We start from the raw sequence: 57,671 nt of genomic DNA on the forward strand, positions 1-57,671 counted from the left end.
CAATCCCTGCAGGCTAACTATGGAATGATCAGGCCAGCGGCGGTCATTCAACGAGATGCAGCAGATATTCGAAAGTTCGATTCTTGGCTGTCTTATGTAGAGCGCCTCGGTAACGAAGCCGTCTGGGACGAGGCTGCGCTGAAGGGAGCCATCGATCAAGGGGCTCCTCTTCTTCAGGACCTGTTTGGACGAAAAGGCCATGAGCCGGTTTTTCTGCCGATTGTCGGCAATGCAAGCCCCTGGTATTGGAGCGCTCTGATCGGCGGCTGGATCATGCTTGCGCTAACCTATACAGCGATGCGTAAATATCAAGCCGAGCAGGGCGTTTCTTCGGTGCACAGGCCGAAAGGGATCGGGGGACTGTTCAACAAGCGGGATGAATAGGCATTGCATTATATGAGAAATGAATCTCCTCCCGGCAGCCCTGCTTCCTTTGCGAAGCGGGGCTATTCTTCTTTAAAGCCTTCTCCGTGCACGTCATGGACGTCGCTGATAATGATGAATGCTCTGGGATCTACCGACTTGACGATGGCCCGCAAACGACGCATTTCCTGCCTGGAAACGACGCAATAGGCTACATGCTTAGCTTGCTTGGAATAAGCGCCAACCGCCGGGATCAGCGTGACGCCACGCTCCATTTCCGTCGTGATGATATCGGCGATTTCGGGAGCATAGTCGCTGATAATCGTGAAGGCCCTGGCGGAATAGGCGCCTTCCTGAATGAAGTCGATGACCTTGGAGGCAATAAACACGGCGACCAGCGTGTACAGAATGTTCTCCTCGCGGATGTAGAACAGCGACAGGCCGATAATGACCACGTCCAGGCTAAGGATGACCTGCCCCATGCTCCAGCCGTATTTGCGGCCGAGAATTCTGGCGATGATGTCGGAGCCGCCGGTCGTGCCGCCGAAGCGGAAGACAAGCCCGAGGCCCGCTCCCAGCGTAACGCCGGCGTAGAGAGAAGCCAGAATGTAATCATGCTCGGTCGTAAACGGGTGAATCCAGCCGTTATGAATCATGCTCTCGAATATCCAGAGGAAAAAAGACAAGGAAGCGATCCCCAGGCCAGTATAAATGATCGAGCGCCCCCCTAATATTTTCCATCCTAATAAAAACAAAGGGATATTCAGTACGAGGTTGGAGACGGAAGGAGATATGCCGAACGCATAATTCAGCAGAATCGTCACGCCGGTAACTCCGCCCTCCATTAATTGATTCGGAATAATGAAATACAGCAGTCCAAAAGCATAAATCGCCGTTCCCAGCATTATGGGAAGCATGGTTCGTAAATAGCTTGTCAGTCTGATTGTTTTCATCAATTATCCCACCTGTAATAAAATAAGTTAGGCCTGTATTTCGATTTTCCCCTCTATAAAATAGAAGTATAGACAGGCGCACATTTTTATCCCAGCTTCTCCTCGGATTGTTGTTCAACTCATATAGTATACCTTTTTGTGCGGCGATTAAAAAATGATTTGTTTTCAAAACGTCTTTACGATAACATAGGGTTAAAACCTGAGTAAAGACGGGGAGGCATAGGCATTGCAGGAGAAGACACTTTCGGAAATGCAGCGGGAAGTGGACGCATACATATCGCAGTTCAAGGAGGGCTACTTCAGTCCCCTTAGCATGCTTGCCCGAATGAGTGAAGAGGTCGGCGAACTGGCGCGGGAAGTGAACCATCAATTTGGCGAGAAGCCCAAGAAGCCGGAGGAGGCCGACAACTCGATCGAATTGGAGCTAGGCGATATATTGTTCATCACGATTTGCTTTGCGAATTCGCTTGGAATCGATTTGACGGAGGCCCACAATAGGGTGATGCATAAATTTAATACCCGCGATGCAGACCGGTGGACCAAAAAGGACACCGATTAGCAGGAAGCATCATATGCTGTATTAATTTCAGCCCATACGTGGGGGGACAGCATATGCAGGTTGAACAATGCTTGAAAAAAGCTTACCGCAGCATTTTCGACAATGATTTTGAAGGGGCGATTCACTGGTTTGAACAGGCGCTTTCGGAGGGGCCCGACCATGCGGACATCCACTATCGCCTGTCCATTACTTGTGCGCGCAGCGACCGGCTGGAAAAGGCGATCCATCATGCCCGCCTGGCTGCGACGCTGGAGCCCGCCCATAAGGAATATAAATCGCATTATGACAGGCTGCAGTCCAAGGAATTGACGGTCATGGCGAAAAAACAGCTTGAGCAATCCCACTCCCAGGCCCGGCGAGGCCGTTTGGCCGAGTCTGCGGTTCATTTGCTGGAGCGAGCGGTTCATTTGGATCCGCTGTCCGTCATCGCACAGCTATGGCTTGCGATTGCATACGGCGAGCTGCAGCAATACGCGCTTGCTTTGCAGGCTGTCCAGGAGGCGTCGCAGCTTCCGCAGGACGAAGCGATTACGAAGCAGCTTCTTACATTGGAGCAACGATTTAAATCCAAGATCAAACAATCATCATCCTAGGGAATGAGAGGTAATCATATTATGACTGAACAAATCAGAGTAGCTGTTGCTGGAGCAGGCGGCAGAATGGGTAAAGAAGTAGTAAAAATGGTGCTGGAGGATCCCGGTTTACGTCTCGTCGCAGCCGTGAATTTATCGGATGAAGGGACCGATGCGGGCACGCTGGTCGGTCTGCCCGCCTGCGGCGTTACGCTCAGCAAGGATCTGGAGCTGGCCTTAGTTGAAGGCAAGCCTCAGGTGCTCGTCGACTTCACTACGCCGCAATCGGCGTATTCCAATACCGTGACCGCGATCAAGCATGGGGTCCGTCCGGTAATCGGGACAACGGGCTTCACCCCGGAGCAAATCGAGGATTTGGACAAGCAGTGCCGGGAGCGGGGGATCGGCGGATTGATTGCCCCCAACTTCTCCATCGGTGCCATTCTGATGATGAAGTTCGCAGCTCAGGCCGCCAAGTATTTTCCTCATTTGGAAATCATTGAATATCATGGGGATCAGAAGCTGGATGCGCCTTCCGGGACTGCCGTCAAGACGGCGGAGCTGATCGCCACGAATCGCGAAGAGCTGCGTCAGGGTAACCCGAACGAAGAGGAGACGATCGATGGAGCAAGAGGCGGCCTTTATAGCGGCTTTCGCATTCACAGCGTCCGTCTTCCGGGGGTATTTGCCCAGCAGGAGGTCATTTTTGGCGGCTTCGGCCAAACCTTGAAAATTCGCCATGATTCCTACGAGCGCGCGGGCTATATGCCGGGCGTCAACCTTGCTGTCAAGAAAGTGCTTGAATATGAGGGCTTGATTTACGGCTTCGAACATTTTGTAGACTGATAAAGTGAATTTATATGAGATGCTGCTTAAAAAGGAGAAATCGCACATGTTGAACATCGCATTTATCGCTCACGATCGCAAGAAAGAAGATATCGTTAACTTGGCCATTGCTTACGAGCATGTGTTTAAGGATAAGAAACTGTATTCAACGGGAACAACGGGCGCCCGGATCATGGAGAGCACCGGGCTGAAAATACACCGCTTCCTGTCAGGGCCGCTTGGCGGAGACCAGCAGATCGGCTCGCTGATTGCTCAGAATGAAATGGATTTCGTCATTTTCCTTCGCGATCCGCTGTTGGCTCAGCCGCATGAACCGGACATTACGGCATTGCTGCGCCTCTGTGACGTACACGGCATCCCTGTGGCTACGAATATGGCTACGGCCGAAATACTAATCCGGGCTCTTGATCGGGGTGATTTCGCCTGGCGCGAGCTCGTCGAGCAGAACAAGCCGGGGCTGGCGAAATGAGCATGAAGCTGGATATTCTCGTAATTGGCGCCCATGCTGACGATGCGGAAATAGGAATGTCCGGCACAATTGCCAAGCAGGCTGCGGCCGGATATAAGGTAGGCATTATCGATCTAACGGAAGCTGAGCTATCCTCGAACGGCAACGTTGAGCTGCGCAAAGAGGAGGCTGCCGCCGCATCGCAAGTGCTCGGGCTGTCTTACCGGAGCAATCTCGGATTGCCTGATCGCGGCCTGGCAGCAACGCCTGATAACGTGGCCGTGGTCACCGCGGCGATCAGGTCCTGTTCGCCGGGCATCGTGTTCGCTCCTTACTGGGAGGATCGCCATCCGGATCATATCGCGGCGAGCAAGCTAGTAGAGGAAGCCGTATTCAACGCCAAGCTGCGCCGGTATATGCCGGAGATCCCTTCGATTCCGGCGCCTGATTTATATTTCTATTTCATCAATGACTGGAGAACGCCAGATCTGCTCGTCGACGTTACTGGATTCTATCCGCTCAAGGAGCAGGCCTTGGCGTGCTACCGCTCGCAATTTGGACAGGCGGCAGCTCCGGGAGAGGATGTCGCTCCGACCCCGCTGAACCAGGGATATGTAGAGCGGGTCAAAGCGAGAGATGCCTTGTTGGGACAGCGGAAGCTTATCCCTTATGCCGAAGGCTTTGCAGTCAAGTCACCCTATTTAATAGAACTATTCGGATCCAGCAGCACATAAATTCAAAGAAGCAAGGCATAAGACAGTGAAGGAGGTCCCTGACAATATGGACCCATTTCTAAAAATAGGCATAACCTGTTATCCGACGCTTGGCGGCTCGGGGGTTGTGGCCACTGAGCTGGGCAAGCTGTTGGCCGAGAAGGGACATGAGGTTCACTTCATTTCGCATAGCGTTCCTTTTCGCTTGGGCAGTTATCACAAGAACATTTTTTATCATGAAGTCGAGGTTAGCGACTACTATGTGTTCCGTTATCCGCCCTACGATTTGTCCCTGGCTACGAAGATGGCGAATGTAGCCAAGCAACAGAATCTGGATATTCTGCATGTTCATTATGCGGTCCCCCATGCGGTTTGCGCTTTTCTTGCCAAGCAGATGGTGGGAGAAAAGCTGAAGATCGTGACGACCCTTCATGGCACGGATATTACCGTCCTTGCGCAGGACGAATCGCTGAAGGATTTAATTCGGCTGGCTATTAACGAGAGTGATGCCGTCACATCGGTGTCCAATGATCTAAGGAGAGAGACGCGCGATGTGCTTGATATTACGCGTGATATCGAGCTGACCTATAATTTTGTGGATGAGCGGGTGTACTATCCGCGCGACGCGAAGGCCTGCCGCAGCGAGTTTGCAGCCCCGGGGGAAAAGGTGCTGATGCATATTTCCAATTTTCGTCCAGTTAAGCGGGTCAGCGATGTTGTGGACGTGTTTAATATGGTGAATGAGGAGATCCCTTCCAAGCTGCTGTTCGTCGGGGAGGGGCCGGATCTTCCCAAAATACAATGGAAGGTCAAGGAGATGGGAATTGCGGATCGCGTTCATTTCCTTGGCAAGCAGGATGACATCGCCCATGTGATTTCGATGGCAGATGTTCTGCTGCTCCCTTCCGAGAAGGAGAGCTTCGGCCTTGTCGCCCTGGAAGCGATGGCTTGCGGGATACCGACCATCGGTTCCGCCGCAGGCGGCATTCCCGAGCTGGTCGCTCACGGAGAGACGGGCTTTCTGTCGCCGATCGGCGACACGCGGCGGATGGCAGACGATACACTTGCACTGCTCAAAGACGAGCAGCTTACGCAAAAAATGCGCGAGGCCTGCCTGGCGCGCGCGAAAAACGAATTCAGCAGCGAGCTGATTACGGCGCAGTACGAGAGCATCTATTACAAAGTGCTTGGACGAAAGATGCCGATGCCGAAGCCGCTCTGCGGATAATAGATAAGGCAACCATACCCATTCTCATGCGTTGCCAATGGTTGAAGAACGCTAAGAGGGATTAGCCTCTGGAGGTTATAGATTATGCACGTATGGAAGCAGGTAGCCCCCCTGATGCTGCATCAGGGGGGAAAGGTGCTTAGAACATTGCTGGATTCCGGCCACAGCGCCTATTTCGTCGGGGGCTGCGTGCGGGACGAGCTGATGGGCCGCCCGGTCCATGACATGGATATTGCGACATCGGCTAAGCCTGAAGCGGTTATGGAGCTGTTTGAGCGGACGGTTCCAACCGGTCTGCAGCATGGGACGGTCACTGTGATAATGGGAGATTATCCGTTTGAGGTCACGACCTTCCGGAAGGAATCCCATTATGAGGATCATCGCCATCCTGCGGCAGTGGAGTTCGTAGATGAGATCATTCAGGATTTGCAGCGCAGGGATTTCACTATGAACGCAATCGCCCGCAGCTTGGATGGAGAGCTGACCGATCCATTCCATGGGGCGTCGGATATTCGCTATGGAATTCTCCGCTGTGTAGGACAGGCCGAGGAGCGGTTCGACGAGGATGCGCTTCGCATGATGCGTGCGGTCCGCTTTGCTTCGGTGTTCGGTTTCCGCCCTGTAAAGAGCCTGTGGCGGGCGCTGCTTACAAGCAGGGATAAATTGTCCTTCGTCGCGATGGAGCGCGTACGGGCCGAGCTGGAACGCCTGCTGCTAGGTCCTGATCCGCTTCGGGGGCTGGAGCTGCTCCGCCGCAGCCGCCTGCTTCATTATGCCAAGATTCCTTATGTTGAGAGCCAGGGTTCGGGAGTCCTGCAGGAGCAGCTCGGGGTACTGGGTCATATGCCGGCCGAGCCGCAGGAGCTCAGATGGTCAGAGCTGCTTCAGGGACTTGGCATTTCCGGCCTTGAGGCAGAGGACAGAATGAAGGAGTGGACCTTCTCCAATCAGGTCGCCCGGACAACGGCTGAAATAATGAGGTTTGACGAGATGTGGGGGGCGATTAGGGCAGGCATAAGCGATGGCAGTGCCGAGCGGCTTCGCCGGAGCTGGACCGAGCTTCAGGTACATTACGGCCAAGAGATCAGCCAATTATGGCTGGAGCGGCAGAGAATCCGGCTGGCAAGCCGAGGGGCCCAGGGGCGGGAAGCGCTGCTTCGGCTTGATGAAGAAGAAATGCGCTGGCATCGGGCTGTGCGCGTTCATGATTTGAAGGAGCTGGCGATTCGCGGCGGCGACGTGCTGACGGCTCTGGACCAGAGGGGCGGCCCCTGGCTGGGAGAGCTTATGAAGCGGCTTCTGCTGCTTGTAGCCATCGGTGACGTGCCTAACGAGAGGGAGCCATTGCTCGAATATGTGAAAGCTGTGGTGAAGCAAAATGGGGGATAGCCGTTTGCTCGATATGCTGCTGTCTCACCCGGGCGAGTATGTCTCCGGGGAGGAAATCAGCCGTAAATTGTCGATCAGCCGGACGGCGGTATGGAAACAAATCAACAAGCTCCGAGAGGAAGGATATGAATTTGAAGCGGTCTCCCGCAAGGGCTACCGCCTGATCAGCAGGCCCGAGCGGCTCGAATACAGCGCTTTGCTGCAGGTGCTGAACACGACGGCCTTCGGACGGAAGTTAAAGCTTCTGGACGTGACAACCTCTACGCAGGAGGAGGTCCGGCTGCTAGCGGAGCAGGGGGCAGAGGAGGGCACGCTGGTCATCGCCGAAGAGCAGACGATCGGCAGAGGCCGGCAGGGCCGGAAATGGCACTCCCCCGCGGGCAAGGGCATTTGGATGAGCCTGCTGCTTCGCCCGCGGCTTCCTTTATCAGCCGCACCGCAGCTAACTCTGTTGAGCGCGGTGGCGGTGTGCCGAGCTATTCGCGCCGTAACCGGAGTAGCTGCAGGCATCAAGTGGCCGAATGATCTGCTTGTAGATGGGCGCAAGGTTTGCGGTATTCTGCTGGAGTCCGCAGGCGAGGACGAAATGATCCGCTATTGTATAGCAGGAATCGGCATTGATGCCAATTTAACGCCGGACGATTTGCCGCCCGAGCTTGCCTCCATCGCGACTTCCCTGCAGATTGAAAGCGGACGGAAGGTGGATCGTGCCGTGCTGATCGGGGCGGTCATGGCCGAGTTGGAGAAGCTGTACGGCTTATACATGGAGGAAGGCTTTGCACCGATCGGCCATTTATGGGAGGCGCTGTCCGTCACGACAGGCCGGCAAATTACCATCAAGACGGCGCAGGGGGAGGTTGCCGGCCGGGCAATGGGTCTGGATGAAAGGGGCGGCCTGATCGTCATGCAGGAGGACAACAGGCTCACCACAATTTTCTCGGGAGAAGTGCAATTTGACGGGTGTAATCCTTAAGAAACTTTGTTATACTGTCCACATGAGGCGGTATCGGCGATCCGGGCTGCACTCATGTGGATTTTGTTGTCTGGGAAGTAAATAACAACCGTCATGACCGTGATTTCTATTCGGTTGCGTCGGATTCTGCTCTGAGCCGTGAAGGACCGAGACAGAAGGGACGAACGAGAAAGTGACTCTTCTTTGGGTTCGGACCTTTTTAGCGCTGCGGCGATGGCGATAAAAGGTTTATTTGTCGTTGGCGCCGGATCTAAGACTTTCGTCCGCAAGGCTTGATGACCAAAGGAGATGAAGAGAATGGCTGCTAAACATGCCCTGAACATTGTAAAAATGAAAAAAATGAAGCAGGAGCAAATCCCGCTTACGATGATTACCGCTTACGACTATCCCTCTGCAAGATTGGCAGAGGAAGCGGGAGTCGACCTGATCCTGGTCGGGGATTCCCTCGGCAATGTCGTGCTTGGCTATGACACGACGATTCCGGTAACGATCGAGGATATGGTCTACCATTCCCGGTCTGTTGCCCGCGGCGCCGCAAATACCTTCATCGTTACGGATCTGCCGTTCATGACCTATCATGGCAGCGTCGATGAGACGATGCGCCACGTCAGAAGGGTCATGCAGGAGGGCCGTGCCCATGCGGTGAAGCTGGAGGGGGGCGCGGAAATTGCCCCTACGGTCCAGGCGGTCGTCCAGGCTGGTGTGCCCGTGCTGGGCCATATCGGCTTGACGCCGCAATCCGTCAATCAGATTGGAGGTTACCGCATCCAGGGGAAGGATGAAGCCGATGCAAGGCGTTTAATGGCCGATGCCAAGGCTCTGGAGCAGGCGGGAGCGTTCGCTGTTGTGCTGGAGCTGGTGACTGAGGAAGTAGCGCAAGCCATCTCCAAGGAACTCGCAATTCCAACGATCGGCATCGGAGCTGGAAGGGGCTGCGATGGCCAGGTGCTGGTGTTTCATGATGTGTTGAAATATGCCCCGGAGTACCGGGAGAAGAAATTCGTAAAAACCTATGCTGATATCGGAGACCAGATTCGTAAAGGCATTTCAGAATATGTGCAGGATGTGAAGACGCGCGCTTTCCCCGGGGAGCAGCATGTGTTCACCGCTGACGAGACAGTGCTGAACGGCTTGTATGGCAAAGGGAAGGTGGACGCTGAGTCATGATTGTATTCACGGAGATTAAGGATGTTAGAGAGCATTTGCGCGCGGAGCGCCTTGCTGCAGCCAAGGAAGGAAGGGAGCTTAAGGTCGGCTTCGTCCCGACGATGGGATATTTGCATGAAGGACATGCCAGCCTGCTGCGGAGCGCCCGGATGGACAATGATCTTGTCGTATTGAGCATTTTCGTCAATCCGATCCAGTTCGGACCCCATGAGGACTTTGAGCGCTATCCGCGCGACAGCGACAAGGATATGGCACTCGCCAAGCGGGAGGGAGTGGATATCGTTTTCCTCCCATCCGTCAATGAGATGTATCCGCAGCCGACGAAGACGAAGGTTCAGGTGGCCGAACTGACGGATCATCTTTGCGGTGCGGCGCGTCCTGGTCATTTCGACGGCGTGACGACGGTAGTCAGCAAGCTGCTGAATATCGTAGCTCCAGACCGGGCTTACTTTGGGCAGAAGGACGCTCAGCAGGTTGCGGTCGTTGCGCAAATGGTAAAGGACCTTAACATGGATGTCGAAATTGTGCCTTGCCCGATTGTGCGCGAAGAGGACGGCTTGGCTCTCAGCTCCCGCAATGTGTATCTGTCGCCGGAGGAGCGGCAGTCTGCGCTTGTTATATCGCGCTCCTTGCGTCAGGCCGAGCAGGTCGCGCGGGAGCAGGAGGAGGCTACGGCCGAGGACATCGTCGCGGAGCTGGTACGGACGATCGAGAGCGAGCCGGCGGCAAAGATTGATTATGCCGAAATTCGCCGGTTTCCTTCCCTGGAATCCATCCCGGGATCGATGCGCGTGAAGGACGTGGAAGGTAAGCTGCTGATTGCCGCAGCCGTCATGATCGGTACGACGCGGCTGATCGATAACGTGATTTTAACGACGGAGGGAGTGAAATAAAATGTACAGAACGATGATGAAATCGAAAATTCACCGGGCTACAGTCACTGAGGCGAATTTGAATTATATCGGGAGCGTGACGATCGACGAGAACCTGATGGAAACGGCAGATCTTCTCGAGAATGAGAAGGTGCAGATCGTCAACAATAACAACGGTGCCCGGTTGGAGACCTATGTCATCCCCGGACCGCGCGGCAGCGGAGTGATTTGCTTGAACGGGGCGGCAGCCCGGCTGGTTCAGCCTGGAGACAACGTGATCATCATTTCTTATGCTCAAATGTCAGCGGAGGAGCTAAGAAGCCATAAGCCGACTGTCGTATTTGTCGATGAGCATAATCGTCCCGTGGAGACCGCGAAGGAGGAAATCCACGCCACGGTGCGTTAAGCGGGAAGGCTGCCTGCTGCCTTCTGTTATGCAATTAATCCCTTCGGGAATGAAAAGCCCCCCCGGAACAAAAAATGAACGTAAGGCCTCGCACTGATTTCATTTTCGTTAAAGGGTGGGTTGCGGATGATGTTTCAACATGTATTTGCGGAAATGAATGAAATGTTGGATGAAATTGCCCGGCATTACCCGATCGCCCAAGGCGCTCAGAAGCATGAGCTTGCCCGGAAGTGGCATCTTCTGCGGCAAATGAGCGACAGCATGATTGAAGAATGGCTTAATTTTGAGGAGAAGATGGGTGCGCTCCGCCAAACCGGCATTAGTCTTGAAGATGATTACGAGCTGGACTATCCGGAAATGACCTCCGACGCCTTCGTTAAGGGCCAGGGATATTATAAGCTCCTGATGTTTCCCCAGTCCCTTAAACAGTTCAAGGCTGTTCTGGAGGACTACCCGGACAGCTTGATCGGCCGCACTTATTTGGCGATGTGCCATCTTCATCTGGATGAAAGCAATGAGGCCGTTGGTTACTTTGAGGAAGTCCTGAAGAGTGCGCCTAATAAGCGGCTGCGCTCCATTATTTACAATGCGCTCGGCTGTATTGAGGCGAAGAGAGGGGACCGGGGCAAAGCAAGGGAGTATTTTACCCTGGCTTACCATAGCGATCCGACCTTGCCCGAGCCGCTGGCCAATTGGAAAGCCTGTCTGCACAGCACAGGAAAGCTTCAATATGGCACCCAGCTTACATCGCTGTTGTAAGCGGGAGCAGGCAATTGCAGGAGCGATGCGGGAATCCGTGATTTTGCGGGGCATCGCTTCTTTTGTATTGTTCTGTATTAATTTTCAAAACGTCCATCTTCTGTTATGCTGTTAAGAGAAAAGAGACTGGAACGAAAGGGACCATAGAACAGAAATGAAATATGCTGTACTTGACTTTGAGACAACGGGTAATCAGTCCTCCGATGAAATCATTCAAGTTGGGCTTGCCATTATAGATGATAATTTGACCGTTTCCCAGGTATATCATTCGTTCATCAAGCCGACGATACCGATTCCTCCGTTTATTACGGGATTGACGGGGATTACCGAGGATGACGTCAAGGATGCGCCGGACTTGGATGAAGTCATGATGGAAATGGTTCCTCTACTGAACGATGTCGTGCTTGTCGGCCATAACGTGGCTTTCGACTTTAATTATCTGCAGAGTGCGCTGGATAAAACAGGATATCTGCCGTTTACCGGGCGTATTTTGGATACGATGGATTTTTTGAAAATTTTATACCCTTCGCTCGGTTCATATCAGCTTGGTCTGGTATCCGCCGAATTCGGCGTGGAGCATGACCGGCCTCATCAGGCCGACAGCGATGCGGTGGCGACCGCCTATATTTTTCTGAAATGCCTTGAAGAGCTGAACGGTCTGCCGCTTCTGACTCTGCAGCGGCTGGCTGATCTCTTTGCCGGGGAAGACAGTGATCTAGGCTGGTTCTTTGATGCTGCGCTGCAGGAAAGGCAGCTGCTGGGCGAGCAGGATACGGACGGATTTGTGTATTACCGCCAATATGCCCTGCAGGTGGAGGATTGGATGGACATCGTCCCGGCAAGGGACGATATGCTGGATAATCCGCTAGCGAATGTCAGCTTCTCTGAGTTTATGGAACAGGTCAGGGAACGGCTGCGCGCCAAGCTGCCGGGCTACGAAGAGCGGGATGCGCAGAACATGATGCTTGAAGAAGTGATGCGCGCTTTCGACGAAGACAAGCATCTGCTTGTTGAAGCGGGCACCGGAACAGGCAAGTCGCTGGGGTATCTGCTGCCGGCTATTTATCATAGCGTCAAGAATGACGAGAAGGTCATGGTCAGCACCCACACGATCAATCTGCAGGAGCAGCTTCGTGAGCGGGACGTTCCCCTGTTGACCGAGGCGGTGCCTTTTCCGTTTCGCGCGGCTGTATTTAAGGGAAGGCAGCATTATTTGTGTCTGCGCAAATTTGAACATAAAATAAACAGAAGAGATTTTGTATCCCCGAAGGAAGATGTGATGACCGCAGCCCAGATGATCGTCTGGCTGACGCAAACCGGAACTGGCGATGATGAGGAACTGAACCTGAGCAGCCGCGGCGGCGATTTTTGGGAGACGGTAGCGAGCGATTCGGATTCCTGTCTGGGCCGTTCCTGCCCATGGTTTCGCAAATGCTTCTACCACCGGGCCAAGCATGAGGCGGGCGTAGCAGACGTCGTCATCACGAACCATTCGAAGCTGTTCACGGATATCCAGGCTGGGCATCAGCTGCTGCCGGGCTACGAACGGCTGGTTATTGACGAGGCGCATCATTTGGAGGACGTGGCAGGCAAGCATTTGGGTCTCCACATGAAGTATTTTACGGTAGTGCATACGCTAACCCGCTTGTTCAAGGATAGCAAGACAGGGCAATTGCCCAATTTGAGAGCGGTGCTGCAGAATGCGCCCGGCGAGAAATCAGCGGAATGGTGCAGCGTCATCGATGGCATGTACCCCTCGCTGCTTGACGTGAAGGAAAGCTGGGATAAGCTGAGTGAAATGCTGTTCTCCTTGATGCCGGAGCGGAGCGATGCGGCACCCGGCGATCCGGGGCAATTCGTTCTGCGCTTGCTTCCGCACAAGAAGCCGAAGGACTGGGATACGCTCAGCGCGCTGGAGAATCATATATACGTTCTGCTGGGCGACATCCTCCGCAAGGGGGACCGGATGATGAATGATATCCGGGATGGGCAGGAGGATTACGGATCGGACAGCCTGCTGACGGATATCAGCGGATTGTTCAAGGATCTGCAGGCCGAGCGGGAAGCGATCCGCACGTTCATGAAGCTTGACGATGAGGAGACTGTCTACTGGATCGAAGGGAATGGCAACTACCGGAGCCGCTCCTTGCAAATTTACGCGGTGCCGATCGATGTCAGCGAGCAGCTGAAGAACTATTTCTTCGACAAGAAGAAAAGCGTCGTGATGACCTCGGCCACGCTATCCGTCGACAAGTCCTTCCAGTACATGATCGAGCAGCTGGGACTGCAGGAGGCTGCCGACAGCGACCGCCTGCTGACGTCCATGCTGCCTTCGCCGTTCAACTACCGGGATCAGGCCCTGCTGGTCATCCCGCGGGATTTCCCCAGCGTCAAGGGAAGCGTTGGAGACGAGCATTTCGTTAACATGCTGGTAGAGTCGCTCGCTGATACCGCGGTGGCGACGCGGGGCCGGATGCTGGTGCTGTTTACGTCCTACCGGATGCTCCGCCAGGTCTACGACCCGCTGAAGGAGCGGTTATCCTCCGAGGGGATCACCGTCATTGGCCAGGGAATGGACAGCGGCAGCCGTACGAAGCTGACCCGCAGATTCCAGGGGCAGGAAGCGTCCGTGCTGCTCGGGACGAGCAGCTTCTGGGAAGGCGTTGACATCCCGGGAGAGGCGCTGACAAGCCTGGCTATCGTCCGCCTGCCCTTCCAGCCGCCGAACCATCCGCTCGTCGAGGCCAAGAGCGAGCGGCTTCAGAAGGAGAAGAAGAACCCGTTCATGAAGCTGTCCGTGCCGCAGGCCGTCATTCGCTTCAAGCAGGGATTCGGCCGCCTGGTGCGTTCTTCACAGGATCGCGGAATAGTTGTGGTGTACGATACACGCATCTTGGAATCCTACTACGGAAAATATTTCTTATATTCGCTGCCTGGGCCGAAAATGGAGCATATGCCAACCGGGCAAATGGTACCGAGAATTTCCGAATGGCTGGATGTTCACGAAGTCCAGGAGGCAAAAAAGCAATAACCGTAATTTATAACGCGCCATTATAAGGGGAGAAGAGCTATGAAAGCAGAAAAAATTTCCGATGCGGTTGTACGCAGATTGCCAGTATACTTGCGTTTCCTCAATGAGCTGAGTCTTCGTGAAGTGCCGACGGTGTCCTCTCAGGAGCTGGGCCAGAAGCTCGATCTGAATCCCGCGCAAATTCGTAAAGACCTTGCTTATTTTGGGGATTTCGGCCGTAAAGGCATCGGGTATGACGTGTCTTATCTTATTGAGAAAATCCGGCAGATCCTGAACCTCGACCAACAGATCAATGTGGCTCTTGTTGGAGCCGGTAATCTTGGCCAGGCGCTGTCTAACTACAATGCTTACTTGAAGGATAATATGAAAATCGTGGCGGTGTTCGATGCGGCACCGTCCAAAATCGGCACCAAAATCAACAATATTACCGTTCAGCCGATCGACGAGCTCGTAGAAACCGTAAAGGCGATGAACATCCGGATCGGGATCATCACTGTTCCCGATTTCGAGGCTCAGCGCGTCGCGGACCAGCTCGTTGCCGCCGGCATCGGGGCGATTCTTAACTTTGCGCCAACCATTCTGAAGGTGCCGCCTGGAATAAGAATCCATGCTGCCGACTTCACGACGGATTTACTCAGCCTTGCCTATTATTTGAATGATGGAAAGGAACTTACTTCGAATGAGTCGTAAACTGTTAATCACGAACGGCACGTTTGCCGTATTGGAGGACAATCAATCCGTTGTTAACGGCTATATGCTTGTTGAGGATGATCAGATCACCTACATTGGCTCAGCGCGGCCGGAGGGCTGCGAGGATGCTGAAAACGTAAACGGCGAGGGGCTGCTGTTTCTGCCCGGTTTGATCAATACGCATGGCCATGCGGCTATGTCGCTATTGCGCGGCTACGGCGACGATATGGTGCTGCAGAAATGGCTGCAGGAGAAAATGTGGCCCATGGAAGCTAAGTTCACGGGGAATGACGTGTATTGGGGCACGGCGCTCTCCGTCCTGGAGATGATCAAGGGAGGGACGACAACCTTCCTTGATATGTATGATCACATGGATCAGGTTGCCCAGGTCACGGAGCAATCTGGAATCCGCGGGGTGCTTATGCGCGGGGCGATTGGCCTTTGCCCGCCTGACGTTCAGAAGCATAAACTGGATGAAGCGGTTGCATTTGCCCGGAATTGGCACGGGAAGGCGGACGGCCGCATTACGACGATGATTTCGCCTCATGCGCCCTATACCTGTCCTCCTGACTACATTGAACAGTTCGTTCAGGCAGCGCATGACCTTGACCTGCCGATGCATACGCATATGTCGGAGACGCAGGCCGAGGTGGAGCAAAATGTCGCCGATTACGGGGTAAGACCGGTGGAGCACTTGCTCAAGCTGGGGATGTTCTCCCGCCCGACGCTGCTGGCGCACGGCGTTCATTTGACGGATGAGGAGATTGAAGTGCTTGCTGCCCATAAGGTGGGTATCTCGCACAATCCGGGAAGCAATCTGAAGCTGGCTAGCGGTGTGGCCCGGGTTCCGGAGCTGCTGAAGGCCGGGGTTACCGTCTCCCTGGGGACGGACGGTGCGGCGAGCAATAACAATTTAGACATGTTCGAGGAGGTCCGCCTGGCCGCTCTGATTCACAAAGGCGTCTCAGGGGACCCAACGGCCGTTCCGGCGCTGGAGGCGCTGCGGATGGGAACGGAGTACGGCGCGAAGTCCTTGTTCCTGAACAATACAGGCAAGCTTGCTGTGGGAATGAAGGCGGATTTTATCGCCCTCAATACAGAGCAGGCGCATTTTGTGCCGAGAACCGATTACGTATCTCATGTCGTATATTCCGCAGGTCCGAAAGACGTGGAGCATGTGTGGGTCGACGGGAAACAGATTGTGAAGCACGGCGCCTGCCTAACGCTGGATGAAGAGCGGATCCGCCGCGAAGCCCAGGCAGCCTTTGAGGGCTTGGTGTCCAGATAATATATTGCTCAAGCAGGATAGTCGGAATTCGCGGGTACGTCGCTCTAAGGGCGAATTGAGCTTGTTTTAGGAAAGGAAGAGAAGGTTGAAGAAGAGAACCAAATGGATCCTGCTATCTATCCTCATTCTGCTGCTCGTGCTCTTCGGCCTTCATCGTTACTATGTATATGTTATGCAGGATACTTGGAATGAGGAGACAGCGGCGATTCAAGCGGCTAAGCAGCAAACGGGCATCGTATCGGTCGAGAAGACGTGGAAATCCGTCTGGGATGAGGTTGTCTGGGTCATCCAGGGAAAGAACGAAAACGGCGAGGCACTGATGGTCTGGCTGCCGGCAAGCGGAGATGCGCACGAAGAGCCGCTGGCCAGCGGTACCAGCGAGGAGCAGATTCGGGACATCATCAAGGAGCAGCTGCCTGAGGCCAGAATCGTCAGGCTCATGCCCGGCATCTATGAAGGAGAATACGTATGGCAGCTGTTCTATAAGGAGAAGGAGCACCACTACTATCAATTCTTCAAATTTAGCGACGGCTCGGCCCTGCCAGATAAATTTACGCTGCCGAATCGTTGATGAGGGCGGGACGAAGGATTGTTTGCTCAGTATCATTCAGCACATACTTAAAATTTAGAGGAATTAGAGAAAAGGATCTGTCTCAAAAGTAAACTTTACGAACGGTTGCCCTTGATGTAAGCAATACGCTATTCACGACTGGTTGGTTGCCCTTGATGTGTTCAACACTCTGTTCATGACCAGTTGGTTGCCTATGATTTGAGCAATTTGCTCACGGCCTCTGGCTGCCCATGATGTGACTAAACACGCTCTTCACCTCCCTTTTACGCCGAGCATAAATCACGATTTTCTCGTTCTAGTGAACATGACCCGCGGATTTCCCAGTCTAAATGGAATTATAGTAGTTAGTTTCTGCGGCAAAGAAAGGAAAGCAGATTTAAATGGATTTTATGTCGTTAGAAGAGGGGAGATTGCCATCATGGGCGGGATTCTTGATTTTAGGTGCATAAAATCCATTTAATCTATTGAACCACTCAACTAGATCATAATTAGATACATCAATTCCATTTAGTATTCGACAGCTTATTCCAACTTCAGAGTTCGACAGCATATGTCCAACTTTAATGTCGGACAGCTTATGTCCAAAAGTTATATAAGTTAAGCTAAAGAATGGGATGCGAGCAAGGGAGAAATTGATTCCGGCAAATATGGATCCCGCAGAAACGGATAGCTTTTTAAAAGAAAGGGGCTATCCCAGAAAGTCACCATGATGACTTCTGGGACAGCCCCTTTGTATTCCCTAAAAATTTTAAATATTTTCATACATTGGCTTCGATATTATATGTCTGATATGTTATACTCTTATTTGTAACTTGTGATAGATCGTAGTATATCAAATTACGCAAGTGTTTATATATATTATAGAATTAGGAGGAAGCTGCGAATGAAAATACGTATCGGACAAACTATCGCTATCGCTGCTGTCTCTGCCGTATTGCTGTTTGGCGGTTGGTTTGCCTATCGCCAGTGGGCGATCGAGGCTCCAATCGAGAAACTGGTCAAGCAGTATGAGGGTGTGAATCATGTTCAATTTAACATTACCCCCAAAGAGGTCGGTTTGAAACTGGATCTCGCGGCGGGTACGGATATGGGCGGACTTGTCCGCCATATTGAGAAGGAAGGCAAGGATCTATTGGGCAAACGGATCTTAAAGCTGGAAGTGACGGACCGTTCGACGCCGGATTTGGATCAAATTTGGAGCGAAGCGCTATTCTCCGTGGCCCAGGCGATGGAGAACAAGCAGTATACCGAAATACAGAGCACGCTGGATCAATTGGAGCGAAAGCATGATGCTCTGCGGGCGACCGCGGATATGGATGAGGAGAACGTCTATGTGACTCTAACCGATGGAACCTCAAGCAAATACGTTATTTTACCACGAGTTGCGCAGAAGCTGGGGGTGTGGCCGAATGCGTAAATGGATGTGGGAAGCTATTGCCGGCTTCGTTCCAGTCTTCTTCATCTTCTTGGCTTTTATCGGCCTTAATGTGGTACCGCTTGTCTTGGCATTATTGGTAGCCGGGGCGGTGTTCGCCATGCTTAAAATGCGCGGAGGCATCGCTATCGGCGCGGCCCAGGAGCGCAAGCGCAAGAAGGCGGGTCCGGCGAAGCTGACGTTTGAGGAAATCGGGGGCCAGGAAAGCGCGAAGCAGGAGCTGCGGGAAGCGCTCGATTTCATGGTTCGCCATGAAGAAATCAAGCAGTTCGGCATCCGGCCGATTAAAGGGATTCTATTGACCGGACCTCCAGGCACGGGCAAGACGCTGATGGCCAAAGCTGCGGCCCATTATACGAACTCCGTCTTTGTTGCCGCTTCCGGCAGCGAGTTCGTGGAAATGTATGTCGGGGTCGGGGCGGGGCGGATCCGCGAGCTGTTCAAGGAAGCCCGCACGCGGGCCGCGAAAGAGAATAAGGAGAATGCGATTGTCTTTATTGACGAAATTGACGTGATCGGCGGCAAAAGAGAGGGCGGCCAACAGCGCGAATACGATCAAACGCTGAATCAGTTGCTTACCGAAATGGACGGCATTTATTCTGCGGAGACGCCGCGCATACTGCTCATGGCGGCAACGAACCGGAAGGAAATGCTGGATCCGGCGCTGCTGCGCCCGGGGCGGTTCGACCGTCATATCCAAGTTGACTTGCCGGATAAGAAGGGCCGCATGCATATCTTGGAGCTTCATGCCAAGAATAAACCGCTGCAGCAGGACGTCAGCCTGGAGAAGGTTGCCGAGGAATCCTTCGGCTTCTCCGGCGCGCAGCTGGAGAGCGTCATGAACGAGGCGGCGATCTATGCGATGAGAGAGGATAAGAAGGAAATCGAGCAGCGGCATTTATCGATGGCGATCGATAAGGTGATGCTTGGCGAACGGACAGACCGGGAGTCGACGGAGGAAGAGAAGCGCCGGGTAGCGATCCATGAGCTGGGCCATGCGATCGCCGCTGAAGTGGTGGCGCCGGGCAGTGTGAATCAGGTTGCCCTTAGTCCGCGCGGCCGGGCGCTCGGTTATGTGCGTCACAACCCGCAGGAAGATAAATATCTATACACCAAGGCATATCTGGAAGGCCAAATCGTCATCGCCCTGGCCGGGGCGGCTGCTGAGGAGATCTATTATGGCGAACGCAGCACCGGCTCCAGCAACGATTTCGAGCAGGCGATCAACATCGTCCATACGATGATGACTTCTGGGCTTACCTCGCTCGGCATCGTCAATATGGAGATGATGACCAAGGAAGTGCTTATGAAGGAGAACGCCGCCATTTTGGACGAGCTTGCGGCGAGATCGAAGCAGCTGCTCATCGATCATGCGGCTGTATTCGACAAATCGCTGGAAATCCTCATGCGTGAGGAACGCCTTTCCGGGGAGCAATTTAGATGTCAATTTGGTGACAGTGTTCTTTTACCGGCATAATTCGCGTGCCGGTTATTTTTTTTACTTTTTGTCCGTGCTAAGATATTATTAGATGTTGGGTATAAAAAATTGTATTATTCGACATGAAGGGTACAATATTATGTGTAGACATGAAAGGATGGAGCGAGAGAACCATGAACTTCAAAAGAATAGGTGTCATTGGCGGGGGCACGATGGGCCAGGGGATCAGCGAAATGCTGGCAGCCAAAGGTCTTGATGTGCTGCTCGTGGAGGAAACGCCTGACAAATTAGACCATGCTTATAATATGATAGAAACGAGCTTGGATAAACAGCTGGAGAAGTGGGCGATCACCAAAGCCGAGAAGAAGCTGATTTTGTCCAAGGTCCATAAAGTAACCCATTTTGCCGAACTCGGCACCTGTGATATGGTTATCGAGACCATTTCGGAGGATTTGGATGCCAAAAAAGAAGTGTTCAAGCAGCTTGACCACGTGTGTCCGAGCAATATTATTCTGGCCAGCAACACGTCGACGCTTAGCTTGACAGAGATCGCCGGTTCGACGATGTACCCGGAGCGCGTGATCGGCATGCATTTTATTTATCCCGTATCCAAAATTGACCTCGTGGAAATTATCCGCGGACTGAAAACCTCGGATTCGACGTTTGAAGAAACCAAGCGCTTTGTGGAAGAGGTTGTCGATAAACGCGGAATTATGGTGTATGAATCGCCAGGCTTCGTTACATCCCGCATCATTTGCATCATGATAAATGAAGCGCTCCATGTGCTCGGCGAGGGCGTGGCGACGGCAGAGGACATCGACGACGCCATGCGTGTCGGCTATCAGTTCCAGTACGGGCCGCTTGAAATGGCCGACCGTTTCGGCCTGGATTCCGTGTTGGCCGCGCTGGAGCGCATGTTCCGCGAATTCGGCGATTTGAAATACCGGCCATCCTTCGTATTGAAAAAGATGGTCCGCGCTGGTAATTTGGGCGTGAAGACGGGCGAAGGATTTTTCAAATACGACAAGGATGGTGACCGGCTATGAAAGTTCTCGTAATCAACGCGGGAAGCTCTTCCCTGAAATACCAATTATATGACATGATCGATGAATCTGTATTGGCAAAAGGACTCGTTGAGCGGATCGGCATGGACTCCTCCATTCTGACTCACAAGCCGACAGGCAAGGAGGAGGTTACAGAGGTCAGCGAAATTCTGGAGCATACGACAGCGATTCGCAAGGTGCTGGAGAAGCTTACCGATAAGGAGCACGGCGTCCTGGATTCTGTCGATGAAATCCAGGCCGTAGGCCACCGCGTCGTTCACGGCGGGGAGTTCTTCAAGGGCTCGGCGCTCGTTACTCCGGAGGTGAAATCGGAAATCCGCCGCTTGTTCGATCTGGCTCCACTGCACAATCCGCCAGCGATTATGGGGATTAACGCGGCTGAGAAGAATATGCCCGGCGTTCCTCAGGTCGTTGCTTTTGATACGGCGTTCCATCAGACAATGAAGGAGAAGGTGTATTTATACCCGATCCCGAAAGTATTATATAAGAAGCACCGCGTACGCCGTTATGGAGCGCATGGCACGTCCCACGACTACGTGAGCAAAGCGGCCGCCGCTTTCCTGGAGCGTCCGATCGAGGATTTGAAGATCATTACCTGCCATATCGGTAACGGTGCCAGCTTGACCGCTGTTCAAGGCGGCGTGTCCGTCGACACCTCGATGGGCCTTACCCCGCTTGAAGGCCTCATGATGGGTACGCGCAGCGGCGATCTGGATCCTGCAGTCGTCACATTCGTCATGAACAAAGAGGAGCTGTCGATCAGTGAAGTCAACTCGATGCTCAACAAGCACAGCGGACTGCTGGCGATTTCCGGAAGCAGCAGCGACATGCGCGATATTACCGATGGGCTGGAAGCCGGCGAACCGAACGAGAAGCTTGCCTTCGAAATGTATGAGTACCGTCTGCGCAAATACATCGGCTCCTATGCGGCTGCGATGAATGGCGTGGATGTCATCGTATTTACCGCAGGGGTAGGCGAGAACTCGGCAATTGTGCGCGAGAAGGTCTGTGAGAACCTGACTTATCTTGGGGTAGAGCTTGATCCTGAGCTGAACAAGATTCGTTCCGGGGATCCGCGCCGCATTTCCACGCCGAACTCCAAGGTAGAGGTGCTTGTCATTCCTACGAACGAGGAATTGGTCATCGCAAGAGATACCCATCGTATTGTTAATGAGAAGAATGCATAAATCTGCATAGTTAGAGGAGATGTTCATGCATGGCGAACAAAACGGTGATTCGTCAGGTTAGCGAGCATGTCGGCGAGACGGTCGTTATCGGCAGCTGGCTGAACAACAAACGCTCAAGCGGCAAAATTCAGTTCCTTCAGCTGCGAGACGGAACGGGCTACATCCAGGCTATCGTCGTCAAGAGCGAGGTGTCCGAGGAGACATGGAACGCGGCAAAGAGCTTGACGCAGGAATCCTCCCTTTATGTAACGGGAATCATTCGCGAGGAGCCGCGCAGTCCGTCGGGATATGAAATGACGGTTACGGAGCTCGAAGTCATCCATTTGACGGAGAACTATCCGATTACCCCTAAGGAGCATGGCGTAGATTTTCTAATGGATCACCGCCATTTATGGCTGCGTTCCTCGAAGCAGCGGGCGATTATGGTCATCCGTGCGGAAATTATCAGAGCGATTCAGGAATACTTCGATCAGAACCACTTTACGCTGGTTGACCCGCCGATTTTGACGCCGACTTCGGCAGAAGGCACGACCAATTTGTTCCAAACGAAATATTTCGATGAGGATGCTTATCTGACGCAGAGCGGTCAGCTGTATATGGAAGCCGCGGCGATGGCGCTGGGCAAGGTATACTCGTTCGGGCCGACGTTCCGGGCGGAGAAATCCAAGACCCGCCGCCACCTGATCGAGTTCTGGATGATTGAGCCGGAAATGGCGTTTGTCGAGCATGAGGAGAGCCTGGCCGTTCAAGAGCAGTTCATTACGCATGTCGTTCAGTCCGTGTTGAAGAATTGCCGGACTGAGCTGGAGACGATCGGCCGCGACATTTCCAAGCTGGAGAGCATCCAAGCTCCGTTCCCGCGGATAACTTATGACGATGCCATCGAGTTTCTGCACTCGAAAGGCTTCGATATTCCTTGGGGCGAGGACTTCGGCGCGCCTCACGAGACGGCGATTGCCGAGCAGTACGACAAGCCGGTATTCATTACGCATTACCCGGCCGGCATTAAAGCCTTCTATATGAAGCCCGATCCTAATCGTCCGGAGGTTGTGCTCTGTGCCGACATGATTGCTCCGGAAGGCTATGGCGAAATTATCGGCGGCTCGCAGCGGATCGATGATCCGGAGCTGATGGAGGCTCGCTTTAAGGAGCATGAGCTATCGCCGGAGGCTTACCAGTGGTATCTCGATCTGCGCAAATACGGTTCTGTGCCGCATTCCGGCTTTGGACTGGGGCTGGAACGAACGGTTGCGTGGATTTGCGGCCTGGATCATGTCCGTGAGACGATTCCGTTCCCGCGGATGCTGTATCGCCTATATCCATAATAGAGCGCAGCTCGGACATCATCTGTGTTATACAATACTAGGTACGGGGCATAAGGAATCGGGGCTCCAGATTCTATACTTCCTTTTATCTAAGGAAAGGTGAAGACGTATGGCATTGACCGATGGCTGGAAGGTATGGGCAAAGGGAGTCGCATACGGCATGGAAGCAGGTTCTGTCCAGGTGCCCTCCCTTCTGCTGACACATTATCAGAGACTCGGCTTGGAGGATACGGAGGTCATGCTTCTGCTTCAGCTGATTTCTTACAAGCAGCTGGAGAACAATGATTTCCCTTCGATAGAGCAGCTGGAGCAGCGAATGGGGAGAGCGCCCGGAGAGCTGTCCTCCGTCATTCAACGGCTGATGAAACAGAACTGGATTGCCATCGACGTGGAATGGGATGAGCGGACAGGCATCCAATTTGAGAGCTACAATCTGACCGGAATGTATGAGCATCTGGCGCAATGCCTTGCCGAAGAGCGTGCAGCGATGCGACAGCGGACAGATCAGCGCGAGCCGGCTGCGGCCCAGCAGGAGACGAGCGAGCGAAATCTATTCGTCATTTTCGAGAAGGAATTCGCAAGGCCTCTGTCGCCGATGGAATGCGAGACGATTTCCGGCTGGGTAGACGAGGACGGATACCCGGAGGAGCTTATTTTACTGGCATTGAAAGAGGCGGTTTTTGCCGGCAAGGTGCATTTCCGTTATATCGACCGGATCTTGCTGGAGTGGGGCCGGAATCGTGTGCAGACGGTAGAGGATGCCAAGGCGTATGCTCAGAAATTCCGGAGTTTGGGCCGATAGACTAACAAATATCATCGATAGAAATAGAACCTTTTCCCGCGGAGAGGCAAGTGTCTTTACAGGGAGAGGCAGAGTAGACGCTAGCGATCGAACGGATTGCCGGCGTCTTTCTCCATTTTTGAGATGAAATCATTGAGATCAGAGCTGCTGCCGCTTCAGAGATAGTTTAGTAGAAACTATCAAAAGTTTTTTGAAATATATGCAGGGGCGGCAGCAGGCTGCTTCGTCTATATATATGGGAAGGAGGGGAGAGCTATTGAGGAAAAGGATTTAATTCGAAAAATCCAGCGGGGCGATCGCGGCGCATTCCGTGAGCTCGTGGGTGAATACGGCTCATATGTATACCGTGTCGCGCATTCCGTGCTTCATGATGCCAAGGAAGCAGAGGACGCTGCGCAGGAAATCTTTTTGCAAGTATACAAATCTCTCCCCGGGTATCGTTTTGAAGGCTTCAAGACCTGGTTGACGCGTATTGCGATTCATAAATCGATCGATTTAAAGCGGAAGCGGGAGCGCCGCAAAGAAGAACAGTGGGATCCTGCGAAAGTGTTACATATCGCACCGGCTCAGGAGGATGGCGTATTACAGCATCTGATGGACGAGGAGCGAAGGAGTCAGCTTCGCGCCCGCATTCTGGAGCTGCCGCCCGGGCACCGTGACATTATCACCGCGTTCTATCTGGAAGGCAAGAGTTATGAGGATATTGCCGCAGAGCAGTCCATTGCGGTGAAATCGGTAGAATCGAGGCTGTACAGGGCAAGATCGTGGATTCGCGAGCATTGGAAGGAGGAGGAGTGGAGATGAATGGGAAAGAGCCGGATCAGACGAAGGATCGGGATCAGGAGATCTGTTGGGAGAGTTATATTCTTGGAGAGCTGAATGAGCGGCAGAGACAGTATGCCGAGGAGCTGCTGCTGAACGATGCCGGAGCACTGGAGGCTTACATGGCCGCACTCGCACTCCTGGAGCATGGGCTGCCCGGGCTGCAGCAGGAGGAAGCGCTCATCGAGGCAGTCCTGCAGCAGCTTCCCGCGCAGCATGAAGCCCAGCCGTCAAGCGGGGCTGAACGGTCGTTATCACGCAAGCGCCGCATCAGCGAGCATCCGCTGTTCAATTATTTTATCGCGGCTTCAATTACGTTGTTCCTGCTGTCCTTCGGTGTATTTGACCGCTTGAGCTCCGGGGCCGACCATGTGCTGCCGCCTTCATCCGAGCCGCCCGTAAGCGAGCGAATCATGCATAAAACCGCGGGCTGGATCGATCATTTGAAACCTTAAACTATGAAAGGATGGGATTCTATTGCCACGTTACCGCAATAAAATGCTGGCATTCGTACTTAATTTTATCCCTGGCCTGGGCCATTTGTATTGGGGGCGCAGAGTCAGGGGCGTCATTTATCCGCTGTTGTTCTTTGGAGGCTTGCTGCTGGGCTTTCTGTCGGCCGTTGCGAGCAATGAGGCTGGCTTCATGCTGGCTGCCCTTATTTGCGGATTTGCGCTTTGGTGCATCTGTATGCTGGATTTGATCATCGCTCTGCTCCGGGCTCCCGAGGCGGAAATGTCTACTTATCCATACGAGCCGACGCGCAAAAGCGAGGCGGATGCCGAGCGCTTCTATACGATCCTGCTGTCGTTCGTTCCTGGCCTGGGTCATTTTCAGCTCGGATTAATGCAGCGGGGACTATCCTTCCTGATCAGCTTCTTCGGCTTGATCACGATCATGTTCGTCATTACCGGGCTTACGAATAAGAGCGTATTTCTGTTATTCCTCGGCCTGCTGCCGATTATTTGGCTGTACTCTATGTTCGATGCCGTGCAGCTGGTTCACCGCAAGCAGGCCGGAGAGCTGCTGATCGATCGCACACTATTCGATGAATGGGACTCTGGCCGGGTTGAAGGCAAGCGCAGCAAGGTGCTCGCGACGCTGCTGTCCGCCTTTCCCGGAGCAGGCCAAATGTACCTTGGGATGCAGAAGCGCGGCCTGCAGCTGATGGTTCTGTTTCTGGGCAGCTTCTATATTATCGATGTGCTGAGGCTGTCGCTGTTCCTGTTCATTATTCCGGTTATTTGGTTCTACAGCTTCTTCGACGGGCTGCAGGCGACGAGCCGGTATGACCGGGTTCGGCTGGAGGACCGGCCGCTCTTTGAATGGAAGGGGAATAACCAGAATTGGCTCGGATTGATCCTGCTGCTCCTAGGCATTTATTACGTGACGATGAGCCTGGTGATTCCGCTGTTCGACCGCTTCCTGCCGGAATTTCAAATCCATCTGTTCATTACTACGTATTTGCGGCCGCTTATCGTATCCCTTGTACTTATCGGGGGCGGGGTCAAGCTGCTGTCGAGGAACAAGCACAAGGACAGCCGGTATGAGGATTATTGATTAAAGAAGCTAAATTTAATTGCGTTATAACGCTAAGGCGTTCAAAGGAAGCTCTGCAGTCCAGCAGTGCTTTCTTTTTCGCATCGGGGGCTGTTTTTTTGCTAAGATAGAAAGGGTTAGCAAGCCGCAGGCTATTTTTCGCATAGGAGATATGGAGAATGCCGGTGCAGGCTTTGCAAATTGCAGTGGGGACTGTATACTTTTTTTCATTTTTTTCGTTATTTATTCGGTAGGTTCTTTTCTTCAGTCTCGCAAAAGAGAGTTTGGGATATTACGTCTGCACGGCATGACCGTAAAGCAGCTTGACCGCATGCTCTTTCTGGAGAACGCAGCGATCGGCGCCGCGTCCATGATTACCGGGCTTGCAGCCGGCCTCATATCCGCCAAGCTGTTTCTGATGGCGGGGCGAGCCTGCTGGGCATCGATCAGCTCAGCTTTCACATTTCCTGGGCCGCTTTGCTGCTGACGCTGGCCGCTTTTGCCGTGCTGTTTCTGCTCATCTCTCTTTGCACGTCCGCGCTGATCGTCAAAAGCAGGCTTGTAGCGATGCTGCATTGAATCAGCAGCCGATCCCCCGGGAAGCTCCCTGGCGCTATCGGTTCTGGGGATAGGCCTCGTGATGATGAGCTATTATTTGGCGGCTCGCGGAATATTCTATGATCGCGTTAGTCTGCCGATCAAAATCGTCGGCACCGTGTTTTTCATTGCGGCGGGAAGCTTCCTATATTACCGGCTGTATGCGGATTTGGATCATGATCGCCGCCAGTATGCTGCCATGGCGAAGATCGGAGTGACGAGGAAGGAAATCGAAGCGATGGTGACCTGGCAGATCGGTCTGCTCTTCTTCGTTCCTATCATGCTGGCAATGATTCACAGCCTGTTTGCTTTTATCGCGCTGCAGCGCTATTTGAATTTCTCCATCGCGATGGAGGCCGGGTTTATTCTGATTAGCTTCTTCGTCGTGCAAGTCTTGTATTTCCTCTTCATTAGAGGACGTTATTTGCGTAATTTAAGGAAAGCTCTTGCCTGAAATAAGAGATATGTGATATCTGTATGGAGGTATGATATGGAGAACTGGATTACAGAATTTATGGAGCAGTTCGGGTACATAGGGATCTTTCTGCTCATTGCGCTAGAGAATGTTTTCCCGCCGATCCCTTCCGAGGTGATCCTCACCTTCGGAGGATTCATGACGACATATTCCAGCTTGACGATGATAGGGGTCATCATTGCCGCTACGCTGGGCTCGGTGTTCGGCGCCGTCATTCTGTACGGTGCAGGCTATATCTTGAATGTCGATCGTCTGGAAGCGATCATCGACAATTGGGGGAAGTATCTCCGGCTCAAAAAGGAGGACGTCCGCAAAGCGGATGCCTGGTTTGATAAATACGGCTATTGGACGGTTCTGTTCTGCCGCATGATTCCGCTGATCCGCAGCCTGATCTCAATTCCGGCAGGCATGGCGAAAATGAAATTCGGCCTGTTCCTGCTCTTTACCACGATCGGGACGCTGATTTGGAATATTATTCTCGTCTCCGTCGGCGCCGCCGTTGGCAGCTCCTGGGAGAAGATTGTTGAATTTATGGATGTATACTCGAATATCGCTTATGCCGTGATCGGGGCAGGAGCCATCGTTTTTCTCATTTGGTTCATCCGCAGGTGGAAAAAGGCTTCTTGAAAATAGGTGCTGAACCATCTATTCTATTAAAGTAGTTTTTTAGCTGGATGCCAAGCGTATGAAGAGAATGTGATAAGCTCTAGCCAGCACATCGGAGAAGAGGGGAAGTAGGAGCATGTTATTTTTGGATATTATCAAAGCGATTATTCTGGGATTGGTAGAAGGGGTTACTGAATTTGCGCCTGTCTCCTCGACGGGGCATATGATTATCGTCGATGATATGTGGCTCAAGACGGAGAACTTATTGTCCTCCAAATACGCAGCAAATACGTTTAAGGTTGTGGTTCAGCTCGGATCTATCCTGGCCGTCCTTGTTGTGTTCAAGGATCGGATTCTACAATTGCTCGGTTTGTCGCGCTTCAGCAAGCAGGCTGTAAGCGCAAGCGGGCCGAGGCTGAAGCTGGGCCAAGTGATCGTCGGCCTGATTCCCGCCGGGATTCTCGGTGTACTGTTCGAGGATTATATCGATGAGTACCTTTTCTCTACGTCTACGGTATTGATCGGCCTTGTTGTGGGAGCCCTGCTGATGATTGCTGCCGACAAATTCGGTCCGAAGGAGCCGAAGATTCAATCGGTGGATCAAATGGCCTACCGGCACGCATTGGTGGTCGGCCTGATTCAATGCCTGTCGATTTGGCCGGGGTTCTCCCGTTCGGGCTCGACGATTTCCGGCGGAGTGCTGGCTGGCATGAGCCACCGCGCAGCCGCGGATTTCACGTTCATCATGGCCGTGCCGATCATGTGCGGAGCCAGCGCGATCTCGCTCTACAAGAATTGGGAATACATGACGCTGGACGCGCTCCCTTTCTTCATTGCGGGATTCATCAGCGCCTTTGTGTTCGCTCTGGTGTCGATCCGCTTCTTCCTGAAGCTGATCAACCGCATAAAGCTGATGCCGTTTGCGATTTACCGGATTTTATTGGCGGTTGTCATTTGGCTCGTCTTCTTCTAAATCCACCCCATGACGAAAGGCTGTCTCGTGCTAGCTGGGCGCTAAGCATGAGACAGCCTTTTTCTATGGAAATTAGGAGGAATGTCTTCGGAGTTCCTTCTTCAGAATCTATTTGAGAGCGAGCCTGCGATATTCTACCTCGAAAATAAACTCAAACGCCTCCAGATGCCGCTTGGCCTCGAAGGCATTGCTGCCCCACACGTAAATGCCATGGTTGCGCAGCAGCAGGCCGGGGATTTCCGGCTTCAATGCGCCGGGAATCAGCTTGGCAATCGAAGGGATATCGGCGTGGTTCGGCAATACGGGAATTTCAATGGCCGCATTTTCCTCCCAGATGCCAAGCCCTTTGATGAGTTCAATCCCCTGTACGGGAACATAGCCCTGGTCGCCGTACAGCTCGCTCAGCACATTGTTAAACACGGTATGGACGTGAAAGATTGCGCCGCAGCCGGTCATGCGGTAGATTTTGGCGTGGATGAGCGTCTCGGCGCTCGGCTTCAGCTTCGTCTGTTCGCAAGGCTTCCCGTCTTCATCGACGAACAGGAAGTCCTCCGGCGTATGAATGGACTTGTCCTTGCCGCTTGACGTTACCGCGAAATGGAACGAGCCCGGGGAGAAATCACCGACACGAATGGAAAGGTTGCCGCTCGTGCCTGGGAACCAGCCGCGCGCGGCGAACTGCTCCTTGACCATTCTCAGCTCGTCCAGCGCGGATTGCTTGTCTTCTAAAGAAATGGAAGTGAAACTCATCTTCTTAATTATCTCCTTCCCGCTTGGATAAGATCTTCCTGTATGTCATGGAACGTCTCGAATGGCGTATACTTGACGCCGAGCTCCAGGCATTTCTCCGTGAGGCGTGCCCGCGAGTAGACGTGGTCCGCCAGCTTGGCGCCTTCAAAGTCCGTCAGGCTGTCGCCGATCAGAATGCGCTCGTAACGGCTGGCCGGGAATCGCCTCATGACGGTCGTCTTGCACATGCCGCAATCCGTTTGGCAATGCACGTCGCAAGGATACGGCCAAGTAATCTTAATTTTATCGCCGCTAAAGTCTGCGCCGTTACAGTATATATGCTCCTTCGGAATATCAAAGGGGGCGAGCAGCGGCAGAACGAAGAAATCAATTCCGCCGCTGGTCACGTAAAACGGGATGCCGCGCCCGCGCAGCTCGCTCAGGAAATCCCCGAATCCCGCCCGGATGCCGGCTTGCCCCAGCACAAAATCGGTAATTTCCTGCTTCATGGAGGAAGGGAGCAGGGCGAACATCCGTCCCACGCCCTCGCGGATGGATAGGTCGTGGGATAAAATTCGCTCCATGATTGGCTCATAGCCTTCAGGCCTAAAATGCTTCATGATGGCTACAATATTATCGCTTAATGTAATCGTCCCGTCGAAATCGCAGAAGATGACGGGCTGCTTGCGGCTGTTCATTTGCGGCCTCCCCAAATGTCGAGAGCGGCCTTCAATTCAGGCAAGCTCTCCGCCGCCTTGGCCAGCGGCACGCCGTTCAGCGATGCGTCGATCGCTTGCAGGAAGGCGCGGCCGCCGCTGCTGGCCCCCTCCGGATGGCCGTGAATGCCGCCCCCGGCATTCACGACGACGTCGGTGCCGAAATCGCTGAGGATTTGCGGAACGAGCCCGGGATGGATGCCCGCTGACGGCACCGGAAAGCTGCTGCGGATCGCAAGCTCCGGGGAGACCAGCTCACGCTGGATAGCCAGATTCTCTTCCCGCGGCATCACGACCGAGCCGTAAGGAGATGGGAAGAGCACTAGATCGGCCCCGGCGATGCGCATGAGCTTCCCGAGGAGCAGGGAGGCGGCGATGCCGTAATGCGGCGACGGGTAGAGCGCGCCGGCCAGTGAAGGATGCGCCGCGATCGGCACGGTAATCTCGGGATCGCTGCTCAGCTCATGCAGGACGTCGAAGCCGTATGGCAGTACGCTGAACAGCAGGGCTGAGGCGCCAGCGTCGATCGCGCGCAGCGCCTGCTCCTTCAGCGATGAGGTGCGCCCGGTCAGGTTGACCGCATAGAGCAGCTCCTTGCCGGTGATGCGCTTCGCTTCTTCAGCGGCCTCGCGGCAGACGCGCACACGCTGCTCGATCGGCGTCAGCGGATTCTCGAACAGGATCTCATCATCCTTGATCAAATCGACGCCGCCCAGAGCCTGAACCATGAATTGCTCGCGGAGTCCATTCAAATCGTAGCCGATCACGGCTTTGAAGATGCTCATGAGCAGCGGGCGGTGATGTACGCCGAGAAGATCGCGAACGCCCTGGATTCCGAACTTTGGTCCGGGATAAGCGCTCATGAAGGCATCGGACAGCTTCAGGTCGAGCAGCTTGATTCTGCCGTCCATAGAAATTTTGCCGAAGACGGTAATGAGCAGGGCCGGTATATCGGAGGTAAAGTTGATGTCGGGATAGGAAATGGATACGTCCGCGTAACGCTCGCCCGGCACGCCGCTTTGCGGGTCATGGACATGGACGCTCTCCACGCGCCCCAAATGTCCCCGCATTTGCTCCTGCTTGACCTGCGGCAGCTCTGTCCATGTTCCCACGGTCATGCCGACCGCGATGGACTCGGCCTTTTTATGAAAGTCTGCTTTATCGTCATAGATACGGTACGTGGCCGTACAATAGCTCATAACAATGCCTCCTTTACTGCTTCGCCCATCTCCCTGGATCGTTCGGCAGCGCGGTGTACGGCAGCCTTGACGGTTTCATTGAAGCTGCCTGCAGCCAGTGTCTCCAGCGCGGCCTGTGTGGAGCCGTTCGGGGAAGTGATGTCCTTGCGAAGCTTGGCGGGCTCCTCGCCCGTCTCCTTCATCATGGAAGCGGCTCCGAGCACGGTCTGCACGGTCAGCTCCCGCGCCTGCTCCGGGGTAAGCCCCCCTTCGATGCCTGCTTCGATCATCGCTTCCATCATGTAATAGATGTATGCTGGTCCGCTTCCGGATACGCCAGTTAAAATCTCCATTTGCTCCTCCGGGATGACCTGAACCGTACCAACGGCCTCGAACATCGCCAGCACCTGCTGGGTCTGTGCCTCCGTCGCTTCGGCAGAGAAGGAGATGCCGGTGGCCCCAAATCCGATCGAGCTAGAAGTGTTCGGCATCGTACGGGCGATCGGCGCCTTATAGCCCAGCAGCGCCTGAATGGTAGGGATGGAAAGGCCCGCAATAACGGATACGATCAGCTGGTCCCTGCTCAGCATCGGTCCCAGGGCTTTGAGAGCTTCTCCGGCATCCTTCGGCTTCATCGCCAGCACGATGATCGATGCGGAGGTAAGAAGGGCCTCTTTCTCCGCATCATCGCCTCCAGTCTTGATGCCGTAGGCTTCTTCCAAATAGGCTAGCCGCTCCCGGTTGCTGCGGTTCAGCATGGAAATGGCCTCCGGCGGGGCGACCTTGCGGCGGATCAGTCCGCGCACGATGGCCTCCGCCATGGAGCCTGCGCCATAGAAGCATATCGAAGGCGCCTTGTTCGTGGTGTACATCGTCATCGTCTGGCCTCCTTATTTCCGAATCTGTCCGCTGCCCTGGATCAAGTATTTGCTAGAGGTTAGCGCTGGCAGTCCCATCGGCCCTCTGGCATGAAGCTTCTGCGTACTGATTCCGATCTCGGCGCCGAAGCCGAATTCAAATCCGTCGGTGAAGCGCGTAGAAGCATTATGATATACAGCTGCAGCATCGACCTCCTGCTGGAAGCGTTCCGCGTTCGCTCCATCCTCGGTTACGATGCATTCGGAATGCTTCGTGCCGAAGCGGCCAATATGCTGCAGCGCTTCATTCAGGCTATCGACGACTTTGACGTTGAGAATATAATCGTTGTATTCGGTGGCGTAATCCTCCTCGGTGGCTGGATGGGCCCAGGAGACCAGGCGGCGCGTCTGCTCGCAGCCCCGAAGCTCTACGCTCGCCTCGCGCAGCTTGCCGGCGATATCAGCCAAGTGGGACTCTGCGAAGTCCTTGTGGACAAGCAGCGTCTCCATCGCATTGCACACGGATGGACGCTGAACCTTGGCATTGAGCGTAATGTCCGCAGCCATGGACGGATTCGCCGTGGCATCCAGATACGTATGGCAGATGCCGGCTCCGGTCTCGATGACAGGCACGGTAGCGTTCTGAACCACATTCTGGATCAGAGAGCTGCCTCCGCGCGGGATTATAACGTCCAGCAGACCGTTCAGCTTAAGCATTTCGTCCACGGATGAGCGGTTCGGATCCTCAATCAGCTGAACCGCATCGCGGGGTACGGCGCTGCCGGACAGCGACTCGTGAATAATTTCCACGATTTTGCGGTTGGAGGACAGGGCCGAGGAGCCGCCTCGAAGAACGACTGCATTGCCCGTCTTCAGGCAGAGTCCGATGGCATCCACCGTCACGTTCGGACGCGCCTCATAGATGATGCCGATCACGCCGAGGGGCACGCGCTTCTTGACGATGTGAAGGCCGTTAGGGCGGTCGATCGTCTCCAGTGTCTCCCCGATCGGATCCGGGAGCTCCACGATTTGGCGCAGCCCTTCCGCAATGCCGGCGATCCGCTCCTCAGTAAGCGCCAGCCGGTCCAGCAGGGAGACGGAGGTGCCGTTCTCCCGGCCGCGCTGCAGGTCCTCCTTGTTCGCTTCGATAATGGCTTCGCTATGATCGATTAAAGCCTTGGCGCAATCCAGCAATGCCTGATTTTTTTGTTCTGTGCTCAGACGGTTCAATACGCTTGCAGTTTTACCGGCAAGCTCTGCCTTTTGTCTTACTTCGCTCATTCGAATACCTCCTCAAAATGATTAAAATGTTGAAGCTTGCTATTTATAATTTTAATGAAATCCATTCGTCCCGGTGTATAACCTCAAGACGATGGATGCCTTCCAGCCTCTTAACGACTTCGGTGCCTGGGAGTCCCATAATGTCCTGCAATTGGTCGGAATCATAATTTACAATTCCCCGTCCCAGCGTTTCGTTGTTGCGATTTACAACTTCTACGACATCGCCGGCATGAAAATGCCCTTGCGCCTGTCTCACGCCGACGGGGAGAAGGCTCCGGCCGCCATGGATGAGCGCCTCCTCGGCCCCGGCATCCACGGTAAGTGTGCCTAGCGGCGTGGACAGAAATCCCAGCCATTGCTTCTTGCGCGGAAGAGTGGATGAGCGCGTCTCGAAGTATGTACCTTGTCCATGTCCTTCCAGGATGCTCTTGAGTTCGCCGGGCTGGGTGGCCTTTCCGATGAATACGGATACGCCGCTGCGGGTAGCGATTTTGGCAGCATCGATCTTGGAGCGCATGCCTCCCGTACCAACGGAGGAGCCGGCTCCCCCAGCGATGGCGTAGATCTCTTCCGTAATTTCATCCACCTGCCCGATGCGTCTCGCAGCCGGGTTAATGCGCGGGTCCTCCGTATACAGGCCATCCGTATCCGTAAGGATAATTAGCTGATCCGCCCGCAGCAGGTTAGCTACGAGCGCAGACAAGGTATCGTTATCGCCGAATTTCAGCTCATCGATCGAGACGGTGTCATTCTCGTTGATGATCGGCAGTGCATTGCGCTTCAGCAGCTCTTCGATGGCCATGCTCGCATTGCCCGTACGCTTGCGGTTCTGGAAATCGGAGCGGGTGAGCAGGATCTGTGCCGTGGCGACGCCGTGCTTGGATAGCGCTTCCCGGTAGCTTTGCATGAGCAGCGCCTGCCCTACGGCAGCAGCGGCCTGCTTCTCATGAAGCAGCCGGGGCCGCTCGGGGTAGCCGATTTCCCGGAATCCGGCAGCGACCGCTCCGGAGGTGACCAGCAGCACCTGGCCCAGCGACTGCAGGCTGGCTAATTCGGATGCGAAGTAGGCGATCGCCTCGCGGTTTAATCCTCCTTCCGGCGAAGTCAGCGAGCTGCTCCCTATTTTGACAACGATGCGGCGTAGCATGGAGATCACTCCTACAAAAATTATGATGAAAAGTAAAGCAGAAAAGCAGCAAAAACAACGTTCGAGGTGCTTTTAAGAAGGGAGACCGCTGTGATGTGGATTCGTTTATCGTAATAAAAAAACTTTCGCCCTTGCAGCGCAAAGGACGAAAGCTATACTTCCGCGGTACCACCTTTATTGATGAATAATCTCATCCGACTCATAAGCCCGGTAACAGGGGCGCTGTCCGGCTTATCGGCCGGCCGCTCGGGGATAGGGTTCCGCAAGGGCGAACGGTAAATTCTCGCAGCCTAAGGAATTTACTCTCTGGACGACGCTGGTCTGACGTACTGGTCCCGTCTTCACGTTTAGTTCAATTATATGAATTGAGATTAGAATTGGAATTACTGATAGAATACCACGCGCGCTCTGGCATTGCAAAGCAAAATGAGTCAGAACAGTCCAAGCTTGCCGATTCGCTGAACCGCCTCGCGCAGCCGTTCCTCGCTGCTCAGAAGCCCGACTCTGACGTAGCCCTCTCCATGCTGGCCGAAGCCGATCCCCGGCGCAACGGCGACCTTGGCTTCGGTGAGCAGCCTGCGGGCGAAGGAGGCCGAGTCCCAGCCATTAGGCACAGGGAGCCAGGCAAAGAAGGAGCCGCTTGGCTTGCGGGCCGCCCAGCCGATCCTGTCCAATTCATCAAACAGGGCGTTGCGGCGCGACTCATAGGCGGCCACAAGCTCGGCAACATTATCCTGCGGTGCGGTCAGGGCAACCTTGGCCGCTTCCTGGATGCCGCCGAACAAGCTGACGTAAATATGGTCCTGCAGCAAATTGATCAGCGAAATGATTTTCTCGTTCCCCAGCGCAAAGGCGACGCGCCAGCCAGCCATATTATAGGTCTTGGACAAGGTGTAGTATTCTACGCCTACCTCCTTGGCGCCAGCGGCCTGCAGGAAGCTGACCGGCTTGCGGCCATCAAAGCCGATAGCGCCGTAAGCGAAATCACTGGCAATGACGATTCCGTTCTCTTCGGCAAATTTGACCGTATCTTCATAAAAGGAGAGCGGAGCCGTGGCCGAGGTCGGGTTGTTCGGATAGTTCAGGAACATCAGCTTTGCCCGTTTCCGGTCAAGGGCAGAGATTGCTCCGTAGTCCGGCAGGAAGGCATTGTCCTCGCGCAGCGGCATGAAGGACATTTCTGCCCCGGCCAGGGCAGCACCCGACCAGTAATCGGGGTAGCCCGGATCGGGAACCAGGAGCAGATCGCCGGGGTTCAGCAGAATCTGAACGATTTGCACAAGCCCAGTCTTGCCGCCGAACAAGATGGCGACCTCTTTCTCGGGATCCAGGGTCACGCCGTAGTCTTCACGGTAACGCTGGCAGACGGCTTCTTTGAGGAAGCTATAGCCCTGAAAGGGCGAATACTTATGATACTGCGGATTGGCGACCGCCTGCTGCGCAGCCTCCACGATATGCTTAGGAGTAGGGCGGTCCGGGTTGCCCTGCCCGAGATTGATAACGTCATGGCCCTGCGAAATTTCCCGGTTCACGCTCTGGACGAGCGAAGCGAAAAATTGCTTCGGCAGCTTGCCCATCACGTCTGCGGCTTGAATTGGAAAAGGGAAGCTCCCCTGCGATTGACGATGTTGGCTCATATTCAACACTCCGGTCTATAGAATAACAATATTCATAATTTAACATGATTTATCCAATCTGTATAGAATGGATTAACGCTTGACGAAACGCGGTTTGCCGCAAAACGGTACTTGCATGCTTAAGTCAGGCCGCTTATGATGGTACTCAAATGATTTTACGGAGGAGAGGAGAGTCGGCATGACTCATCAGCAAACGTCATGGAATATCGCCATGATCCAGTGTGACGTACATATGGGAAGGCCCGCAGAGAATCGGGAAAGCGTCGGGCGCTGGATGGAGCAGGCTGTTAGCCAGGCCGTCAAGCCGGATTTGATCGTACTGCCGGAAATGTGGAATACCGGTTATGCGCTGCAACAAATTCATGAATTGGCCGACGTGGAGGGAAGCGAGAGCCGGGCGTGGATCTCCGCTTTCGCCCAGCGCCATAAGGTTCACGTCGTTGCAGGCTCGATCGCGGAGAAGCGCGGGGGAGAGGTATACAACACGATGCGGATTTTTGACCGCACCGGGCAGGAGATTGCAGCTTATTCCAAAATGCATCTGTTCCGGCTAATGCAGGAGGAGAAGCATCTGTCGCCGGGGGAGTCCCAGGTGACCTTCGAATTGGACGGACAAACCTCAGGCGCTTCCATTTGCTATGATATCCGCTTTCCCGAGCTGATGCGCACGCTGGCGCTAAGAGGCGCCAAGGTGTTGTTCGTACCAGCCGCATGGCCGCATCCCCGGCTGCACCACTGGCGCACGCTGCTGATGGCAAGGGCGATCGAGAATCAGATGTACGTCGTTGCCTGCAACCGGACCGGGCAGAGCGGACAGGATCATTTCTTCGGCCACTCGATGATTATCGACCCTTGGGGAGAGGTTCTCGCTGAGGGCGGCGAGGAGGAAGGCATCCTTACGGGACAGATCGATTTGTCCTTGGTGGATGACGTCCGTTCCCGAATTCCCGTGTTTGAGGACCGGCGTCCAGGTCTGTATCATTTATGATTTTAACTCGCTCGCTCGCGCTACAGGCGGGTATGATGCTAAAAAAGGCTGTCACCTGCTCGGAATGCAGCGTGACAGCCTTTTTTAGAGTTAAGACTCTTGCTTCATGCGCTCCTCGATGGTTGTGCGGAAAGTTTCGATGAAAGCTTCGGCTGCCTTGGACAAGTAGCGGCCTTTCCGGTATGCGATCACGAGCGTCCGGCTTGGAACCGGCTCAGCCAGCGGGACATAGACGGGGATCAGCTCGCTGCGTTTGGCCCGGGCGATAAAGCGCGGCACAAGGGTAATGCCCATTCCGGCGGCGACGAGCGATTGAACGGTCTCGATGTTATTGCTCTCGAACACGATATCCGGCTCAAAGCCTGCGCTCCGGCACAGATCAATCATGATTTTGCGGAAGCCCTGTCCCTTCTTGAGCACGATAAAGGATTCCCCGGCAAGCTGCTTCAGCGTGACGCCTCCCGGCGGGCGATTGCCCGGGTCAGCTAGATAGTGGTTCGGAGGGATGGCCAGGTCGATCTTCTCCTCGCCGATCGGCTCGTAGGTCAAGGAAGGCTCCTGCAGCGGCAGCGACAGAAGGCTGAGATCCGTGCCTCCGCCTGCGGTGAGCTTCTCCAGGTTCAAGGATGTATCTTCAAGCAGGTTGACCTGAATGTCGGGATACGCTTCTTTAAATGCCGGCAGCACATAAGGCAGCAGGTGGGAGCCTGTTATCGGCATGCTCCCGATCACGACGCGCCCGGCGCGGAGCTGGGAAATATCGTCCATCTCCTGGCGGAGCTGCTCGACCGCATCCATGATTTTGCGGGCATGCTTAATGAAGCTGGCTCCTGCGTGCGTAAGCTCGACGGTACTCGTATTGCGCTGGAACAATTTCACGCCCAGCTCCTGTTCAAGCTTGGACAATTGCTGACTGAGCGACGGCTGAGCGATATGAAGCTTGTCGGCCGCTCTGGAGAAGTTGCGTTCCTCAGCAATTTTCAATGTATATAGGAGCTGCCTTAATTCCATGAGATCACCTTTTTCTTGAATTGGTGTTTCGTTTTATGTTAAGTCTGTTAGCAAGTATTCTATAAGTATATCCTATCGTTTTTAAATAAAATATAGGACTAATTGATGCTTACAGTAGGCATCCTGCTCTAAAAATTTTATTATTGGGCAAGTTGGTTGTATAATATTCTAAATTGGAAATGGAGGTTGCCGTTCTATGAAAATATGGAAAGAGATCCGCGGCTGGGGAATATCTATTATAATTGGCTTTATAATTAGCATGTTCATCGGCATTTTTATCATTCAGCCCTACAAGGTGAACGGCCATTCCATGGAGCCTACGCTGGACGACAAGCAGCGGATCTACGCGTGGAAGATCGCGCAGACCTTGGAGAAGCTGCCGAAATATGAAGATATCGTCATCATTGACAGCCGTGTCGATCGCAGCCGCTCCTTCTGGGACAGCGTGAATGAGCATCCGCTGATTCGCATCCTGTCGGGCAATAAGAAGGAAGATTTCTTCTATGTCAAGCGCGTGATCGGTCTCCCTGGCGACACCATTGAAATCAAGGATGGCCAGGTGTACAGAAACGGCACCAAGCTGGAAGAGCCGTATATTAAAGAACAAATGAGGGTTGAACAGAGCCAAATTTGGGAGATTCCCGAGGATCATATTTTCGTCATGGGAGATAACCGCAACAACAGCAAAGACAGCCGCATGATCGGTCCAGTTCCGCTGGATCATATCATGGGGATCGAGGGCTTCAACTAGCTCCCCCGTTGGCTGAAGACAATGGAGTAGGTCCGAGTCAAGAGACTTTCCCGGCGCGAAGCGGTCGTGCTGTGAAGGTCTCTTGCATTTATAGGCCTTCTCCGGCTTTAAGGGCCATACTTCACCATTCTATAGTTAAATCCTATAACTATTATAGAAATTATATCTTGGATCAATGAACAGAGAGATGATATAGTAATGTCAACATACGAGGCGGGGATAGTGGACATTATGTGCAGCTAACGCTTCGTTACATGTTCGAATCCTTCAGTGGGGTGAATACGATGAGTAACGCTAAAAAGACAATGTATGAGAAAATTTGGGACAATCACGTGATTTATTCGGAAGAAGGGAAGCCGAGCATCATTTACATTGATTTGCATCTGGTGCACGAGGTAACCTCTCCTCAAGCCTTCGAGGGGCTGCGCCTCAGCGGACGTAAGGTTCGCCGTCCAGAGCTGACCTTTGCGACGATGGACCACAACGTTCCGACGAAGGACCGCTTCAACATTACAGATCCGATTTCCAAACAGCAGATTGATACGCTCTCCAAGAACTGCCGCGATTTTGGCGTAACGCTGTATGACCTGGATACGATCGATCAGGGCGTCGTACACGTTATGGGTCCAGAGCTTGGACTTACCCATCCGGGCAAAACGATCGTCTGCGGGGACAGCCATACGTCCACGCACGGTGCCTTCGGGGCGCTTGCCTTCGGAATCGGGACGAGCGAGGTTGAGCATGTGCTGGCTACCCAGTGCTTGCAGCAAGCCAAGGCGAAGACGCTGGAAGTGCGTTTTGTCGGCAAGCGCAAACCCGGGGTTACGGCCAAAGATATGATCCTTGGCGTCATTGCCAAGTACGGAACGGATTTTGCAACAGGCTATGTCATTGAATATACGGGTGAAGCGATTCGCGAATTGACGATGGAAGAAAGAATGACGGTATGTAATATGTCCATCGAAGCCGGCGCAAGAGCAGGCTTGATCGCTCCGGATGAGACGACATTCGAATACCTGCGCGGCCGTGAGCATGTGCCGCAAGGCGAAGCGTTTGACCGTGCCGTAGCGGAATGGAGAAGTCTTACTACAGACGAAGGCGCCGTGTACGATCGCGTCGTGGAATTCGACGTTGATTCTCTGATCCCGCAAGTGACTTGGGGAACGAGCCCTGGGATGGGAACGAGCATCACTGCGAACGTGCCGAATCCAAGCGATTTCGCAACGGAGAACGAGCGCAAGGCGGCCGAGAAGGCTCTTGAATATATGGGGCTTACTCCGGGCACGCCTATGACGGACATCGAGATCGACTACGTATTTATCGGGTCTTGCACGAACGGCCGCATCGAGGATCTTCGGGCTGCAGCAGAGATTGCCAAAGGCTACAAAGTGTCCGACAAGGTAACGGCTATCGTCGTTCCAGGTTCAGGCCGCGTTAAGCTGCAGGCCGAGAAGGAAGGCCTGGACAAAGTCTTTATCGAAGCTGGATTTGAATGGCGCGATGCAGGCTGCAGCATGTGCCTTGCCATGAACCCCGACGTTCTGAAGCCGGGACAACGCTGCGCATCCACTTCCAACCGGAACTTCGAGGGACGTCAAGGCCGCGGCGGCAGAACGCACCTCGTATCTCCGGCCATGGCGGCGGCAGCGGCGATCAAGGGCCGCTTCGTGGATGTCCGCGAATGGAATGTGAAGAGCGAAGTCGTTAGCTAACGAAGGCGAAAGAGGGGAGAACTAATCATGGAAGCTTTTATCAAACATACAGGCATCGTCGGTCCCGTGGACCGCGTAAACGTAGATACCGACGCAATTATTCCCAAACAATTTTTGAAACGGATCGAGCGTACCGGATTTGGGCAATTTCTGTTCTATGAATGGCGCTTTGATACGGAAGGCAACGAAATTCCGGAATTCTCGCTGAATCAACCGCGCTACGCAGGTGCTTCAATCCTGATTTCCCGCGCCAACTTCGGCTGCGGCTCCTCCCGGGAGCATGCGCCTTGGGCGATTCTAGATTACGGCTTCCGCTGCGTCATTGCACCGTCCTTTGCAGATATCTTCTACAACAACTGCTTCAAGAACGGCATTCTGCCGATCAAGCTCTCCGAGGAGCAGGTCGAGGAGTTGTTCCAGCGGACTGAAGCGCATGAAGGCTATCAATTGACGGTTGATCTGGAGAATAAGACAATTACGGATCAGAACGGTTTGAATATTTCGTTCGATCTGGATGAGCATCGTCGCCAGTTTCTGCTACAAGGCCTGGATGACATCGGACTTACCCTTCAGCATGAGGATCTTATCTCTGCTTATGAAGCGAAGAGAGCAAGCCGTTCGTTTGCTTAACGTTATCCCGGCTTAACCGGCAGCCCCGGGAGTCTAACTCTATTAGACTCCGGGGCTGTCTATTTTTGTCTATTAATAGGACAGGAATCTATGAAACTCTCGTTCAAATTGTATTAGACTCTATGATCGGGACGAAATTTCTGTTAGTATGGGATTAATTAGAAGAAGAGAAATGAACGTGCCATTGCATGTCCTATGATGGTGTCGGATAGTGTCGAGTTAGGGTTGATAATGGTGCCGGGGAGACGGAAGACCATGACAGCCGTGGGCGGAAAATAAGGGATTGGTAGGGGATACGATGAAGAAGTTAGGTTTTCTGTTGATGCTGGTTGCGGTGATATGGGCTTTGCCGGGCATGGGACAGGCCTCCGCCGCCAGCAATTCGATCTTCCTGGATGGCCAGGAATTGAAGCAGCCGGATAACGCGCAAGCGGGTCTGGTTCACGGTAGCGTAATGGTTCCGATTCGTGTAATATCGGAAGGTCTTGGCTACGAGGTTGGCTGGGACAAGCAGACCGGAACGGTGACGATCAAGCAGAACGGCAGATCGATCCAGCTTATCATAGATAATGATAAGGCCGCTGTTGATGGCAGCGAGGTTGTGTTGTCCGCTCCACCAATGCTGCAGGGGGATACGACGCTTGTCCCGCTGCGTTTCATCGGGGAGCAGATGGGGCTTAAGGTCAGTTGGGATAACGAGACGAAATCAGCGCATTTGTACAGCCCGGACGGAGGCTCAGGCGGCGGAGCCGTCACCGGCGGAGCAAGCGCGCCTCCTGCGAGTGAAGATGATGCCGTGAAGTCGCCCGTCAACCCGCCGGACGCTTCTGATAGCAGCGCTCCCGAAGCACCGGCTGCGGGTGATCTGTCAGGGGAGCTTGCATGGATCAGCGGCCTAAGCTTCAGCGACAACCGCCTGGTGGTGGCGACCGATCGTGCCGTAACCCCGCACGTCTTCAAGATGAACGGCCCGGAACGGGTCGTGATCGACGTGCCGCACGCTCAATTGGCCGACAGCTTCAGGAGCACGCTGCCCATGGAGTCGGAGAACCAGGGACAAATGGCGGTCGAGGGCTATCCCGAAGTGGCGCAAATCCGCTACTCGCTGTTCAGCAATGATCCGTCTACGATCAGGATCGTCATGGATTTGAATGAGAGCAGAGAATTCGTGGTTACCCAGGAGGGCGGGGCGTTTATTGTCGAATTGACCCTGGAGAAGGCGGATCCTGTGATACCAGTAAGGCCGGACGGAAAGAGACTGGTTGTGATTGACGCTGGTCATGGTGGAAAGGATCCAGGCACCTCGAGCTTAGCCGGCGTGCTGGAGAAAGATATCAATCTGGCCATCGCGCTCCGGGTAGATGAGCTGCTGATGCAGGAGCAGGATATCATCACCGTGCTGACGCGTAGTGAGGATACATACCCAACGCTCGACGAGCGAGTGCGGATAGCGAACGAGGAGCAGGCGGATATTTTCATTTCTATTCATGCGAATAGCGGATCCGCAGCGGCCTCTGGAACGGAGACGCTGTATAGCCGGGACGTCAGCATTCCCCTTGCGGATACCGTTCACAAGCACCTCATTGAAGCGACGGGTTTGAACGACCGCAAGGTGAAGTATCAGAACCTGAAGGTGACGCGCGAGACGATAATGCCTGCTATTCTTGTCGAAACCGGCTTTCTGAGCCATCCGGAGGATGAAGCCGTGTTGAAAGATCCTGTCGTTCAGGATAGAATTGCAGCAGGCATCGTTGCAGGGATCAAAGAGTACTTTGGTTTATAACCGATATGACGAGGCCGGTTACGGAAACTATAAGGAAGGGGGAATCGATTTGAAAAAGTTTATCATGGTTGGAGCGGCGCTTGTGCTTGCGCTTGCGCTGGCAGGATGCGGGCAGAAGCCGCAAACGGCTCCCCAGGGAACAGAGCAGCCGCCAACAGGGATGGCGGAGCAGCCGTCTCCTGCCCCGGGAACGGACTCTAATGTCTCTCAGGGGGCAGGTCAGAATGATACAAATAATACGAATACTGAGGAGCCGAAGCTGCAGACGGTGCAAGTCGAGCTGTATTATACGGATGATAACTTGATGGAGCTGACCAAGGTGCAGCGTGACATCCAGTTCCGGGAGGATAAAGACAAATATGCCGAAGCCTTCAAGCAGCTGCAGGTAGCGGAAAGCGGCCTGTTCTCGCTGTGGGAAAAAGTGATTTTGAAGAAGGCATCCTTCGGGGATGGAGAGCTCCATATCGATATTCAATTGCCGGACGAGGCCCGCTTGGGGTCAGGCGGCGAAGCGCTGGCCATCGAAGCGCTGAAAGCGACGATGTTCCAATTCGACGAAGTACGGAGCCTCGAGCTTACCGTGGATGGAGAGCAAGTGGAAAGCCTTATGGGGCATGTAGAGCTGGAGCATCCGATGACGCGCTAAAATGGGATGCTATAACAGTGTAACGATAGGATCTGAAATGGATGAACTGGACTATTTCCAATGACAAGTCATTGGAAATAGTCTTTTTTAGTTTAACCAGGGACTATGGTCGGAAAAAAGGAAAGTTACGCAACTTTTAGGTAGGTGGGGCGTCTAATATGTCGTCTGGTGATGTCGAGGAAAAGCAAGCTCAATCATCGGTCATCACGAGGCAAAATTTAAGGATGGTAGGGGTGACGGATGAAAAAAATTGGTTTTTTGATGTTTTTGCTTGTATTTATTTTTGCTTTTCCGACGATAGGACAAGCTGCCGGAGGCGGCACAAGCATTTATCTGGACGGAAAAGCGCTGGACTTGCCCAAGAATGGCCAGGTTCAGAACGTGAAAGGCAATGTGATGATTCCGATTCGTGTCGTCATGGAGCAGCTGGGTTTTGACGTCGTTTGGGAGAAAGGGACGCGCACGGTAACTATAAAGCAAGCCGATACAACGATTAAGCTGATTATTAATCAAACAAGCGCTAGTGTAAATGGGCAGAAGACGCCACTGAGTGTTGCGCCGATGCTAAAAGGGGATACGACGCTCGTGCCGCTAAGATTTGTTAGCGAACAGATGGGGCTTACCGTAGGCTGGGATAACGCAACGAAGACGGTTTACTTAATTACCCCGGATCAAACCGGCGGAAACACAGGGGGAGGAACTACCGGAACCGGCGGAAGCACGGACAACGGCTCAACCAGTCCGGTACCCGAAGCCAATTTGGCTGCCGTCAAAGGCATCGGCTTCGATGCCAATCGCCTCACGATTGCAGTCGACAAGAATGTAACCCCAAAGGTGTTCAGCCTGACGGGGCCGGACCGGCTAGTCATCGATATTCCGAATGCCCGTTTTGACGAATCCTTTTCCAGCAGCCATTCGCTGGATGCTTACCAGAACGGCTATATGGATATCAATGGTTACCCGGATGTAACCAAAATCCGTTATTCGCAGTTCAGCGATAATCCGCCCACGATACGAGTCGTCATGGATCTGTCAGGAGCGAGAAACTATTCCTTGCAGAATGGCAACGACGGTTACGTCATCGTGGATTTAAATGTCGATCAAAGTTACCCGCCGCGAGGCAACGGCAAACCGTTAGTTGTTATCGATGCCGGCCATGGCGGAACTGATCCAGGCGCCATTAGTGTGACGAGCAAGAAGGAGAAGGATTTCAATCTGACGATTGCCAAGAAGGTTGAGCATTTATTGAAGCTGGAAACCGAGTTGGACTATGTGCTCACGCGCAGTACGGATGTTTATGTAACGCTGAAGGATCGGGCGAAGCTCGCCAACGATATGAATGCGGATCTGTTTGTGTCATTGCATGCCAATAGCGGGTCGGCCACGGCCAGCGGCGTGGAGACGTATTATACCAGGAAGGAGAGCCTTCCTTTTGCCAACGTCATGCATAAATATCTGGTTGAAGCATCCGGGCTGCCGGACCGCAAAGTACGGGCGAAGAGCCTGCATGTGACTCGTGAAACGACGATGCCGGCAGTATTGCTGGAGTTTGGCTATTTAAGCAACAAGAATGATGAGGCGCTGCTGTTCACGGAGAATTTCCAGAACAGTGTCGCTCAGGGAGTTGTCGACGGAATCAAGGATTATCTTGGTTTAAAATGATAGGCGCTAATTAAATGCTTGTTCAGGAAGCCGGTTTACCGGCTTTTTGAATCTAAAGGAGGAAGCGACCATGAATAAAAAAATTTGGCTGTCCTGCATGTTGATCCTTCTGCTTGCAGTGGCGGCAGGGTGCGGACAAAAGCCAACAGGATCCAGTGCGGAGGGAGAGAACGGAAATGCGGGCAGCGTTGGAGCCGGGCAGACCATTCAAGAGCCGCCGAATAATCCTGCAGCCCATGACGCAGGCGATTCGAACGAGGGCTCCTCGCAGGAGCAAGTCAAGAAGCTGGTTATTCAGACCTATTTCACGGATGATCAACTGGATGCATTGATTGCCAAGGAGAAGGAAATTTCGTACAGCAGTGAGGAAGAAAAGTATGCGAATACCTTGAAGGCGCTGCAGCATAGCGAAGAGCCTGGACTCCTGCCCCTCTGGGGGAAAGTGGAAATCAAGCAGCCGGTGATGAAGGACGGTCAGCTGACGATCGATCTATCGCTGCCGGACGGGGCGCGGCTTGGATCTGGGGGGGAAGCGTTAGCCGTGGAATCACTTACGAAGGCCCTGTTTCAATTTGAGGAAGTGAAGGCGATCGAAATTCTTGTTGACGGTCAGCAGGTAGAAACGCTGATGGGTCATGTCGAATTAGAGCATCCTTTTCAAAGAAAATAGCAACTTTTTGGAGGAAATAGCGGCTCGCCGTCGAACAAGGTAAAGAGATTAATTTTGAAGGAGAGAATCTGATGTCATCATTTAAACGCAGCTATAGACGAAATACGAGAAAAGCGGTTTCGGCCATGCTCGCTGCCGCGATCAGCTTAAGCGGGGCAGCAGCCGCATTTGCCGACCAGCCGGCAGGTTCATCTACGGGGACAAATACCAGCAATACTTCAAATACGGCTTTTTCCTTGTTTAGCGATGTGAAGGATGGCTTTTGGGCAGAGAAATATATTTACAAGCTGGCAGCAGAAGGCATTATTGTCGGAGATGCCGGGAAATTCCGTCCCAGCGACAGCGTAACGCAGCAGGAAGCCATTACGATGGCGATTCGTTTTATGAATTTGAGCGGAGAACTTGGCAGCGGGGACACGGCGCCTGCCGAGCTGCAAATTAGCGGATATGCGAAGCCTTATATTGAACTGGCTTTGAAGAAGAACCTGATCGATAAGGACGAAGAGCTGGCCGCCATTAAAGGGAAGGAGTCCTGGGGACAGAAGAAAGCGTCCCGCGAATGGGTCGCAAAAATATTGATTCGCGCTCTAGATAAGGAAGAGGAAGCCAAAGCGCTAAGCTCGGCGTCAACCGGCTTTGCGGATCATGATAAAATTACGGCTTCCGCACGCGGTTACGTCAATCTGGCTGCCAAGCTGGATATTACGAAGGGAATCGAAGGCAATAAATTCGATCCGCAGAGCAATGTGACAAGAGCGCAAATGGCGACCTTCTTCGGCAAAGGCGCGGAGCATCTGAATGCGAATTATTCCAACGTCTATGAAGGAATCGTAACCGAGCTCACTGACAGCAAGCTGACGCTGTACGTGGACAATCAGCTCAAGAGCTTCGTACTGGACAATCGCAGCGTTTATTTCACCAAGGATTCACAATTGAAAATTTCCAAGAACGATCTGAAGCCTTACACGAAAGTGCTGGCGATCGACAAAGTAGGGTCAGCGGCGTACGTTGAGGTCATCGACGGCAAGCAGCAGCTGGAGACCACGGAAGGGACGCTGCTTCGCATCCTCGGCGGCAACCGGATTTTGATGCTTGTAAACAACGATTCCGTAGAGTACACCTTCGATGACACGACGACCTTCCTCGATCAGCACGGGAATAAAGTGACCGCTGACAAGCTAACGCCTGAGAGTACGATCATTGTACAGCGCGAGACTTATTCCGCCGCCAAGAAGCCGGTGCTGGTTCAGGTTAAATCGGCTCTGGTCAGCAAAACAGGCACAGGCACGATTGAATCCGTCGATGTCACGGGCAAGAAAGTAACGATCCGCGATGCCTCAGGTTCTGTGGAGACCTATGCGGTAGACGATACGACGATTCTGCTGTACCAGAGTCAGAAGCTGAACGGTCTCAGTGAATTGCAGGAGAACGCGGCTATCAAATACTCGGTGAAGAACAGCGTGCTCGATTCCCTCGAAGTCACGAAAAGCGTCGAGCGGACGGTTAACGGGACGCTGCTGGGCCTGGATCAAAACGGGCTGCTTCTAACCTACAGCAACGCAAGCGGTTATCCGGAAGTAAAGCTGCTGGCCGAGAAGCCGGAAATTATCGTTGGAGGAATTAATGATGCTACCTTCGACGATCTCATCGCCGACCTGAATGGGGGCGACAAGGTCGAGCTGACGCTGGATGCGGAGGAACGGGTGACGAAGATCGTCGTGCAAGGCCGCCAATCCGAGCAAATGGCCTCTGCGACGGTCGTGAATTACGATAGTAAATCAAAGGCGCTGACAGTGCTGGATGGAAATGGAAAGCCGCATGTGTTCGTTTTGGACGAGAAGACAAAAGTGGAATACAACTCCACGCAGCCGACTCTTTCAGGCATGGAATCCGTTCTGAATAAAGACCGGAAGATTAATGTGACTTACATCGGCAGCCGAGCGCTTAGCGTCCAGATGATCTATAAATATGAAGGAACCTTCGTCTCCGTAAATACGGCAGAGAAGAAGCTGAATCTGCTGCTGGCTAATGGCAAAACAGTAGCTCTGCCTTACCAGGGCACGGCGCCTACCGTGGAAATGTACGGCAAGAGTGCCACGCTGAGCGATGTCAAGGTTGGAGATCCCGTCGTCGCCATGCTGAGTGCGAATCAGGATGCGGTACAGACGCTCTCGCTGAAGACCTCCGTTCAATTCGTCCTTAGCTCTGTAGAGACGTCTTATAGCCGCGTCAGAGCGGTAAACAGCAATAACGGGCTTACGGAAAGCTTCTATATCGATCAGGCGGTGCTGACGGACGAGAACGGCAATCCGATCAAGATGTCCAATCTTCAAAACGGCCAAACGATCAACGTGGCATTCAATGGCCATAAGGCGGTATCGCTGCAGGTCGTAAAATTGACGCTGGGCAGCGTGCAGAATATCGATGGTTCAACGCTGACCGTCAAGACCTTCACCGGCGGAATCGAATCCTTCCCGCTGTCGGGCAGCGTCAAGGTGGTTCGCGGTTCGTCCGTAACTACGGGAGCGAATGGTCTGACTACGGCTGATCATGTAGAGGTGCGCAAAGACAGCGACGGCACGCTCATTGTGAAGGTCCTGACCGCGCTGGAACGGAAATTCTCCCGTTACGATGCAAATTCGAGGGAGCTTGTCGTAAAGAGAGCAACGCTCTCTGATAACAATTATCGCTTCTTCGTAAACGCGGATACGTATATTCACCAAGGTGACACGACAATATCCGTGCAATCTCTGAAGGTTGATGATAAAATTGTTTTATATTTCAATGGCGATAGACTCGTTGAAATTGAAAAACAATAATCATTTTCGTGAGAATAACCGTCTGCCTGCGGGTCATTCCCGCAGAGCAGGACGGTTTTCTTCGTGAAGAAAGGTTAGGTGGAGACATGAATGCCGCGGGTGTCCGTCATATTCTGGACTGCATCGGCGCTATGTTTCCGGATGCGCACTGTGAGCTCCATCACAGCAATGCGTTTGAATTGACGATTGCCGTGCTGCTGTCGGCACAGTGTACCGACGCAACCGTGAACAAGGTGACGGAAGACTTATTCCAGAAATATAAGGCGCCGGAGGATTATCTTGCTGTGCCGCTGGAAGAGCTGGAGCAGGATATTCGGCGCATCGGACTATTTCGGAGTAAAGCCAAGCATATCCAGAACTTATGCCGGATTCTCATCGAACAGTATAATGGAGAGGTTCCCCGGGAGCATGCCGAGCTGGTAAAGCTTCCAGGCGTAGGCCGCAAGACGGCCAATGTGGTGGTTTCCAACGCTTTCGGCGTACCGGCGATCGCCGTTGACACGCATGTGGAGCGGGTCAGCAAACGTCTTGGCCTGGCGGGCTGGAATGACTCTGTTCTCGAGGTTGAGAAGAAGCTGATGAAGCGGGTTCCCAAAGAGGAATGGACAATTACCCATCATCGGCTCATCTTCTTCGGGAGATATCATTGCAAGGCCCAGAATCCGCAGTGCGAGATTTGTCCGCTGCTGGAGGTTTGCCGGGAAGGCAAGAAACGTATGAAAAAGTCACCGGTCAGAAAAGATAGAGAAAAGTGACTTACAAACCTAGATAGAAGAGGATGAGACTCCATGAAATGTATTTCTGTATATACAGACAGTTTTGAACAATTCTCCGATATGTTCGAGCAGGTCATCGAAATTGATTTGCAGGAGAATGATGAGCGCGAGCTCGAAGGCGTTACGGTTAGTGACTCCGGCGAAGTGCCGAGCCATTATCTGGAGCGAATGGCTTCCAAACCCGAAGTGGTCGTGATGAAGGATAAGGAGAAGGGAATTACGATTCTTCAGCACGGCAAAGTGTTCGAAATTCTAATTCCCTCCGAGGCGGATTCGCTCGAGACGCCTTCGGTCTAGCTGCCTTGTCAATCAGAATGCCGTCTTGCGGGAATATACCGCAGGGCGGCTTTTGTTTTTGGCTTGAGGCTTTGAGGAGGAGGGGGCTGGATGGCGTTTCTAAACAAAAACGAAGATATTCGGAACCTGGCGACGAAGAATGTGCTCTGAGCAGGGTTTTTCTTTAAATAAGCGGGAAGTTCTTTAAATTTTACTGGAAAATCACTAATTATGAGACTTCCCTGTAGGTTGCCACTCATGTAAAATGGATGTATTTCCTAAGACATGGAATGCGCTGGATGGGGATGTCACAAATGAATAACGCTTTTTGCTCGCAGGCAATAGGCGAACATAAATTAAGGAGAGTACATATTCATGGAAACGTTGACAATTGGTCGGGATCAGCGGCTTCATGACCGTCTTGACCAGTTCTTGAAGCTATATGAGTCAGGCAAGGATCTCAGAGCTTGCCGGGAGATTCAGGATTTGCAACAGAAGCTTGCGGCTGATGAATTAACGCTGTCGTTCTGCGGCCATTTCTCCGCAGGGAAATCCAGTCTGATCAACAGGCTGTGCGGCAAGCAGGTGCTGCCGTCGGGGCCGATACCGACTACGGCCAATGTGGCCGCAATTCGCAATGGCGAGCCGCGAGCGGTGCTTACACGGGCGGAGGCAGCGGGCCAAGGCACGGATGCCACCGCAGAAGGGCGCTCCGAGCAGATTGAGCTTAATATCGATCAACTGGACGATTATTGCAGGGACGGGAATACATATTCCATGATCTCCTTATGGGATGATGTTCCTATATTAGGTCAGCATGGCGTATTGCTTGATACGCCCGGCGTTGACTCCAATGACGCTGGCCATGCCATGGCTACGAATTCAGCACTGCATTTGGCCGATGTCGTGTTTTACGTTATGGATTATAATCATGTCCTGTCGGAAAGCAATCTGTCGTTTGCCAAGCGGCTGGCCGATTGGGGAAAGCCTCTGTATCTCGTCGTGAATCAGATCGATAAGCACCGGAATGCCGAGTTGTCGTTTGAGAAATACCGGCGCTCCGTGGAGGATGCCTTCGAATTATGGGGCATCGTTCCGGCCGGCGTATTCTATATTTCCCTTAGAGAGCTGTCTCATCCTTTAAATATGCTAAGCGAGCTGGAGAAGACGATCACTGCGCTGTTCAGGATTCGCCAAAGCCTGCTCGAGTTCAGCATCGGCTGCTCGCTCTTTCACGGAGCGGAGCAGTATTTGAAGCGGCTGAATGATGCCGAGGGGGAAGAGCAGGAGCGGCTGCTTGAGGAGATTGGCGGCGAAGAGGCGCTGCAGGGCCTGCAGGAGAAATTATCGGCATTGGAGCGGGAAATTTCCGAGCAGGCTGGCCTCATCGATCGGCTGCGCGACGGGCTGACGAAGGAGCTGGATGGACTTCTGGCTAACGCGCATGTAATGACGCCGGAGCTTCGGGAGGCTGCCGCGCTGTATTTGGAGAGCCGCAAGCCTGGCTTCAAGACGGGATTATGGTTTCACGGCAGCAAGACTGAACGCGAGAAGGAGCGGAGAAAGGAATACTTTCTCGGCAAGCTGAAGGAGCAGACACAGGCCCAGGTCGACTGGCATGTGCGCGATTTGCTTCGGCGCTTAGGACAGAGCGAGGGGCTCTGGAACGCCGAGTGGGAGAGCCGGCTGGAGGCGGAGCTTCCGCAGGCGGAGGAGGAGTGGATCGCCGGCCCTGCGCGCGAAGGCGCACTGCTCTCCGGCGAGTACACGCTTCGGTACGCCGCCGACGTGGCGGCCGGAATTGCCGGCCGCTACCGCCGCGCAGCCCTCGCCATCGCGGACGGGCTGCTCGCGGAGCTGGAGCCGCGCCTTAGGACGGCGCGGCAGGACGCGCTTCGCGGCGGCCGCTTCACGGTCGCGCTGTTCGGGGCCTTCAGCGCGGGCAAATCCTCCTTCGCGAACGCGCTGCTCGGCGCTCAGGTGCTGCCTGTATCGCCGCATCCGACGACCGCGGCGATCAACCGCATCCTCGCGCCCGAAGGGGACATGAAGCATGGCCAGGCGGCCATTACCTTCAAGTCCATGGACGCGATGCGCGAGGATCTCGCATACTCCTTCGAGGCGCTGCAGCTCGGGGCGTGGAAGGAAGGGAGCTGGCGGTCTGAAGTAACCAAGTTGAAGGCTCCGGACGTTCCGCCTTCCGGGCGGGCTCATTTCAGCTTCCTGAAAGCGGCTGCCATAGGCTGGGAGCAAAATGCAGCCCGGCTGGGAAGCCGTGAGATAACGGGGCTGGAGCAATTCGCAGAATATGTGGCGGAGGAGAGTATGGCCTGCTTCGTAGCGGGCATCGACCTGTATTATTCCTGTCCGTTAACCGAGCAGGGAATCGTAATCGTGGATACTCCGGGGGCGGACTCCATTCATGCCCGGCATACCGGAGTGACTTTTGAATATATGAAAAATAGCGATGCATTGCTGTACGTTACTTATTACAACCATGCTTTCTCCCGGGCGGATCGCCAGTTCCTTGGCCATCTGGGCCGGGTGAAGGGCAGCTTTGCGCTCGACAAGATGTTCTTTATCGTCAACGCGGCGGATCTGGCTTCTACACCAGAGGAACTGGCAAGCGTCGTCGAGCATGTGGAGGACGGCCTGCGTGCAGCCGGAATCGAGTCGCCGCAAATCTACCCGGTATCCAGCATCGCCGCCCTGGAGGCGAAGCGCAGCATGGATGCCGGCAAGCTTGAAGCCTCGGGCTTTTCCCGGTTCGAGATCCCTTTCCTGCGCTTTATCAGCGAGGACTTGGCCGGACTCGCCGTAGGTGCGGCCCGCCACGAGCTGCAGCAGTTCATCGCCCGGGCGGAGCAGTGGACCGAGACGCTGGCGAAGAGCGAGGAGGAGCGCGAACAGCTTAAAGCCCAGCTGCTGCTGGATCACAAGCGGTTCTCTGAGGAGCTTCGATTGCTGGCGAAGAGCGATAAAACGGCAGAAATTACGCAGGAAACCGGCGAGCTGCTGTTCCATGTCCGCAGGCGCCTTCAGTTTCTTGCTGGTGATCTGTTCCATGAATATTTCCACCCTTCGCTCCTGCAGGATGACGGAGGGGACATGAAGCGGAAATTCGCCGCGTCGGTCAAGGGATGGCTGGCCCAGTTAAGCATTGAGCTTGAACGGGAGGTGCAGGCAACCTCCCTGCGTCTTGAGAAGAAGTGCGAGGCGCTGCTGGCGAAGGAAGCCGAGGCTTGGCTGGCGAAGCTGGAGCAAGAAATTCCTGCGCTGCCGGCATTGTCGATTTATGCAACCTCTGCCTGGCTGACTCCAAGCGTCCCGGAGGGGAGCCTGGAGCACGGCATAAAGGCTTCCTCATATTGGAGTTATTTCAGAAATCCAAAGACATTTTTTGAAGGAGGGGGTAAGCAAAAGTTGCGCGACGCCCTGGAAGAGCCGCTTAGCGACGGCATCAAAGTGGCGGTGGAGCGCTGCGGAGAAGATCTGATCCGTTTTTATGCGCAGGAGACCTCGGCAAGATTTGCAGCGATCGCTGCATCGTTCGAAGCGCAGTGGGAGGAATGGGAGAGCAGCGTGTCCGGCATGTCTGATGCCGGGAACACGGATGAGTCTTGGAAGGACGTGCCGGAGCGCCTCCTTGGCCTGTATCAGGCTTTACATTAATGTAAGAACCCAAAAAACAACATAACTGAAAAGTAATGCGGCGGTCGCGAAGAGGGGCAAATCCGAGAAATTGCAAGCCATCGATGACCTGCGTTACTGGGAGGGAACGACATGGAAGTACTTAGGCAATTAAGAGGCTATTATCGGGAACGACGCACCTATTTGATATTGTCAATCCTGTGCCTCGCTGCGGCGACGGGCTTTGGGCTCGTATATCCTTTGCTGCTTAGAAAACTGATCGACGACGTGATTCGCCCCGGCAATTATGGAGGGGTATTGTGGATTGCATTAACCGCCTTGGGCGTCGTGATCATCAAAGCGTTCTTGCAGTTTTTGCACGGATTTTTCGGCGGAAGGCTGGGCAACTATCTCGCGTATCGGCTAAGGAACGCCTGCTACGAGAAGCTGCAGTTTCTGTCATTCCGCTATTATGATAGAGCGAAAACCGGGGACCTGATGTCCCGGCTGACCGGGGATCTTGAGGCCATTCGGAACTTCGTCGGCTTCGGGTTCGCGCAGCTGCTCAACTTGGTGCTGATGGTCGTCTTCGGTTCGGCCATGATGATGTCGATTCACTGGCAGCTGACGCTGATTACGATGATCACGATTCCGTTCCTGGCGGCGGTGGCTTTGAAATTCGAATCGAAAATCCACCCGGCCTTCCAGGAAATGCGCCTGGCCTTAAGCTCGCTGACGACGGCGGTTCAGGAGAACGTGACCGGGGTCCGTACGGTCAAGTCCTTTGCGCGCGAGCCGTACGAGATGGAGAAGTTCTCGCATCGCAATGAGCGCTATAAGGATAATCAGATTTTTGCCTCGATGCTGTGGAGCAGGTTCTTTCCCGTCATGGAGCTGCTGGCCTCGATCAGCGTAGCCGTTCTGCTGGCGGTGGGGGGCACCCTCGTCATCAAGGGGCAGCTGACGCTTGGCGATTTGGTCGCTTTCTTCAGCCTGATCTGGTTCATTATCGGCCCGATGTGGGGGCTTGGCTTTCATATCAATAACTATACCCAGTCCAAGGCCTCTGGAGAGCGTGTACTGGAAATATTGAATCAGAACGTGGACGTGAAGGATGAGGCTGGCGCAGTCGATTTGAACCTGGAGGATGTGAAGGGCAAGGTGGAGTTTGACCACGTTACATTCGCCTATGGCAATAAAATGCCGGCCGTGACGGATATTCATTTTACGGCTGAGCCGGGCTCGGTCATCGGGTTCCTTGGCGGCACGGGCTCCGGCAAATCGACGATCATTCAGCTGCTGATGCGCGCTTACAACGTGAACGAGGGGAGCATCCGGCTGGATGGAAGGGACATCAAGGATATACGCATTAAAAGCCTGCGCAGCGGGATTGCAACCGTCTTTCAGGAGACATTCCTGTTCTCCTCCAGTATTCGCAATAATATCGCTTATGGCATGACTCAAGTATCCATGGAGGAAATTATTCATGCCGCCAAGCTGGCCAAGGCCCATGATTTTATCATGGAATTGCCGGATGGTTATGATACCGTCGTCGGTGAGCGCGGCATGGGGCTCTCTGGCGGACAGAAGCAGCGGATCGCGATCGCGCGTGCGCTGCTCAAAAATCCGCGGATCTTGATCCTTGACGATGCGACAAGCGCCGTAGATATGGAGACCGAGCATGAAATCCAGTCGGGCTTCCAGGAAGTAATGCAGGGACGGACGACGTTCATTATCGCTCATCGCATTTCATCGCTTCGCCATGCGGATGATATTCTTGTCCTCGATGAAGGACGGATCGTTCAGCGCGGCAGCCATGAGGAGCTGATCGGGGTGCCAGGTCCGTACCAGGATGTGTACCATATCCAGTATGCCGACCACTTGTCCCGGACCAACCAGGGCCACGAAGGGAAGGTGATGTAGGATGCATACAGAAACTCAAAGCAATCAGGCATTTCAGGGAAAGAAGCAGAAAACGCGGATCGAGGAGCGCTTCGTCTATCAGGACGATGAGCTGATCGATAAGGCGTTCGACTGGAAGCAGTTCAGGCGGCTGTTCGCTTACATGAAGCCTTATGCGCGGCAAATGCTGCCGCTTGTGCTGGTGATGACGGTGCTGGGGACGATTACCAAGCTGACCGTTCCGTATTTGACGAGTATCGCGATCGATAAGGCGATCGCGCCCGAGATCGGCAGCCCGAGCCTGAGGCTGCTATATATACTGACCGGGGTTATCGTCGCATTATATATCGTGCAGTGGGCTTCCAGCAAGCTTCGCATCAAATATACAAACATCATCGGGCAGAGGGTCATTTATGACCTCCGATCCGATTTGTTCAAACATATTCAGAAGCTCTCATTCAATTTCTTCGACAAGCGCCCGGCCGGCTCCGTACTCGTAAGGGTTACGAATGACGTAAACTCGCTTCAGGATCTGTTCACGAACGGCGTAGTCAATTTGATGATCGACTGCGTGCAGCTGGCGGGCATCGTCGTCATTCTGCTGCTGATTAACTGGCAGCTTGGGCTCGCGGTTATGATTACCGTGCCGATTATGTTCTTCGTATCCACAAAGCTAAGGCAGAAAATCCGGATTGCCTGGCAGGAGGTGCGGATGCGAAATTCCCGGATCAACTCTCATCTGAACGAATCGATCCAAGGGATTCGCGTTACGCAGGCTTATACGCAGGAGCAAGAGAATATGCGTTATTTCGATATGATGAACATGGACAGCAAGAAGTCCTGGGACAAGGCGTCGGCTATGAACCAGATGTTCGGCCCGATTATCGAAATCACCGGCGGGATCGGAACCTTTATCCTGTTCATGCTTGGTGTGTACATGATCCAGACGGGACAGCTGACCATCGGCCTGCTGGTCGCGTTTAGCAACTACGTCGGGAACTTCTGGGACCCGATCAACCGGCTGGGAATGATGTACAACCAGCTGCTGGTCGCCATGGCTTCCTCCGAGCGCATCTTCGAATTCATGGACGAGAAGCCGAGCATCGCGGATAAGCCGGGAGCAAAGCCGCTTCCGCCGATCGAGGGGAATATTGAGTTCAAGAACGTCATATTTGAATATGAGAAGGACCGGCAAGCGCTGAAGGGCATTTCCTTAAGTGTACATGCGGGCCAATCCATCGCGCTGGTCGGCCATACCGGCTCGGGAAAAAGCACGATCATCAACCTGCTGAGCCGGTTCTATGACACGACGCAAGGCGCAATATACATCGACGGCAAGGATATCCGGGACGTTACGGTCCAAAGCCTCAGGAGTCAAATTGGGATCGTGCTCCAGGATACGTTTATATTCTCGGGCAGCATTCGCGACAATATCCGCTTTGGCCGTCTGGATGCGACGGATGAAGAGGTTGAAGCGGCGGCAAAAGCGGTGGATGCGCATGATTTCATCATGAAGCTTCCGGGCGGCTATGATACCGAGGTGGAGGAACGGGGCAATGCCTTGTCGATGGGACAGCGTCAGCTGCTGTCCTTCGCGCGGGCGCTGCTGGCTAATCCCCGGATTCTGATCCTCGATGAGGCCACCGCCAGCATCGATACGGAGACTGAGCTCAAAATCCAGGAAGCGCTGAAGGTGCTGCTGAAGGGAAGAACCTCCTTTATCGTCGCCCATCGCCTGTCGACGATCCGTAATGCCGATAAAATCGTCGTTCTGGATCA

General features: G+C 53.7%; 53 protein-coding genes (2 of these 53 cut by a window edge). 44 read left to right on the forward strand and 9 right to left on the reverse strand.

Annotated elements, in window-relative coordinates:
* Positions 1-384: the 3' portion of a sporulation protein YpjB gene (locus BN2762_RS15285; RefSeq protein ID WP_083484951.1), read on the forward strand. The gene continues 513 nt to the left of window position 1, outside the view; 384 of the gene's 897 nt are visible here — the last part of the coding sequence; its start codon lies beyond the left edge, outside the window; its stop codon occupies positions 382-384.
* A gap of 62 nt (positions 385-446) precedes the next feature.
* On the opposite strand, the gene BN2762_RS15290 is transcribed toward BN2762_RS15285, so the two are convergent.
* Positions 447-1,316 carry a YitT family protein gene (locus BN2762_RS15290; protein WP_055107792.1) on the reverse strand — a complete coding sequence of 290 codons (870 nt, stop codon included), beginning with the start codon at positions 1,314-1,316 and terminating at the stop codon, positions 447-449.
* Between the two features lie 250 nt (positions 1,317-1,566).
* Here BN2762_RS15290 and BN2762_RS15295 point away from each other — a divergent pair, with 250 nt between their 5' ends.
* From BN2762_RS15295 to BN2762_RS15435, 29 genes are all read left to right on the forward strand, one after another.
* A complete protein-coding gene (locus tag BN2762_RS15295) occupies positions 1,567-1,875 on the forward strand; it encodes a nucleotide pyrophosphohydrolase (RefSeq protein WP_055110096.1) in 309 nt (102 codons plus the stop codon).
* Between the two features lie 53 nt (positions 1,876-1,928).
* Positions 1,929-2,468, forward strand: coding sequence for a tetratricopeptide repeat protein (locus BN2762_RS15300; protein WP_055107793.1), 540 nt, complete (start codon positions 1,929-1,931; stop codon positions 2,466-2,468).
* A 21-nt stretch (positions 2,469-2,489) separates the two neighbouring features.
* Positions 2,490-3,293, forward strand: a complete 804-nt coding sequence (gene dapB, locus BN2762_RS15305; RefSeq protein ID WP_055107794.1) for a 4-hydroxy-tetrahydrodipicolinate reductase — start codon at positions 2,490-2,492, stop codon at positions 3,291-3,293.
* 46 nt (positions 3,294-3,339) lie between these two features.
* Positions 3,340-3,762, forward strand: a complete 423-nt coding sequence (gene mgsA, locus BN2762_RS15310) for a methylglyoxal synthase (protein ID WP_187386537.1) — start codon at positions 3,340-3,342, stop codon at positions 3,760-3,762.
* A 2-nt stretch (positions 3,763-3,764) separates the two neighbouring features.
* Positions 3,765-4,475, forward strand: coding sequence for a bacillithiol biosynthesis deacetylase BshB1 (gene bshB1, locus BN2762_RS15315; RefSeq protein WP_055110100.1), 711 nt, complete (start codon positions 3,765-3,767; stop codon positions 4,473-4,475).
* Between the two features lie 46 nt (positions 4,476-4,521).
* On the forward strand, positions 4,522-5,682 hold the full coding sequence (bshA, locus tag BN2762_RS15320; RefSeq protein ID WP_055107795.1) for an N-acetyl-alpha-D-glucosaminyl L-malate synthase BshA: 1,161 nt from the start codon (positions 4,522-4,524) through the stop codon (positions 5,680-5,682).
* Positions 5,683-5,766: 84 nt separating this feature from the next.
* Complete coding sequence (locus BN2762_RS15325) at positions 5,767-7,071, forward strand: CCA tRNA nucleotidyltransferase (RefSeq protein WP_055107796.1); 1,305 nt, start codon at positions 5,767-5,769, stop codon at positions 7,069-7,071.
* Positions 7,061-8,044, forward strand: a complete 984-nt coding sequence (locus BN2762_RS15330) for a biotin--[acetyl-CoA-carboxylase] ligase (RefSeq protein WP_055107797.1) — start codon at positions 7,061-7,063, stop codon at positions 8,042-8,044. The genes BN2762_RS15325 and BN2762_RS15330 overlap by 11 nt, the downstream gene beginning before the upstream one ends.
* Before the next feature lie 297 nt (positions 8,045-8,341).
* Positions 8,342-9,211 (forward strand): 3-methyl-2-oxobutanoate hydroxymethyltransferase, encoded by an 870-nt coding sequence (gene panB, locus BN2762_RS15335; RefSeq protein ID WP_055107798.1) that lies wholly within the window; start codon positions 8,342-8,344, stop codon positions 9,209-9,211.
* Positions 9,208-10,104, forward strand: a complete 897-nt coding sequence (gene panC, locus BN2762_RS15340; protein ID WP_055107799.1) for a pantoate--beta-alanine ligase — start codon at positions 9,208-9,210, stop codon at positions 10,102-10,104. The genes panB and panC overlap by 4 nt, the downstream gene beginning before the upstream one ends.
* 1 nt (position 10,105) lies before the next feature.
* On the forward strand, positions 10,106-10,489 hold the full coding sequence (gene panD, locus BN2762_RS15345) for an aspartate 1-decarboxylase (RefSeq protein WP_055107800.1): 384 nt from the start codon (positions 10,106-10,108) through the stop codon (positions 10,487-10,489).
* A 126-nt stretch (positions 10,490-10,615) separates the two neighbouring features.
* The gene (locus BN2762_RS15350; RefSeq protein WP_316246801.1) at positions 10,616-11,248 is read left to right on the forward strand and encodes a tetratricopeptide repeat protein; all 633 of its coding nucleotides are present in this window, start codon (positions 10,616-10,618) and stop codon (positions 11,246-11,248) included.
* Between the two features lie 154 nt (positions 11,249-11,402).
* Entirely contained in the window at positions 11,403-14,279 is a 2,877-nt protein-coding gene (gene dinG, locus BN2762_RS15355) for an ATP-dependent DNA helicase DinG (protein WP_055107801.1), read from the forward strand.
* Between the two features lie 39 nt (positions 14,280-14,318).
* The gene (locus BN2762_RS15360) at positions 14,319-14,969 is read left to right on the forward strand and encodes a redox-sensing transcriptional repressor Rex (protein WP_055107802.1); all 651 of its coding nucleotides are present in this window, start codon (positions 14,319-14,321) and stop codon (positions 14,967-14,969) included.
* A complete protein-coding gene (locus BN2762_RS15365) occupies positions 14,959-16,257 on the forward strand; it encodes an amidohydrolase (protein WP_055107803.1) in 1,299 nt (432 codons plus the stop codon). The genes BN2762_RS15360 and BN2762_RS15365 overlap by 11 nt, the downstream gene beginning before the upstream one ends.
* Positions 16,258-16,342: 85 nt before the next feature.
* Positions 16,343-16,828 carry a cell wall elongation regulator TseB-like domain-containing protein gene (locus tag BN2762_RS15370; RefSeq protein WP_055107804.1) on the forward strand — a complete coding sequence of 162 codons (486 nt, stop codon included), beginning with the start codon at positions 16,343-16,345 and terminating at the stop codon, positions 16,826-16,828.
* A gap of 883 nt (positions 16,829-17,711) precedes the next feature.
* Entirely contained in the window at positions 17,712-18,245 is a 534-nt protein-coding gene (locus tag BN2762_RS15375; protein ID WP_055107805.1) for a hypothetical protein, read from the forward strand.
* On the forward strand, positions 18,238-19,740 hold the full coding sequence (locus tag BN2762_RS15380) for an AAA family ATPase (RefSeq protein WP_055107806.1): 1,503 nt from the start codon (positions 18,238-18,240) through the stop codon (positions 19,738-19,740). The genes BN2762_RS15375 and BN2762_RS15380 overlap by 8 nt, the downstream gene beginning before the upstream one ends.
* A 134-nt stretch (positions 19,741-19,874) precedes the next feature.
* A complete protein-coding gene (locus tag BN2762_RS15385; protein WP_055107807.1) occupies positions 19,875-20,747 on the forward strand; it encodes a 3-hydroxyacyl-CoA dehydrogenase family protein in 873 nt (290 codons plus the stop codon).
* The gene (locus BN2762_RS15390; protein WP_055107808.1) at positions 20,744-21,952 is read left to right on the forward strand and encodes an acetate/propionate family kinase; all 1,209 of its coding nucleotides are present in this window, start codon (positions 20,744-20,746) and stop codon (positions 21,950-21,952) included. The genes BN2762_RS15385 and BN2762_RS15390 overlap by 4 nt, the downstream gene beginning before the upstream one ends.
* A 29-nt stretch (positions 21,953-21,981) precedes the next feature.
* Positions 21,982-23,277, forward strand: a complete 1,296-nt coding sequence (gene asnS / locus BN2762_RS15395; RefSeq protein ID WP_055107809.1) for an asparagine--tRNA ligase — start codon at positions 21,982-21,984, stop codon at positions 23,275-23,277.
* A 109-nt stretch (positions 23,278-23,386) separates the two neighbouring features.
* A complete protein-coding gene (locus tag BN2762_RS15400; RefSeq protein ID WP_055107810.1) occupies positions 23,387-24,079 on the forward strand; it encodes a DnaD domain-containing protein in 693 nt (230 codons plus the stop codon).
* 318 nt (positions 24,080-24,397) lie between these two features.
* Positions 24,398-24,883 (forward strand): RNA polymerase sigma factor, encoded by a 486-nt coding sequence (locus BN2762_RS15405; RefSeq protein ID WP_055107811.1) that lies wholly within the window; start codon positions 24,398-24,400, stop codon positions 24,881-24,883.
* Positions 24,880-25,356: a hypothetical protein gene (locus BN2762_RS15410; RefSeq protein ID WP_055107812.1), complete on the forward strand. Its 477-nt coding sequence runs from the start codon at positions 24,880-24,882 to the stop codon at positions 25,354-25,356. The genes BN2762_RS15405 and BN2762_RS15410 overlap by 4 nt, the downstream gene beginning before the upstream one ends.
* A gap of 22 nt (positions 25,357-25,378) precedes the next feature.
* The gene (locus BN2762_RS15415) at positions 25,379-26,461 is read left to right on the forward strand and encodes a hypothetical protein (RefSeq protein ID WP_148499944.1); all 1,083 of its coding nucleotides are present in this window, start codon (positions 25,379-25,381) and stop codon (positions 26,459-26,461) included.
* A gap of 151 nt (positions 26,462-26,612) precedes the next feature.
* Positions 26,613-26,927: an FtsX-like permease family protein gene (locus BN2762_RS28350; protein WP_148499945.1), complete on the forward strand. Its 315-nt coding sequence runs from the start codon at positions 26,613-26,615 to the stop codon at positions 26,925-26,927.
* Between the two features lie 153 nt (positions 26,928-27,080).
* Positions 27,081-27,491 (forward strand): FtsX-like permease family protein, encoded by a 411-nt coding sequence (locus BN2762_RS15425; RefSeq protein ID WP_055107814.1) that lies wholly within the window; start codon positions 27,081-27,083, stop codon positions 27,489-27,491.
* A 36-nt stretch (positions 27,492-27,527) separates the two neighbouring features.
* On the forward strand, positions 27,528-28,139 hold the full coding sequence (locus BN2762_RS15430) for a DedA family protein (RefSeq protein WP_055107815.1): 612 nt from the start codon (positions 27,528-27,530) through the stop codon (positions 28,137-28,139).
* A 115-nt stretch (positions 28,140-28,254) separates the two neighbouring features.
* Entirely contained in the window at positions 28,255-29,091 is an 837-nt protein-coding gene (locus tag BN2762_RS15435) for an undecaprenyl-diphosphate phosphatase (RefSeq protein ID WP_055107816.1), read from the forward strand.
* Positions 29,092-29,199: 108 nt separating this feature from the next.
* Here the strand turns inward: BN2762_RS15435 and mtnB are convergent, their stop codons facing one another.
* The 7 genes from mtnB to BN2762_RS15470 all read right to left on the reverse strand — a co-directional run bounded on the left by mtnB (position 29,200) and on the right by BN2762_RS15470 (position 36,636).
* Entirely contained in the window at positions 29,200-29,841 is a 642-nt protein-coding gene (mtnB, locus tag BN2762_RS15440; RefSeq protein WP_055107817.1) for a methylthioribulose 1-phosphate dehydratase, read from the reverse strand.
* Positions 29,842-29,849: 8 nt separating this feature from the next.
* Positions 29,850-30,518, reverse strand: coding sequence for a 2-hydroxy-3-keto-5-methylthiopentenyl-1-phosphate phosphatase (locus BN2762_RS15445; RefSeq protein ID WP_055107818.1), 669 nt, complete (start codon positions 30,516-30,518; stop codon positions 29,850-29,852).
* Positions 30,515-31,735, reverse strand: a complete 1,221-nt coding sequence (locus BN2762_RS15450; protein WP_055107819.1) for a 2,3-diketo-5-methylthiopentyl-1-phosphate enolase — start codon at positions 31,733-31,735, stop codon at positions 30,515-30,517. The genes BN2762_RS15445 and BN2762_RS15450 overlap by 4 nt, the downstream gene beginning before the upstream one ends.
* A complete protein-coding gene (gene proC, locus BN2762_RS15455; protein ID WP_055107820.1) occupies positions 31,732-32,592 on the reverse strand; it encodes a pyrroline-5-carboxylate reductase in 861 nt (286 codons plus the stop codon). Before proC ends, BN2762_RS15450 begins: the two co-directional genes overlap by 4 nt.
* A 12-nt stretch (positions 32,593-32,604) precedes the next feature.
* Positions 32,605-33,852, reverse strand: a complete 1,248-nt coding sequence (locus tag BN2762_RS15460; RefSeq protein WP_055107821.1) for a glutamate-5-semialdehyde dehydrogenase — start codon at positions 33,850-33,852, stop codon at positions 32,605-32,607.
* Between the two features lie 43 nt (positions 33,853-33,895).
* Positions 33,896-34,999 carry a glutamate 5-kinase gene (gene proB, locus BN2762_RS15465; protein ID WP_055107822.1) on the reverse strand — a complete coding sequence of 368 codons (1,104 nt, stop codon included), beginning with the start codon at positions 34,997-34,999 and terminating at the stop codon, positions 33,896-33,898.
* Between the two features lie 431 nt (positions 35,000-35,430).
* Entirely contained in the window at positions 35,431-36,636 is a 1,206-nt protein-coding gene (locus tag BN2762_RS15470; RefSeq protein ID WP_055107823.1) for a pyridoxal phosphate-dependent aminotransferase, read from the reverse strand.
* A 178-nt stretch (positions 36,637-36,814) separates the two neighbouring features.
* Between BN2762_RS15470 and BN2762_RS15475 the strand changes: the two genes are divergently transcribed.
* The gene (locus tag BN2762_RS15475; protein WP_055107824.1) at positions 36,815-37,624 is read left to right on the forward strand and encodes a carbon-nitrogen family hydrolase; all 810 of its coding nucleotides are present in this window, start codon (positions 36,815-36,817) and stop codon (positions 37,622-37,624) included.
* A 90-nt stretch (positions 37,625-37,714) separates the two neighbouring features.
* On the opposite strand, the gene BN2762_RS15480 is transcribed toward BN2762_RS15475, so the two are convergent.
* A complete protein-coding gene (locus tag BN2762_RS15480; protein WP_055107825.1) occupies positions 37,715-38,635 on the reverse strand; it encodes a LysR family transcriptional regulator in 921 nt (306 codons plus the stop codon).
* A gap of 196 nt (positions 38,636-38,831) precedes the next feature.
* Here BN2762_RS15480 and lepB point away from each other — a divergent pair, with 196 nt between their 5' ends.
* From lepB to BN2762_RS15545, 13 genes are all read left to right on the forward strand, one after another.
* Positions 38,832-39,386, forward strand: coding sequence for a signal peptidase I (gene lepB / locus BN2762_RS15485; protein ID WP_055107826.1), 555 nt, complete (start codon positions 38,832-38,834; stop codon positions 39,384-39,386).
* A 284-nt stretch (positions 39,387-39,670) separates the two neighbouring features.
* Positions 39,671-41,098 (forward strand): 3-isopropylmalate dehydratase large subunit, encoded by a 1,428-nt coding sequence (leuC, locus tag BN2762_RS15490; protein WP_187386539.1) that lies wholly within the window; start codon positions 39,671-39,673, stop codon positions 41,096-41,098.
* A gap of 27 nt (positions 41,099-41,125) precedes the next feature.
* Positions 41,126-41,728, forward strand: coding sequence for a 3-isopropylmalate dehydratase small subunit (leuD, locus tag BN2762_RS15495; protein WP_055107827.1), 603 nt, complete (start codon positions 41,126-41,128; stop codon positions 41,726-41,728).
* A 298-nt stretch (positions 41,729-42,026) separates the two neighbouring features.
* On the forward strand, positions 42,027-43,511 hold the full coding sequence (locus BN2762_RS15500) for an N-acetylmuramoyl-L-alanine amidase family protein (protein ID WP_055107828.1): 1,485 nt from the start codon (positions 42,027-42,029) through the stop codon (positions 43,509-43,511).
* A gap of 49 nt (positions 43,512-43,560) precedes the next feature.
* Entirely contained in the window at positions 43,561-44,157 is a 597-nt protein-coding gene (locus BN2762_RS15505) for a GerMN domain-containing protein (RefSeq protein WP_055110108.1), read from the forward strand.
* 240 nt (positions 44,158-44,397) lie between these two features.
* Entirely contained in the window at positions 44,398-45,819 is a 1,422-nt protein-coding gene (locus tag BN2762_RS15510) for an N-acetylmuramoyl-L-alanine amidase family protein (RefSeq protein WP_055107829.1), read from the forward strand.
* 70 nt (positions 45,820-45,889) lie between these two features.
* Positions 45,890-46,489 carry a GerMN domain-containing protein gene (locus BN2762_RS15515; RefSeq protein ID WP_055107830.1) on the forward strand — a complete coding sequence of 200 codons (600 nt, stop codon included), beginning with the start codon at positions 45,890-45,892 and terminating at the stop codon, positions 46,487-46,489.
* 71 nt (positions 46,490-46,560) lie between these two features.
* A complete protein-coding gene (locus tag BN2762_RS15520) occupies positions 46,561-49,308 on the forward strand; it encodes an S-layer homology domain-containing protein (RefSeq protein WP_055107831.1) in 2,748 nt (915 codons plus the stop codon).
* Positions 49,309-49,394: 86 nt separating this feature from the next.
* On the forward strand, positions 49,395-50,063 hold the full coding sequence (gene nth / locus BN2762_RS15525) for an endonuclease III (protein WP_055107832.1): 669 nt from the start codon (positions 49,395-49,397) through the stop codon (positions 50,061-50,063).
* A 33-nt stretch (positions 50,064-50,096) separates the two neighbouring features.
* Entirely contained in the window at positions 50,097-50,381 is a 285-nt protein-coding gene (locus BN2762_RS15530) for a hypothetical protein (RefSeq protein WP_055107833.1), read from the forward strand.
* Between the two features lie 354 nt (positions 50,382-50,735).
* Entirely contained in the window at positions 50,736-54,032 is a 3,297-nt protein-coding gene (locus BN2762_RS15535; protein ID WP_055107834.1) for a dynamin family protein, read from the forward strand.
* A 111-nt stretch (positions 54,033-54,143) separates the two neighbouring features.
* Entirely contained in the window at positions 54,144-55,913 is a 1,770-nt protein-coding gene (locus BN2762_RS15540; protein WP_055107835.1) for an ABC transporter ATP-binding protein, read from the forward strand.
* A gap of 1 nt (position 55,914) precedes the next feature.
* Positions 55,915-57,671, forward strand: partial view of an ABC transporter ATP-binding protein gene (locus BN2762_RS15545; RefSeq protein ID WP_055107836.1) — the 5' portion only. It continues 94 nt past the right edge of the window; only the first 1,757 of its 1,851 coding nucleotides appear in the window; its start codon is at positions 55,915-55,917; its stop codon lies off the right edge, out of view.

This window comes from Paenibacillus ihumii (genome assembly GCF_001403875.1).
In the GTDB taxonomy this organism is placed as follows: domain Bacteria; phylum Bacillota; class Bacilli; order Paenibacillales; family Paenibacillaceae; genus Fontibacillus; species Fontibacillus ihumii.

What these genes read in the sequence shown, in the direction of transcription:
- BN2762_RS15460 (WP_055107821.1), bottom strand. Translation starts at nt 33,852, where the DNA reads ATGAGCGAAGTAAGACAAAAGGCAGAGCTTGCCGGTAAAACTGCAAGC.
- panD (WP_055107800.1), top strand. Translation starts at nt 10,106, where the DNA reads ATGTACAGAACGATGATGAAATCGAAAATTCACCGGGCTACAGTCACT.
- BN2762_RS15290 (WP_055107792.1), bottom strand. Translation starts at nt 1,316, where the DNA reads ATGAAAACAATCAGACTGACAAGCTATTTACGAACCATGCTTCCCATA.
- BN2762_RS15365 (WP_055107803.1), top strand. Translation starts at nt 14,959, where the DNA reads ATGAGTCGTAAACTGTTAATCACGAACGGCACGTTTGCCGTATTGGAG.
- BN2762_RS15540 (WP_055107835.1), top strand. Translation starts at nt 54,144, where the DNA reads ATGGAAGTACTTAGGCAATTAAGAGGCTATTATCGGGAACGACGCACC.
- BN2762_RS15425 (WP_055107814.1), top strand. Translation starts at nt 27,081, where the DNA reads ATGATGAGCTATTATTTGGCGGCTCGCGGAATATTCTATGATCGCGTT.
- BN2762_RS15350 (WP_316246801.1), top strand. Translation starts at nt 10,616, where the DNA reads ATGATGTTTCAACATGTATTTGCGGAAATGAATGAAATGTTGGATGAA.
- BN2762_RS15445 (WP_055107818.1), bottom strand. Translation starts at nt 30,518, where the DNA reads ATGAACAGCCGCAAGCAGCCCGTCATCTTCTGCGATTTCGACGGGACG.
- BN2762_RS15400 (WP_055107810.1), top strand. Translation starts at nt 23,387, where the DNA reads ATGGCATTGACCGATGGCTGGAAGGTATGGGCAAAGGGAGTCGCATAC.
- BN2762_RS15510 (WP_055107829.1), top strand. Translation starts at nt 44,398, where the DNA reads ATGAAAAAAATTGGTTTTTTGATGTTTTTGCTTGTATTTATTTTTGCT.
- leuD (WP_055107827.1), top strand. Translation starts at nt 41,126, where the DNA reads ATGGAAGCTTTTATCAAACATACAGGCATCGTCGGTCCCGTGGACCGC.
- asnS (WP_055107809.1), top strand. Translation starts at nt 21,982, where the DNA reads ATGGCGAACAAAACGGTGATTCGTCAGGTTAGCGAGCATGTCGGCGAG.
- BN2762_RS15450 (WP_055107819.1), bottom strand. Translation starts at nt 31,735, where the DNA reads ATGAGCTATTGTACGGCCACGTACCGTATCTATGACGATAAAGCAGAC.
- dapB (WP_055107794.1), top strand. Translation starts at nt 2,490, where the DNA reads ATGACTGAACAAATCAGAGTAGCTGTTGCTGGAGCAGGCGGCAGAATG.
- BN2762_RS15520 (WP_055107831.1), top strand. Translation starts at nt 46,561, where the DNA reads ATGTCATCATTTAAACGCAGCTATAGACGAAATACGAGAAAAGCGGTT.
- BN2762_RS15295 (WP_055110096.1), top strand. Translation starts at nt 1,567, where the DNA reads ATGCAGCGGGAAGTGGACGCATACATATCGCAGTTCAAGGAGGGCTAC.
- BN2762_RS15300 (WP_055107793.1), top strand. Translation starts at nt 1,929, where the DNA reads ATGCAGGTTGAACAATGCTTGAAAAAAGCTTACCGCAGCATTTTCGAC.
- BN2762_RS15535 (WP_055107834.1), top strand. Translation starts at nt 50,736, where the DNA reads ATGGAAACGTTGACAATTGGTCGGGATCAGCGGCTTCATGACCGTCTT.
- panC (WP_055107799.1), top strand. Translation starts at nt 9,208, where the DNA reads ATGATTGTATTCACGGAGATTAAGGATGTTAGAGAGCATTTGCGCGCG.
- BN2762_RS15500 (WP_055107828.1), top strand. Translation starts at nt 42,027, where the DNA reads ATGAAGAAGTTAGGTTTTCTGTTGATGCTGGTTGCGGTGATATGGGCT.
- BN2762_RS15480 (WP_055107825.1), bottom strand. Translation starts at nt 38,635, where the DNA reads ATGGAATTAAGGCAGCTCCTATATACATTGAAAATTGCTGAGGAACGC.
- dinG (WP_055107801.1), top strand. Translation starts at nt 11,403, where the DNA reads ATGAAATATGCTGTACTTGACTTTGAGACAACGGGTAATCAGTCCTCC.
- mgsA (WP_187386537.1), top strand. Translation starts at nt 3,340, where the DNA reads ATGTTGAACATCGCATTTATCGCTCACGATCGCAAGAAAGAAGATATC.
- panB (WP_055107798.1), top strand. Translation starts at nt 8,342, where the DNA reads ATGGCTGCTAAACATGCCCTGAACATTGTAAAAATGAAAAAAATGAAG.
- BN2762_RS15390 (WP_055107808.1), top strand. Translation starts at nt 20,744, where the DNA reads ATGAAAGTTCTCGTAATCAACGCGGGAAGCTCTTCCCTGAAATACCAA.
- proC (WP_055107820.1), bottom strand. Translation starts at nt 32,592, where the DNA reads ATGACGATGTACACCACGAACAAGGCGCCTTCGATATGCTTCTATGGC.
- BN2762_RS15515 (WP_055107830.1), top strand. Translation starts at nt 45,890, where the DNA reads ATGAATAAAAAAATTTGGCTGTCCTGCATGTTGATCCTTCTGCTTGCA.
- proB (WP_055107822.1), bottom strand. Translation starts at nt 34,999, where the DNA reads ATGCTACGCCGCATCGTTGTCAAAATAGGGAGCAGCTCGCTGACTTCG.
- nth (WP_055107832.1), top strand. Translation starts at nt 49,395, where the DNA reads ATGAATGCCGCGGGTGTCCGTCATATTCTGGACTGCATCGGCGCTATG.
- bshB1 (WP_055110100.1), top strand. Translation starts at nt 3,765, where the DNA reads ATGAAGCTGGATATTCTCGTAATTGGCGCCCATGCTGACGATGCGGAA.
- BN2762_RS28350 (WP_148499945.1), top strand. Translation starts at nt 26,613, where the DNA reads ATGGAGAATGCCGGTGCAGGCTTTGCAAATTGCAGTGGGGACTGTATA.
- leuC (WP_187386539.1), top strand. Translation starts at nt 39,671, where the DNA reads ATGAGTAACGCTAAAAAGACAATGTATGAGAAAATTTGGGACAATCAC.
- BN2762_RS15385 (WP_055107807.1), top strand. Translation starts at nt 19,875, where the DNA reads ATGAACTTCAAAAGAATAGGTGTCATTGGCGGGGGCACGATGGGCCAG.
- BN2762_RS15475 (WP_055107824.1), top strand. Translation starts at nt 36,815, where the DNA reads ATGACTCATCAGCAAACGTCATGGAATATCGCCATGATCCAGTGTGAC.
- lepB (WP_055107826.1), top strand. Translation starts at nt 38,832, where the DNA reads ATGAAAATATGGAAAGAGATCCGCGGCTGGGGAATATCTATTATAATT.
- BN2762_RS15380 (WP_055107806.1), top strand. Translation starts at nt 18,238, where the DNA reads ATGCGTAAATGGATGTGGGAAGCTATTGCCGGCTTCGTTCCAGTCTTC.
- BN2762_RS15470 (WP_055107823.1), bottom strand. Translation starts at nt 36,636, where the DNA reads ATGAGCCAACATCGTCAATCGCAGGGGAGCTTCCCTTTTCCAATTCAA.
- mtnB (WP_055107817.1), bottom strand. Translation starts at nt 29,841, where the DNA reads ATGAGTTTCACTTCCATTTCTTTAGAAGACAAGCAATCCGCGCTGGAC.
- BN2762_RS15430 (WP_055107815.1), top strand. Translation starts at nt 27,528, where the DNA reads ATGGAGAACTGGATTACAGAATTTATGGAGCAGTTCGGGTACATAGGG.
- BN2762_RS15410 (WP_055107812.1), top strand. Translation starts at nt 24,880, where the DNA reads ATGAATGGGAAAGAGCCGGATCAGACGAAGGATCGGGATCAGGAGATC.
- BN2762_RS15530 (WP_055107833.1), top strand. Translation starts at nt 50,097, where the DNA reads ATGAAATGTATTTCTGTATATACAGACAGTTTTGAACAATTCTCCGAT.
- bshA (WP_055107795.1), top strand. Translation starts at nt 4,522, where the DNA reads ATGGACCCATTTCTAAAAATAGGCATAACCTGTTATCCGACGCTTGGC.
- BN2762_RS15360 (WP_055107802.1), top strand. Translation starts at nt 14,319, where the DNA reads ATGAAAGCAGAAAAAATTTCCGATGCGGTTGTACGCAGATTGCCAGTA.
- BN2762_RS15435 (WP_055107816.1), top strand. Translation starts at nt 28,255, where the DNA reads ATGTTATTTTTGGATATTATCAAAGCGATTATTCTGGGATTGGTAGAA.
- BN2762_RS15330 (WP_055107797.1), top strand. Translation starts at nt 7,061, where the DNA reads ATGGGGGATAGCCGTTTGCTCGATATGCTGCTGTCTCACCCGGGCGAG.
- BN2762_RS15375 (WP_055107805.1), top strand. Translation starts at nt 17,712, where the DNA reads ATGAAAATACGTATCGGACAAACTATCGCTATCGCTGCTGTCTCTGCC.
- BN2762_RS15325 (WP_055107796.1), top strand. Translation starts at nt 5,767, where the DNA reads ATGCACGTATGGAAGCAGGTAGCCCCCCTGATGCTGCATCAGGGGGGA.